We start from the raw sequence: 53,520 nt of genomic DNA on the forward strand, positions 1-53,520 counted from the left end.
GTCATGGATCAGGGTTTCACCGGGAAAGCGCGCGGGCGACGCGAATGCCGCACGCGGGTCAACCAGCGTGGTGTCATAGCCCGCCAGCCGCGCCATCTGTAACAACGGTTGGGCAATATGCACCCCGCCCACCACCACCATGCGCAAGGGCGGGTTATGAATGGCGACAAAGGTTTCGCCATGACCCTCAAACCCCGAGCGATCCAGACGAAACCGTTCGCGAAAGGCATCAGGCCCCGCCACATGGCGCGTCCAATCACCGATATTGACCACATAGGCGACCGGTTGCCGTGCGCCGCGCGCCGCAACCAATTCGGCCAGAACCGTTTCGGGCATGTCCTTGCCCACAGGTTCAACCAGAACCCGGATGCGCCCGCCACAGGCCAGACCGACGGCGAAAGCCTCATCATCGCTGACACCGAAATCGAGCAACCGCGCGCCGCCTTGTTCGATCGCTTCAAGCGCCTCAACCACCACTGCGCCTTCGACGCAGCCGCCCGAAACACTGCCCGCGATATCGCCTTGGCCAGATATGGCCAGCTGGCTGCCCACCGGGCGCGGGGCCGACCCCCAGGTTTCAACAACCGTGGCCAAAGCCGCCCCCGTGCCCCCCCGGTGCCAGGCCAGGGCGATTTCTGGAATGTCGTCAAAACCCATGCCGCAAGATCCTTTTTTGCAATCATCCCCCAGGGGTGGCGCCCTGTCTAGGGGGCCGCGACCAATGAGGCGATGCATCCGCGGCAGGCCCTGGGGGTTTTCCACCCCCAGACCCCCGGAGGATATTTAGAGCAAGAAAAAACCGATGCAGGTTTAAAACATGTGCTTTTCTGTCGGGACAGCGACCCATCCGCACAGTTTCATGCTTTCACACAGCCACAAAGATTGCGCCGACACGACGACAGGGCTATGTCAGACCCGTATCACAGCACAAGGGATGCCCCGGATGAATACCACACCTAAACTTTCCGCCAAAGACGCGCCAGATATGGCCAAGTTCACCTGGGACGATGCCCTGTTGCTGGAAGAGCAACTGGACGAAGATGAACGGATGCTGCGCGACGCGGCCCGGACCTTTGCCCAGGATGTGTTGCAGCCCCGGGTCATCGACGCCTATCGCGAAGAAAAATCCGACCCCGGCCTGTTCAAGGCCATGGGCGATGCCGGATTGTTGGGTGTCACCCTGCCCGAACAATACGGCGGATTGGGGGCAAATTACGTCACTTACGGCCTGATCGCGCGCGAGGTTGAGCGGGTGGATTCAGGATATCGCTCGATGATGTCGGTCCAATCCTCCTTGGTGATTTATCCAATCTATGCCTATGGCACGGAAGAGCAGCGGCAGAAATATCTGCCCGGCCTGTGCGCAGGCGATTTGATTGGCTGTTTCGGATTGACAGAACCCGATGCCGGGTCTGACCCGTCGGGCATGAAAACCGTGGCAAAGAAAACCGACAATGGTTATGTGATATCGGGTTCGAAAATGTGGATTTCGAATTCACCCTTTGCCGATGTTTTCGTGGTTTGGGCCAAATCCGAAGCGCACGGCGGCAAGATCCGTGGTTTCATTCTGGAAAAAGGCATGGACGGGCTGAGCGCGCCAAAGATTGGCGGCAAACTGTCGTTGCGGGCGTCGACCACCGGTGAGATCGTGATGGACAACGTGGCCGTGGGTGAAGACGCGCTTTTGCCCAATGTCGAAGGCTTGAAAGGGCCGTTTGGCTGTTTGAACCGCGCCCGGTATGGCATCGCCTGGGGCGTTATGGGGGCGGCTGAATTTTGCTGGCATGGGGCGCGGCAATACGGGTTGGACCGCAAACAATTCGGCAAACCTCTGGCGCAGACCCAACTGTTTCAGAAAAAGCTGGCCGATATGCAGACCGAAATCACCCTTGGCTTGCAGGGATGCCTGCAATTGGGCCGGCTGATGGATGCGGGCAAAGGCGCGCCAGAAATGATTTCGATGATGAAGCGCAACAACTGCGGCAAAGCGTTGGATGTGGCGCGACAGGCCCGCGATATGCACGGCGGCAATGGCATTTCGGAAGAATACCAAGTGATCCGTCATATGGTGAACCTGGAAACGGTCAACACCTATGAAGGCACCCATGATGTGCACGCCCTGATTCTGGGCCGCGCACAGACCGGATTGCAGGCGTTCTTTTAAGGTTTTAGCGCCTGTTGATAATGTGCGACCAGCGCCCGGGCCAAAGGTTCGCGCGGTGGGATGCTGTTGGCCAAGATGAGGCGGCCCATGAGGTTTACTGTATCGGGGTCGCGCAGGGCGTGTTCCAAGGCGGCAGCGGTGCGGGCATTGCTTTGTGATTGCGCGGCGGCAACGGTGGGGTCGGTCATCAGCCGCGCGTATTCGGCGCGGGTGGCGGGGGCCATGACCGCGATGGATGTGTCGGCAACGGTGTTGAAATTGCGTTCGACCCAATAGGTCAGATCGACCGCTTTGTCCGTATGATTGGGCAGGCCACGCGCGCTTTTGAGCAGAAAATCCTGCACGGAACGCACGGAATAATGGTTCAGCTGTACCAGATCGGTGGCAAGGGGCGCGCCCCACAACATGATCCGCCCATCATTTTTGGCAAACCTGTTGTCCAAACGGTTGCCCGACCCATCAACCCATCGCGGTGCTGTAGCCTTCTTTTGTCGCGGGCGGTGCACACCGGGTTTTTGCATCGTTTCGCGCCGGTAAAGCGTTTTGAAAAACCGCGCCAATGCCGGGTACAGCGCATCAGCGGGAATCGCCTGTGTATAGGCATCAAGGGTCATGCCATTGGGGCGCGTCAGGTGGCCCGCATTGCCAAACAGCCGCCAGGGCAGAACGATGGCATCGGCGTCAACCGCATGGATCAGATCGCCAAACGTGGTTAGCGGCGGGCGCAGGTTGATGAATTCATCACAATCCAGCACCGCGATCCAGTCTGCACTTTGGGTCAGCGGATGATCGGCGGCCTGTTTCAGCGCAGCCCATTGCGGCGTGCGCCCTTCGGGGATCACATTGCGGATATGGGTCAGCGCCCCTGCCCGATCAAGCGCATCCAACAGATCATCGGTGCCATCGGTGCAATCGTTGGAAAACACCAAAATATCATCGGCCCCCGCAGCACGGCAATGGGCGACCCATTCCACCAGATGCGGGCCTTCGTTGCGCATGGTGGTGATGATCAGAACAGATGGCGTCACTCGACCGCCTCGGAATTGGGCTTTCGAAACCAGTGTTCTCCATAATGGGGGGTAAGCCGCGCCATCAGATCGGGGCCGAAGGTTGCAACCATATGATCCAACTCGGCGGTGAATTGCGGCCAAACTGGGCCAAACCGGAACGAATGGTAATGAATCAGCCGTGGGCGCGCCTCGGGCTCCAACGCCCTGTCCGATATGGAAAAATTCCAGACATCGGGCAACGCGTTATAGGCCAGCCCCATCCGTTTTAAAGAAATCGGAAGCGAGATTTGATCGACCCAAGGGCGTTTACCACCCACGGCCACATCCCGATCAATGATCATAGCCGTTTCCAGCCACATATCACCAAACCCTTGGCCCTTGGCATTGGTATCGTTGCAAAATCCGACCATTCCGGCGTTGAAATACGGCAGAAATTCGATCCGCCGCCGTCGCACCAGCCGCACACGTTCGGTTGGCATCGGTAGGCCGAAAAACGCATACACCCGCGCCCAGCGATCGCCGGTTTTGCCCCATGTCGGCGTGCCCTCTGGCACCACCGTTACCGCGCCGGGCTGGATCACCGATTCAAAATCCAACGGCGCGACACATACCATGTCACTGTCCAGAAACACATGCCGCGCGGCGTTTCGCGGCGCGCGGCAGGCAAATATCTTGTTGCCATGGGGATAGTTTGATTTCCAAACCGTTGGGTCAATCGCCAATGGCGTGACTACCACACCCAGCGTTTCAAAGGCGATCATGGCGGCGTCGGGTATCGGATCGGCACCACTAGGCACATAGGCGATCAGATCATCGCGCGCCCCGTGATGATGGCGCAGGCTGGCCGCCAATAAAATGGCCTGGGCGGTCAGATGCGCGCCTTCGGCAATAAAGAAAACAGCGGTGCGGTTGGTCATGGCGCATCTCGCACTATGCGGTATCCGGCGACGATCATCGGGTCCAAAGGCAGGCGTTCGGTGTATCCGTGGGACGCAAGAACCGCCTCGTATTTTGTAAGATCGCCGTGATGGGCGCACCAAAACGGGCCGGTAAACAGGATGGTGGCGGGCCGGTGCTGCGCCAAAAGGCGGTTCAGATCGTGTGGCCTGTAGCCTGGATCAGCCAGGTTCAACAGATCAGGCGCGACTTGCGCCAGATCAGTCGGTGGCGCGGTTTCAATCGTGAGCGATTGGCCATTATACGTTGCAATCATCGCCAACGCCCCCTGCCACCCGGCATCGCGCTGTTGCACGGTTATTGCAACACCAGCGCGGGTTTTAACCAAGTGCAGCGCGGCAAAGCCGGATGTTGCGCCCAATTCCAGATACCGGCCATTTTCCGGCACAAGGCTTGGCAGATTGCGCGCCAGATTGCGTTCAAATTTGCCCGCTTCAATCTGTATCAGCGCGGGCGGGGGAAACAGGCGCGGATCGCTTGGCAATTCGACCGCGTGATTGGCAAACCATTGCAATGGCACATCCGCCGACACATCAACCGGCCCGCGCACCACGCTATCTTGCGGTAAAACCGCGCGCTCTTGCGGGGGCTTGGCGCGCTCCGCCTTGGCGGTTTCGGTAACGCGGCTTTCAATATCGCTCATCAATTTGGCGATCTCGGCGGGGTCGCGCGGTTTGGGCGGCTTGGCCTCAACCTGTGAAATCGGCACGGTGCTGGCGGATTTCAGGTTGGCGACAAAATCGGCATAATCGCGCGATTTCTTAAGGGTGTTCAACCGCGCCTCGACCCGCTCAAGCGCGGCGTGGTGCAGCCGATTCAGCACCGGATCGGCCAGCAAACCATCGAAAATTGCCTGGCGATGGGCAGAGTAACGCAACATCGTATCATCGCGCACCTCATTGCGGTCCTGTAGCGCCCAATAGTCATCGTTGTATTTATCGGCCTTGTTGTTCACGTTGCCACGGAATTTGCGAATTGCGTAACTGTCGATACTTTTGACCGCGTAATGATTCATCTGCGCCCAGTCATAGCCAACCGTGCGGGTGATACTGCGCCAACCGCGGAATTTAAAATACTCCTCCATTTCGCGGCCCGACCCGTTGAGCCATTTAACGGTGTTCGGATAATCGGTGTCCAAGGTTTTGTTCAACAATTTGGGCCGGTGAATACCCAAACGCCAATGGTTTGGGTCGTATTTGAACAGGGTTTTCACACCCCAACCCTTGTTCCACATCGCTGGCGCGGCCATCAGATATTGTTCGGTGACCATGTCGCGCGACCAATCCACCACCCCGCCCGATCCGAAAATCCGCCAGGTGATGACCATGCCACTGGCCCCCTGTTCGGTAACCGCGTCCAACAGCGGATCCAACGTGCCGTCGCCATATTTGATCGACAAAAACTCATCGGCGTCAAACACCAAAACCCAATCCGAGTTTTGCACGACTGGTTCGCGGGTGGCATATTTGATCGCGGATGGCTGTGGTTTCATGCCGTCGGGAATATCGTTGCGGCGATGATGGGCCAGGCCCAATTCCTGCAACCGGATCAGCATGTCATCGGTGCCATCGCTGCAATCATTGGTGTAAACCAACAGGTCGGTAAACCCGACAGCCAGATGATGCGCCACCCATTCCAACAGATATGGGCCTTCGTCCTTCATCATTGATACTGCGGTGATGGTGCCATGGCGGCTGGTATTTTTCACCGGAAGTTCGATAATCGGGTCGGAAACGCGCACTTTGCTGCCTTTTGCCATCAAATTGTCGCACTCCTGCGCGAAATATTCATTTTCAATCACCATAACCAGACCCGATTCACCGCACAACAGCCCACGCAAAACAGGCCGAATCGCATGGGACATTGTGATCAAAATGGTTAACAATACGCGCCATAAACCTTGGATTGATCGTGGCTTCGGGCGCGTTGGGCAATGAGGGCAGACATGCAACAAAGGCGACCCGTCGCATCACTTTGGATTGGCGAAAAGTTAAATTATATCAATCAACTGTGCCTGCTTTCTCATGTGCAACAGGGGCATCCGACCACGTTGTATTGCACCGACACGGTGGAAAATGTGCCCGACGGCGTAATCGTGCGCCAAGCCTCTGAAATCATGGATATTCCTTTGGATATCGTGGCCGAAACCAGTGCTTCATTTTTAAGTAATGTTTTCCGGTATAAAATGATTCAGAAGACCGATGAAATCTGGATCGATTGCGATGCCTATTGTCACAAACCGTTCCCCGATGAGATGGAGCATATTTATGCCGGGCACGGGATGCGCGGTGCCCTGAATTGTGGGGTTGTGAAAATTCCCCAACAGGGGGCGTTGATGGATGCCCTGTTGGATTATTACGACAACCTGCCGCCTGCCCCGCCGTGGTTCAATGACCGTCAGCGTCGCCGATTGGCAAAACAGCCCGATGGTATGCCCCATGCGGTCAAGATTTATAATGCCGAACGCACCGCCTTTGGACCGCAGGCGTTTACCTATTTCGCCAGGATGACTGGCGATATTGAAAATGCGATGACGGCGGACGTTCTTTATCCGGTGCCGTTTCAGTTGAACGATATATTCTTTGATCCCCACGGCCGGGTCGAAGGCTGGTTCACTGACAACACGCTGTCGGTGCATCTTTACACCAATGGCACGCGCCCTTGGTGGCGCAAGAATGCGCCGCTGAAAAACTCCTATGTCTGGCGGATGTGTCGTCAGGTGGGGATCAACCCAAAAGACGCGCTTGAATGACACCGCGCCTGACCTTTACCTATATCGTTGAACCGCCAGAGTATCAGATTTTCGCCTGCACCCTGCTGGCGTCGATCCGCACGCAGTTTGGCGACAGCGTGGCGGCGATTGGATATTGCCCCGAACACCGGATGGACGAATTGCACCCCGCCGTGTTCAAGGCGCATGGCATGATGGGCGGTGAAATTCGTCCGATGAAAACCCAAGGCATGTGGGATACGGATTATCCCCATGGCAATAAAATCATCGCCGCGATGCAACCTCGCGATACTGACTACAGCGCGTTTGTTGACAGCGATGTGTTGTTTCTGCGCCCAAATACGCCTGACACGCTTATCGCACCCGGTCAGGTTTCCTGCTCGGTGGCGGCGTCAATGACATGGGCGGGGCAAGAGATCTGGCGCCCGATATATGATGCCTTTGACATGCCAATCCCGCAACAGCGTATTGAATATATGCGCCGCCCCGTTGGTCCGGTGATCCCGTATTTCAGCTCGGGTTTGGTGGTGTTTCCCGATACCGGGCCACGGCGATTTGCCGACATCTGGTACGAAACGGCGCGCCGGATTGATCGGATTGAAACCCTTGAACACCGCCGACCCTATCTGGATCAGATGAGCCTGCCCGTCGCAATCCAACGCGCCGACCTTGGGTGGAATATCCTGTCCGAAGAGCACCATTTCATCATGGGTGGCAAATTGCGTGGGGAGCCGCTGCCGGAAGATCGTGAAATCTATACGGTGCATTATCGCCATAACGGGGTGCTGAAGGAATCCGGCCTGCTGGGAATGGCGCGCAAAATGCTTCAGGATCGGACCGGCGTGCCCTATGTGCGGCGTCTGACCGAAGGTAACATTCGCCAGAAACGCAAGCAGGCCCAGGGATGATCGCCGCGTTTTGCGCTCTGCCTGATCCCGCCGCCAAATTGCAAGGTAGCCATGTCTGAAATTCCACCGGAAACCGAAAAATCCAAGGCCGAGCTGCGGGCGGAAAAACTGATGCGGCGCCAACAGCGCAATATGCACAAGGCAACCGCCGAAGGATTCATGGCCGGGGTCTGTGCCATGCTGCGCCCCGGCGACACGGTGCTGGATTGCGGCGCGAACATGGGGGTTGTTACCGCCCAACTGGCGGCGACTCCGGCGCAGGTTATCGCGTATGAACCTGATCCGTTTGCCTTTTCTCACCTGTCGTCGCGTTTTATCAATGCGCACAACGTGACCCTGATCAATGCGGCCGTCGCGGCGTCACCGGGCACGGTAAACCTCATGCGGGCTGAGAACTTTGACGAAAACCCCCAAGGCGCCTCGGTCAAATCCACCATTCTGGCAGGCGGGCGCTCAATCGACAGTGACACATCGATTGAGGTTGCATGCCTGTCATTTCTCGACATCCTGCGCGAAAAGGCCGACCCAACCCGCCCCCTCGCCTTTGTGAAAATGGACATCGAAGGCGCCGAGTTGGAGATTTTGGAAGCAATGTTGGAGCAAGATCTGTTCGGCCACGTGCGCTGCCTGGTCGCAGAAACACACGAGCGTAAATTCAAGGCACTGCGCCCCCGGTTTCGCGCCTTGCGCAGCGCCATATCGGAACGGTTCGCACCGTCGCATGTCAATCTCGATTGGATTTGAAACCGTGCCGTCCCCTGCGTGTTTCCAGAAAATGACTTATTCTTTGCACAATACCAGACCATTTCATGGTTAAACCCATCCATAGGGGACGTGAGCGAAGGTCGGCCTGAAAGGTGTTGAACGATGAAACCACAAGAAAATACCGCCTCGGACGCATTCGACGACGATGAAGACGAGGATTCGATGGACATCGAAACCTTGGGCTCTTTCGCTTACGGGCTGAATGATGCGCACTACATTCGCTTCAAACGCCGCGGCCCGGCGCTTTTGGTGAGTTTTGAAACGGAAACCGGGTCAATGCCACTGTCCGAACGCCCGTCACGCTTTGCGGATCTCGCCGACGAGATGGATTGGTCAACCCTGACCTTGATTTCAAAAGGCGATACGTGGTTTCGCGACGCCGAAGTGATCAACTTTTTCGATGCCTTGGTTGATGGCACTTTGCTGGATCAATTCGATGATGTGCTGTTTTATGGCCAGGGGTCGGGCGGCCACGGCGCGTTGTCCTTTGCCCTGACCGCCCCTGGCGCGCGGGTTTTGGCGCTGGCCCCGCATATGGGTTTTGGCATGCCGGGCGCACCAATCGACACCCGGTTTTCACCGCCGGACACGATGGATTTCGCCGAAAGATACGCGGTAATTCCGGAAAACCTGGCGACAGCGCGGGCGGTTTGGTTGTTGCATGATCCGAATCAGCCCCAGGATCGCGCGCATTCAGAGGCGATTTCGCCGGCAAACGCGCTGATGTGCCGCAATATGGGATCGGATATTGAAACGGGTCTGACCGAACTGCGGCTGTTGGATGAAATGGTTGTGCGCGCGATGGAGGGCGATTTGGATCAGATCGAATTTTATCGCGCCTTGCGTGTGCGGCGCGATGATCCGGCGTGGCTGCGCCGCCTCATCGCCCGACTTATCAAACAAAACCGCCCCGTACTTGAGGCATTGGCCGTACGCAATGTCGCGCAGCGCACAGGCCGCCATCGGTTCAGCAAAAGGTTTCAACAGATCGAGGCAGAGCTGAACGCCAAAGGCATCACAATTCCAGATGCGCAAACCTGAGGCTCTGCGCCGTAAGCTCTTAAAACCTCAGGATTTTTCGATCTCTCTGCGTTTCAAACGCCCACGGCGGCACAACCCAATCAGCGCCGTTTTGCCACATCTGATCGTTAGATGAGATTGCCTGTATGGTCTGGCATTGTTTCTGATATCTTCACAAAGTATCAGTACTTTGTTGTTTTAAATCGCCATATGGTTGGAAAATCATATGGTTGCTCGACCATCGGCCCAACAGACCCAGTTCTTACAAGGAAACCCTGGATGAAATTCGTGCTCTCTGCCCTCGTACTGGGCCTTTCTGCATGTGGCGAAACCCCCGCCAAAACCACTGCCGCGCAAGAATCGCTTACCCCGGCAAGCGCCAATTTCACCACGATGCGCAAGGACAACGTGACGTATATCATGGGCAAAGCCAAATAATCAGCGCCAGATTTTGCGCGATTCTGCGTCGGCTATCACGATGTTGAGGGATTAGAAGACGCAGCGCTGCCAGTCAGGTTTTGAAAACCCGCCGCACCGCATTATTTTCACTTATTCTTGCAGCATCAAAAGCTTAGGCATACTAAAAAATTCTGATAACAGATGTAAGCCTGTTTGACAGAATGGCGGCCTGTTCAGCCGCGAAATTTGATCATCTGCATGCGGCATTTGCGGCAACATTTCGGACGTTGCCGCACCCTGCGCAAATCAATGGGCCAGAAAATCGGCGTAAACGTGATGCACGATCTGTTCGCGGGTGATGCCACGCGCGGCCAGATCTTCATCGCTCAACGCGTCCAATGCGGCAATTTCGGTACTGCGCGCGATGCAATCCTGACTGACGCGAAACACTTGAAACGCACTCGCTATCGCCCCCATCGCCGACAGGAAGCTGCTGATAACGAATGGTTTTTCCGAGCTTGTTGTGCGCTCTTGAAACGAAATATCGGCCATGGCAACGATCCTTTGAATTATATCCGCAATTGCGTGTTGGCTTTGATATAGGCCGGGCCACCTAATATGAGCACCGCCATTACCGCATTGCTGCAATGCAGAATTTGCAATCCGGGCGTATGTTGGGGGCACTCAGCCGCCTTTGGCCCGCGCTGCGCCACGGCGCGGCCAGCCTTGTGCGCAAGAGTAACATCCAAAGGGCAACCGCCCGAATTGCGCGCGGCGCGATGACGGCAAGTGATTTGGCCTCTGGAAACACCCGGCTGCGCAGGCTAGAGCATCTGCATGAACACCCTGACCCTGATCCGCCCCGACGATTGGCACCTGCATTTGCGCGATGGCGCAATGTTGCGCGCGGTGCTGCCCGAAACAACGCGCCACTTCGGTCGTGCCATTATCATGCCCAATCTGGTGCCCCCGGTTGCAACCGGTGCACAAGCGGCAGAATACCGCGATCGGATCATGGCCGCCAAGCCGTTGAATTCAAAATTCCAACCATTGATGACCCTATATCTGACCGAAGAAACCGATGTGCGAGATCTGCGCGCCGGGGCGGAAATTGGCCTGATTTCGGCGGTAAAACTGTATCCGGCGGGCGCGACGACCAATTCGGCCAGCGGAGTGGCGGATTTTACCAAGGTCAAGCGCGTGCTGGAAAACATGGCGCAAATCGGCCTGCCCCTGTGCGTGCATGGCGAAGTGACCGATCCGCAGGTCGATATTTTTGACCGCGAGGCGGTGTTTATCGACCGCGTGCTTGATCCGATCCGCCGCGATGTGCCCGGCCTGCGCGTGGTGATGGAACATATCACAACCCGTGACGCCGCCGATTATGTGCGCGAGGCCGATGATAATCTGGCCGCCACCATCACCACCCATCATCTGGTGATCAACCGCAATCATATCTTGGTCGGTGGGATCAAGCCGCACTATTACTGCCTGCCTGTGGCAAAGCGCGAAGAGCATCGCCGCGCCCTGGTTGCTGCGGCAACATCGGGCGATGCCTCGTTTTTCCTCGGCACCGATTCTGCGCCGCATTTGGATTCGGCAAAATTACAGCCTTGCGGTTGTGCCGGATGTTTCACCGCCACCAACACCCTGTCGATCTTGGCCGAAGTGTTTGAAGCCGAAGGCGCGCTGGATCGTTTGGAAGGTTTCACATCGCGCCACGGCCCGGGGTTCTACCGCCTGCCGCTTAACAGTGACACGGTGACCTTAACCAAAGGTGAACCTGTGGCGTATCCCACGGCGATTGACACACCCGATGGGCCGGTCACGGTGTTTGATCCGGGGATGCCGCTGCATTGGCGCGTGACCGAATAAACAAAATATACGAACGGCAAAAGAGGGGCGAGCGATGATACCCAGCGGATTTCCAGACAAGAAAGACATGGCGCGGCTGACGGCAGGGATGCTGTTGGAAATTGGTGCGGTGCATTTCAACGCCGACACGCCGTTCACCCTCGCCTCTGGCCTGCCCTCGCCCACCTATATCGATTGTCGCAAACTGATTTCTTATCCGCGGATACGCAGTGTCCTGATGGATTTTCTGACCGTCACGGTGATGCGCGAGGCCGGGTTCGAGGCATTTGATAATGTGGCGGGCGGCGAAACTGCGGGTATTCCTTTTGGCGCATTGATGGCCGAACGGTTGGCCCTGCCCATGACCTATGTTCGTAAAAAGCCCAAAGGGTACGGGCGCAATGCCCGAATCGAAGGCGTGATGACCGAAGGGCAGCGGGTGCTTTTGGTCGAAGATCTGACCACCGATGGCGGTAGCAAATTGTCGTTTGTCGATGCCATCCGCGAAACCGGCGCAACCTGCGGCCATACGGCGGTTATTTTCTATTACGGCATCTTCCCCGGCACGCTTGATACTCTTTCGGGCCACGGTGTGCAGTTGATGCACCTGTGCACCTGGTGGGATGTTCTGGCCGAGGCGCGGGCGCGCAATGCTTTTGATGAGGCAACTTTGGACGAGGTCGAATCCTTCTTGCGGGCCCCGCGTGCCTGGCAGGATGCCCGCGGCCAGTAAACCGCAGCATCAGCAGAAAAGCGCGCGGCCCTGTTTCGCAATAACACCAGATGGGGTATGATACACATGCGCATCCCCAAGGTATCGCAGGGGCGTATAGGGCCGGATTGTCCACAGGGTTATACAGTTTGATTGCGACGCCGGGCGGCCCTATGAGTCGGGCATCGGGCAAACCATGAAAGTTCAGGGGCAGTTATGAATGAGATCTCAACGATCCGCACAGGCGAAATGACAGCGCAAGACGGCGAAAACACGCCCGATCTGTTACCCCATAATATCGAGGCCGAGCAGCAGTTGCTGGGCGCGATTCTGACCAACAACGATATTTACGACCGTGTCGCCAGCATCATCAACGATTCGCATTTCTATGATCCGGTGCACGCCCGAATCTATGAAATCGCCGCCGCGCGGATTGCCAAGAACGCACTGGCCAGCCCCGTAACCCTCAAGGCATTCATGGAGGATGACGAGGGCCTGAAAGAGCTGGGCGGCCCGGCCTATCTGATGCGTCTGGCGGGCGCTGCGATATCCAGCTTTGCCGCCCGCGATTACGCGCAGATGATTTTTGACATGTCCGTGCGGCGCGATCTGATTCAGCTGGGCCGCGACATCAGCGCCAAAGCCGCCAAGGTTGACGTGACGATCGAGCCAAAGGAGCAGATCGTCGAAGCGGAACAGCGCCTGTATGCCATGGGCGAATCCGGCCAGACCACCCAAGGGTTCCAGAGTTTTCTCAAGGCTGTGACCGATGCGGTGAACGTGGCCAACGCCGCCTATCAGCGCGACGGCGGGTTGTCGGGCGTTTCCACCGGTCTGGTCGATCTGGACAAGAAACTGGGCGGGTTGCACAAATCCGATCTGCTGATCCTGGCCGGGCGCCCTTCGATGGGCAAGACATCGCTGGCCACCAATATCGCGTTCAACATTGCCAAGGCTTATAAACGCGGCCGTTTGCCCGACGGCACCGAAGGCGCAATTGATGGCGGCGTGGTCGGGTTCTATTCACTGGAAATGAGCGCCGAACAGTTGGCGGCCCGAATCCTGTCAGAAGCCAGCGAAGTGCCCAGCGAACAAATTCGCCGGGGCGATATGAACGAAGCCGAATTTCGCCGTTTCGTCGAGGCGGCGAAATCGCTCGAGGCGTGTCCGCTGTTCATTGATGATACCCCGGCCCTGCCGATTGCCCAACTTGCCGCGCGCGCGCGTCGTCTGAAACGCACCCATGGGTTGGATGTGTTGATGGTTGATTACCTGCAACTGGTGCGCGGCACCGGGCGCAGCGAAAACCGCGTGAACGAAATTTCCGAAATCACCATGGGGTTGAAAGCCATCGCCAAAGAGCTGGAAATTCCGGTGGTCGCCCTGTCACAGCTCAGCCGTCAGGTGGAAAACCGCGAGGACAAGCGCCCGCAACTGAGCGATTTGCGCGAATCCGGTTCGATCGAGCAGGACGCCGATGTGGTGATGTTCGTGTTCCGCGAGGAATATTATAAAGAACGCGAAAAACCCGGCGATCATGAACTGGAAAAAGTCGCCATCTGGCAAGAAGAGATGGAGCGTTTGCACGGCCGCGCCGAAGTTGTGATCGGCAAACAGCGCCACGGGCCAATCGGTACGGTCGACCTGTCGTTCGAGGGCCGCTTTACCCGGTTCGGCAATCTGGTACAGCCATGGCAACAAGGCGGCGACGACAGTTTCTAGGCCGGCGTTAAGATAGTTTTCATCAAAGTTTGCTTTGCTCGGATCATGATTTGATTTGGCACGAGAGGAGCAAGAGATGAATCCAAGGATACACATCATACCCCCCGATCAGGGTTGGGTTTTCACAGTGTGATTGGACAGGGATCGGATTTCGCGCCATCTTGGGGCCATGCGCCATCTGATCGCCCTGCTTTTGTTGCTATGCCCTCTTTCGGCCCCCGCCCAAGAGGTGGATGTTGAACTGTTGCTCATGGTCGATGTTTCCCGTTCGATGAGCGGGGCTGAATTGGAAATTCAGCGGCGCGGATACATCGAGGCCTTGCTCAGCCCGACGGTGATGTCCGCCATTCATGCCGGTCTGTTGGGGCGTGTGGCGATTGCCTATGTGGAATGGGCCGGGGTAAACAGCCAGACGACGATCGTGGATTGGACGATGATTGCCGGCGAAGATGACGCGCGCGATTTTGTTGAGAAACTGTCGCGCAGCATTCCCGTCGGACTGCGACGCACATCGATTTCGGGCGCGTTGGAATTTGGGGCGCAGATGATCGCGCGCAATACCTATCAGGGCCTGCGCCGGGTGATCGACATGTCCGGGGATGGGCCAAACAACCAGGGGCGCAATGTCACCGATGCGCGTGATCGGGTGTTGGATCAAGGCATTGTGATCAACGGTCTGCCGTTGATGACCCGCGATGGTGTCGATACCCCCTGGCATCTTGAGGATCTGGATGAATACTATGTCAATTGCGTGATCGGCGGTCCGGGTGCCTTTGCCATTCCCGTCACCCATTGGGCCGAATTTGCCGAGGCCGTGCGCCGCAAGCTGGTGTTGGAGCTGGTCGGTTTGCCCTCTCTGCCGCCGATCCGTGCGCGTACTTTCGGGGCCACGCCAACCGGATATGATTGTGAGATTGGTGAAAAGATGTGGCAACGGAATTTCCAGTATTGGCAAGACCGATAGCTGTTTTCATCTATCCCCTCTTGCGCGTTGTCGGCCCATTGGTCACAACCCTGGTATGGGAACAGGAACGCTAAATATCGATCTCGCTGCGCTTGTCGCCAATTGGCAGGCGCTGAACGACAAATCCGGCCCCGGCGTGGAAACGGCCGCTGTGGTCAAGGCCGACGCCTATGGTTTGGGCGCTGGCAAAGTGGCGCGCGCCCTGCAACAGGTCGGCGTGAAACAGTTTTTCGTCGCCGTCGCCGAAGAAGGCGCCGCGCTGCGTCAGGACATCGGGCCTGATCCGGTGATCAATGTGTTTTCCGGACATATGGCCGGTGATTCTGATATGTTGCACGATTTGGCGCTGACGCCGATGCTGAACAGCATCGAACAGATGACCCGCCATTTCGAAGCACTGCCAGGCCACCGTTTTGGCGTTCAACTGGATACGGGGATGAACCGATTGGGGTTGGAGCCCGCCGAATGGGCCGCTGCACGCGCGATTGTGATGGCGCAAAATCCGGTGATGTTGATCAGTCATCTGGCCTGTGCCGACATGCCCAACCACCCGATGAATGCGCGCCAATTATCTACCTTTCATGACATGACCGACGGACTTTCTGTGCCACGGTCTTTGGCCGCGACCGGTGGCATCATGCTGGGCGCTGAGTATCATTTTGAGCTGACACGTCCGGGGATCGGCCTTTATGGCGGCGCACCGTTTGATGAGGCAGAGCCGGTGGTGCGCCTGTCCTTGCCGGTGGTTCAAACCCGCGATGTGGCAAAGGGCGAAACCGTTGGATACGCCGGTGGCTGGACCGCCGATGACCCCAGTGTGATCGCCACCCTTGCGGCGGGCTATGCCGATGGTTTGATCCGCGCCATGGGCAATCAGGCGGTGTTGTTCGCCGACGACACGCCCTGCCCCTTGGTTGGTCGGGTTTCGATGGATCTGTTGACCGTTGATATCACGCATCTTACCCGGGTGCCGTCCCATCTTGATATTCTTTGCCCGCTGCAAACGGTCGATGATCTGGCCAAAGTGGCCGGCACAATTGGTTATGAAATCCTTACGTCACTTGGGCCACGCTATCAGCGGCGGTATCTGGGCCAGGGATGAACCCGCTTGCCGCTGTCGGGCGGGCGGCTTTGGGCGGTCTGGCCGCCATTGGCCGGGTGGCCCTGTTTGCCGGGGAAACGGCCAGTCATCTGGTGCGCCCGCCGTTTTACTGGCGTGAATTTGGTCAGGCCTTGCAGTCGGTTGGTTACTTTTCGCTGCCTGTTATCGGGTTGACCGCACTGTTCACCGGCGGGGCGCTGGCGCTGCAGATCTTTGCCGGCGGGGGCCGTTTCGGCGCCGAAGCGGTGGTGCCACAAATCGTGGCCATCGGCATGGTGCGCGAATTGGGGCCGGTGCTGGTGGGGCTGATGATCGCCGCGCGGGTCACCTCCAGCATTGCCGCTGAAATCGCCACGATGAAAGTGACCGAACAGATTGATGCCCTGGTCACCCTTTCAACCCATCCGATGAAATACCTGACCCTGCCACGGGTCTTGGCCGGGCTGATCACTGTGCCGCTTTTGGTGGGTCTGGGCGATATCATCGGAATCATGGGCGGATACCTGGTGGGCACCGGCCCGCTTGGCTTTAACAAAGCGGTGTATCTTACCAATACCATTGATTTTTTAGAGTTTGGAGATATCGCATCTTCGTTGATCAAGGGCGCGGTGTTTGGGGTGATTGCAACGCTTATGGGGTGCTATTTCGGCATGGGTTCGGCGCGCGGCGCGCAGGGCGTGGGCCACGCCACCAAGGCCAGCGTCGAGGCCGCAGCGGTGCTTATTCTGGCGGCAAATTTCGCGCTGACCTCGGTGTTTTTCTGATGATCGTGCTGACGGATGTGCATAAACGTTTTGGCGCAAATCCCGTGTTGCGGGGCGTGAACCTGACTGTGCCAAAGGGCGAAAGCATGGTCATCATCGGTGGCTCTGGCACCGGCAAATCGATTTGTCTGAAATGTATTCTGGGGCTGGTCACGCCTGATCACGGCACGATCACCGTTGATGGCAAACAAACGCAAAATACCAACCGCGCACAGTTTCTGGCGCGGTTTGGCATGCTGTTTCAGGGCGGCGCATTGTTTGACAGCCTGCCGGTCTGGCAAAACGTCGCCTTTCGTCTGCTGCGCGGCCCGCTGAAACGGCCCAAGGCCGAGGCGCGCGCGATTGCGATAGAGAAATTGCGCCGCGTGGGATTGTCAGGCGATGTGGCCGATCACCTGCCCAGCGAACTGTCGGGCGGGATGCAAAAACGGGTCGGCCTGGCCCGCGCCATTGCTGCCAACCCTGACATCATATTTTTCGACGAACCCACAACCGGGCTTGATCCGATCATGGCCGGGGTGATCAACGATCTGATCCGCGAGATCGTGGTGGACCTTGGGGTGACAGCGATCACCATCACCCACGACATGACCAGCGTGCGCGCGATCGCAGACCGGGTGGCGATGTTGCACGACGGGGTCATCCAATGGACCGGGCCGGTGGGTGATATGGAAAACAGCGGTGATCCGTATTTGACCCAATTCATCCATGGCCGCGCTGATGGCCCGATTTCTGCCATAAGGTGAGCCGAATTGTCCGATCATACGAAACAAAGCCATAATAAATCGTTAACTGTGAACGATTTAACGGCTTAATCTGCCCTTATTTTGCCTTTAACTTGACACATTCGGGCCAGTGGCGCGAATGCAAAACGTGGGGGCGTTTATGGGTGATGTACGTATGGAAAAGTTGACACCACGGCCGATACTTGGGGTCGGGGCGTTGGTCCAGATGGTGGCGATGGCGGCAATCGCTGTTTTGGCGGGATTGATGGGCGGTTTGACGTTATTGTCATTGTCCGGGCTCAGCCCTTGGTTTGAGTTGGAGGCCAGTTTTGGCGGCGCACCGATCCCTTGGGCGGGTATGGCGCTGCAAATCGGCTTTACGCTGTTTTGTATCGGACTGTGCTTTTTCCTACCGGCCAGCCGCCGGATCTTGAAACTCGAAGCCGCACATCGCGCCTTTCACATCAACATGGAGGATGTCGCGCGGGCTTATCGGGTGTCACACGCCGCCGACCGCGCCGGATTGTTCAAGGCCGCGTCCGAGTTTGATTCGGTGCGCGAACGGATCAACCATTTGCGCAGTCATCCCGATCTGGGCGCGCTGGAACCCGATGTGATGGAAGTTGCCGCCCAGATGAGCCGGGAATCGCGCGAATTGGCGCGGATTTATTCCAAGGATGCAGTGGATCGGGCCCGGGAATTTCTGCGCCAGCGTCAGGAAGAGGCGGCGCGCATGGAAGATATCATAAGAATGGCGCGTGAAAATTGTGATCAGCTGCGCCATTGGCTGTTAGAGGTGCAAACCGAAGAGGCGTTGGTTAAACGGCATCTGGTGCGCCTTGAGGCGGATTTGTTGGAAATGCTGCCGCAACTGGGTTTTGAAACCTCGATCGAGGACAAGGGCAATGATACGGTGATTCCGCTGAACCGGCGGATCGGCGAACAGGCGCAGCGGCTGATGTCCAATCCGCAAAAGATCGACAATTAGGAATGACCTAAAGGAGGCCCTTTCAGGGCCGCTTGATCTTTTGTTTTGGCGCGTGCTGTTGAGGGCGCGCACCAATTTTTTCGATACGCCAGGCGAGCGGTTGGATGCCTCCGGCGGGGATATTTTGGGCAAGAAAAAGACCACGGTGGCAGGTGACCGGGGCCTTGCGTGAGGGGGCACAAGAAGGCACAAGGCGCCATGGCAAAAACACCGGGATTTGTATGTAACGTTTGCGGCGCTGCCCATTCCAAATGGTCTGGGCGCTGTGACGCCTGTGGCGCGTGGAATTCGATTGTTGAAGAGGTGCCGTTGTCGACCGGCCCCGCCGCGCAATCCCTTGGAACCAAGCGCGGCAACCGAATCGTTTTGTCGGACCTGTCCAGCGATGAGGCGCCGCCGCCGCGCACAACGTCGGGCATTGCCGAACTGGATCGGGTTCTGGGCGGCGGGTTGGTGCCGGCCTCGGCCGTGTTGGTCGGCGGCGATCCCGGCATCGGAAAATCGACGTTGTTGTTGCAGGCAGCGGCAAGTTTTGCACAGGCCGGTTTGAAATCAATCTATATCAGCGGTGAAGAGGCCAGCGCACAGGTGCGGATGCGTGCGCAACGGTTGGGATTGACCCAAGCGCCGGTGAAATTGGCCGCCGAAACCAATCTGCGCGATATTTTAACCATGTTAGAGGCGGAAAAACCCGCCCTGGCGATCATCGATTCGATTCAAACCATGTGGAGCGATCAGGTAAGCAGCGCGCCGGGGTCGGTCAGTCAGGTGCGCGCGGCGGCCCATGAATTGACCAGCTTTGCCAAACGTCACGGGGTGGCAGTGATTCTGGTGGGCCATGTCACCAAGGACGGCCAAATCGCCGGGCCGCGGGTGGTGGAACACATGGTCGACACCGTGCTGTATTTCGAGGGCGAGCGCGGGCACCAGTTTCGCATTCTGCGCGCCGTGAAAAACCGGTTTGGCCCGGCCGATGAAATCGGTGTGTTTGAAATGACGGGCGATGGATTGGCCGAGGTTGGCAACCCTTCGGCGCTGTTTCTGTCGGATCGGGAAAACCCTGCCCCCGGATCGGTTGTGTTTGCGGGCATCGAGGGCACGCGCCCAGTGTTGTGTGAATTTCAGGCCCTTGTCGCCCCCACCCCCCATTCCCAGCCCCGGCGCAGCACTGTTGGCTGGGATGGCGGACGGCTGGCGATGATTCTGGCCGTGCTTGAGGCGCGCTGCGGTATTCCATTTGCGGGCCTTGATGTGTATCTGAATGTGGCGGGCGGTCTGCGGGTGACCGAACCGGCGGCCGATCTGGCGGTGGCGATGGCGCTGCTGTCGGCGCGTGAAGATACGGCACTTCCGCCACAGTCGGTGGTTTTCGGAGAAATAAGCCTGTCAGGGGCGCTCAGACCGGTGGGTCAGACCGAAAACAGGTTGAAAGAGGCGCAAAAACTTGGTTTCACCGCAGCCATCGCGCCAACGCGGTCGAAAACCAGTGGCACGTTTGGAATGTCGTTACGGCAATACGAAGATCTGGCAGCAATCGTGGGCGATTTGTTCGGCGCGGGCTAGGCGTTTAGGGAAGGCAGAGGCATGGAAGGTTTTACCATCATTGATGGTGTCGTCGCGGGTGTGATCGTGATTTCGGCCATTCTGGCTTATTCGCGGGGCTTTGTGCGCGAAGCGATGGCAATCGTCGGTTGGATTGCCGCTGCGGTGCTGGCGTTTATTTTCGCTCCGCAGGCTGAACCGCTCGTGCGCGAAATCCCTGTTCTGGGTGATTTTCTGGGCGACAGTTGCGAATTGTCGATCATTGCGGCGTTTGCCGTGGTATTTGCCGTGGCTTTGGTTCTGGCGTCGATCTTTACACCCCTGTTTGCCGGGGCTGTTCAACGCTCGGCGCTGGGCGGGGTGGATCAGGCGATCGGGTTCTTGTTTGGTGTGGCGCGCGGCGTTTTGCTGGTTGCGGTGGCGTTGGTTGTTTACAGTCGTGTGGTCACGACCGATTCCATCCCGATGGTTGACAACAGCCGCACCGCCAAGATTTTCGCGCGCACCCAAGACAGCATTGATGAACAGATCCCGTCCGATGCACCCGGTTGGATCGTATCACGCTATGAGCAATTGGTAGGAGATTGCGGTTCTTAATCTGGAACCGAAGGCTGGCATCGCGTGTTTCCTCTCCAACACTCAGGAAAGGACACGCTATGGCAGAACGCAAACGTTCCCATGATGGCAGTCGTGATACCGACGCCTACACCGATGCCCCCGCCACCCCCGGCCAACAGGGCCGCGCCCAAGGTAACCTTGAACGCAAGGTGGGTACGCGCGACGAGCTGAAGCAGGTCGATCAGGGCAAAACCACCACCCGTGTGCATAAATCCGATGAAAAGGGCCAAGGCAACCTTGGCGGGCATCACGGCACGGGGGACAAGTAACATGGCACATCTGACAAATGGCGCGTGGGTCTTGATTGCCGACGGTGAAAAGGCGCTGTTCCTGCGCAACCTGACCGATGGCGAAAACCCGCATCTTGAGGTTCACCGCCTTGAGCAGCAGGAAAACCCCAAGGACATCGACCAGTCGGCAAACCGCCCCGGCCGGATGCAGGAGGGGCGCCCGGGCAACACCACATCTGGCCCGCGCTCGGCGTTTCAAGATACCGATTGGCATGAACTGGCCAAGGAACGCTTTGCCGATGATCTGGCGGATATTCTGTATAAACAGGCGCACAAGGGCGCGTTCGATCATTTGGTGATCGTTGCCGCACCGCGCGTCTTGGGCGATCTGCGCAAGGTTCTGCACCAGGAGGTGACGCAGCGTGTGATCGGCGAAATCCCGAAAACGCTTACCAACCACGATGTGGGCGACATCGAAAAGATCGTCAAAGACGAACTGCAGGACGCTTGAGCGCCAAGCAGCGCGAAAAAAAGCCCGGTCGCAAAATCCGCGACCGGGCTATTATTTTTGCCAATGGCGATGGGTCAGATCAACCGCACCTGTGCGCCAACCGGCACCAATTCAAACAGTTCGGCAATCTGGCGGTTATACAACCCGATACAGCCCGAAGACGACCGCCGCCCGATCTTGCGGGTGTCATGGGTGCCGTGGATCAGATAGGCAGGCCAGCTGAGATAGATGGCATGCGTACCCAGGGGGTTGTCCTCGCCGGCGGGCATGAACGTGGGCAACGATGGATCACGTTCGCGCATCGATGATGTCGGGGTCCAGGTTGGGCCAACCTTCTTGCGCACCACTTCGGTATATCCCAGGCGGGTGAGTTCATCAGTCAAGGGAACCGATGTGGGGTACATGCGATAATCGCTACCATCTGCCGACCAATAATGCAGTGCCCGCGACCCGGTATCGGCCACGATGGTGACGCGATCCAAGGTTTCAAAATGGTCCTGCCAGCGTTGTGTTTTGAAGCTGCTGACATTGCGGCGGGCGTTTGAATCGGCACGCAGGGCAGGCATGCTGTCTTGGGCCAAAAGAACGCTGGGCGTGGCAAGCATTGCGGCGCCGCTGGCCAGCAAGGCGCGGCGTGTCGGTTTAAGAAGACTCATGATGTGCCCCTTGGTTTGATGTTTGTTAACAGCTTAAATGCCAGAGTGGGCAAACAGTTCCAATCCCGTCTCACGTGAACGTTACGTCGCGTGGTTTTGGCGTCGCCTTTGCAACACACGTGGTGCGTGTGCCGACCTGTGGCAAGACTTGGCACAGTGTACAACGCCAATTGTTATGGGTTATGGGCGCAGATCAATGTCGGATATTGGTGATCCAGCATGCATTCCGGCCAAATTACTGTGATAGTCGCGCGATGAGTTATGATCTCCTCCCTGCCCTTGTGGCATTTTCGCTGGTGTCGTCGATCACGCCGGGGCCAAACAACCTGATGTTGATGGCATCGGGCGCAAATTTTGGTCTGCGTCGCAGCGTGCCGCATATGTTGGGCATCGCCGTGGGCTTTGTGGTGATGGTGTTTTTGGTGGGTATCGGGCTGCAACGTGTGTTTGTTGCATGGCCTTTGGCGCATACGGTTTTGCAAGTGGTTTCCGTGGCTTATCTGCTTTATCTTGCGTGGAAAATCGCCAATGCCGCCCCGCCCGAAAACGCCGAATCCCACGGCACGCCTTTCACGTTCCTACAGGCGGCGGCGTTTCAGTGGGTCAATCCCAAAGCCTGGGCAATGGCGCTGACCGCCACATCGGTTTATGCGCCGAACCAGACGTTTTTCGCGATTGCGCTGGTTGCTGCCGTGTTTGGCGCGGTCAATTTGCCATCGATTTCGTTCTGGCTGTTGCTGGGGCGGGAATTGCGGCGCATTCTGACCAATCCGGCCCGGTTGCGGGCGTTCAACTGGGCGATGGCCGGGCTTTTGATTGCGTCACTTTGGCCGGTTGTGGCGCCCTGATCCCGCTGCATTGCAGCATTTATCGAACGGCTGGGTGACACTGCCTGACAAACCCCCTATGTGATGCCCAACACCCACAGGATTCGGAGCACCCCATGCGCCAGATGCCCCCTGCCCATCCGTTTGATTTTGACGGTGACAAGCTTAAAGAAGAATGCGGCGTTTTTGGCGTTGTCGGCGTGGCCGATGCGGCAAACTTTGTCGCGCTCGGCCTGCATGCCTTGCAACACCGCGGCCAAGAGGCGGGCGGAATCGTTTCGCACCACCCCGATCACGGGTTCAATTCGGCGCGGCGATTCGGATATGTGCGCGACAGTTTTACCAAGGCATCGCTGATGGAAACATTGCCCGGCGAACTGGCCATTGGGCATGTGCGCTACTCCACCTCGGGGTCAAAAGGCAGCACGCAAATGCGCGACGTGCAGCCGTTTTTCGGCGAATTTGCCATGGGCGGCGCGGCGATTGCCCATAATGGCAATATCACCAATGCGGTTGCGCTCCGCCGTGAATTGATCGGCGCAGGGTCGATTTTTCAATCCGCTTCGGACAGTGAATGTATCATCCACCTGATGGCGCGTTCCTTGCAACGCAAGGTGCCGGACCGGATTCAGGATGCGTTGCGCCGGGTTGAGGGCGCGTTTTCCATCGTGGCGATGACGCGCACCAAACTGATCGGCGTGCGCGATCCGTTGGGCGTGCGCCCGTTGGTATTGGGCCAACTGGGCGAAGGCGATCACATTGGTTGGGTTTTATCCAGCGAAACCTGTGCCTTGGATATTATCGGCGCGAAATTCATTCGCGAAATCGACCCGGGCGAAATGGTGGTGATCGAACATGGCGAGATTCAAAGCCATCGCCCGTTCACCCCTGCCAAACCCCGGTTCTGTATCTTTGAACATGTGTATTTTTCGCGCCCTGACAGTATTCTGGGCGGGCGGTCAGTGTATGAAACCCGTCGCGCCATCGGCGTGGAATTGGCCAAAGAGGCGCCGGTGGATGCCGATCTGGTGTGCCCGGTGCCCGATTCCGGCACGCCCGCCGCAATTGGTTACAGTCAGGAAAGCGGCATCCCCTATGCCATGGGGATCATCCGCAACCAGTATATGGGGCGTACCTTCATCGAACCCACGGAACAGATCCGCAATATGGGGGTGCGTCTGAAACTGAACGTGAACCGCGCCCTGATCAAAGGCAAGCGGGTGATTCTGGTTGATGATTCGGTTGTACGCGGCACCACCAGCATCAAGATTCGTGAGATGATTCTGGATGCCGGCGCGAAAGAGGTGCATTTTCGCATCGCCTCTCCGCCTACCGCCTGGCCATGTTTTTATGGGGTCGATACGCCCCAGCGTGAAAAACTGCTCGCCTCAACCATGTCCGAAGACGAAATGTGCGCCCACCTGAAGGTTGATTCGCTGCGCTTTATCTCTCTTGATGGGCTGTACCGCGCCGTGGGCGAGGCAGAAGGCCGCAATGCGACATCACCCCAATATTGCGACGCGTGTTTTTCCGGCCAATATCCGGTTGAACCGTCTGATATGGTGGAACAGGGGTTTCGCCTGAAGGCGGCAGAGTAATCTAGCGCGCCAACTTCAGGGCGGGCCACCGCGTTTTGATGCCTCTCTTTCGCATCTGATACGGTCTGGGCGGGTGATTCAGCCGCTTCGCCCTTGACCTTGGCCGCGGGTATTGGCACAGCGCAGATATGTCAGACCAGAACACATCAAAAATCGCCCTGATCACCGGCGCCTCGCGCGGGCTGGGCGCCGCATTGGCCAAGGCGCTGTCGTCCAGCCATCATATCATCGCCGTTGCCAAAACCACCGGCGCGCTGGAAGAATTGGACGACGCAATTCAGGCCGGGGGCGGTCAAGCCACGCTCGCCCCCATGGATATCACCGATGCCGGGGCGATGGCGCACCTGTGCCGCTCGATTTATGATCGGTGGGGCCATGTTGATCTGTGGGCGCATACGGCGATTCACGCCGCGCCGATGACGCCGGCGGCCCATGTGGATGCCAAGGATTGGGCGAAATCCATCGCCCTGAATGCCACCGCGACCGCAACACTTATTCCGATGGTTGCACCGCTGCTGACCGCCGCCCCCGACGGTCAGGCACTGTTTTTCGATGATCCGCGTGCGGGGGCCAAATTTTTCGGCTGTTACGGTGCCACCAAGGCGGCACAGATGGCATTGGCCCAGTCATGGCAGGCGGAAACCGCAAATACCGGGCCAAAGGTGCATATTCTGACACCGCGCCCGATGCCCACCGCCACCCGGGGCCGGTTTTTCCCGGGCGAAGATCGCACAGGTTTGACCCATCCCGATGAGGAGGCCGCGCGCCTTCTGGCAACACTTTCAATGTGAGTCGCGTCGCCCGCTTGCCCGTTGGCACACCGTCGCCTAAGCAAGAGAAAACAAAAGGGGCTTTTATGCGTATTCTTATTACAAACGACGATGGAATCAACGCGCCCGGCCTGCAGGTGTTGGAAGAAGTCGCAACCGAAATTGCCGGACCGACCGGCGAGGTCTGGGTCGTTGCCCCCGCATTCGAACAATCGGGCGTGGCCCATTGCGTCAGCTATACCCAACCGATGATGTTGGCCGAATTCGGGCCGCGCCGCTTTGCGGTTGAGGGCGCGCCTGCCGATTGTGTTTTGGCGGCAATTTACGATGTCATGCCACAGCGCCCGGATCTGGTGTTGTCGGGTGTGAACCGGGGCAACAACTCGGCCGAAAATACGATGTATTCCGGCACTGTCGGCGCCGCGATCGAGGCGGCGTTACAGGGCCTGCCCGCGATTGCCCTGTCGCAATATTACGGCCCCGGAAACCGAAATCTGGCCGATCCGTTTGATGCGGCGCGGGTAACAGGGGTGCACACCATCCGCACCCTTTTGGAAAAGGGCGAATGGGACAACGCCGATTACCGCCTGTTTTACAACGTCAATTTCCCACCCGTTGCGGGCAAGGACGTGAAAGGCCTGCGCGTTTCAACCCAAGGGTTCCGGCCCGACAGCTTTTTCTCGACCGAGCCGCACATGTCGCCATCGGGGCGGAAATTTCTGTGGATCAAGGGTGGACCGCAAACCAACAGCGCGCCCGGTTCGGATGCCCATGACAACACGGCGGGCTATACCTCGATCACGCCGATGCGCGCTGATCTGACCGCCCATGACCGGATTGCCGATCTGAAAGCCGCGATCGAATGACATTTGACGCGGAACGCAAAATGCAGTTCCTTTATGCCCTGCGCTCACGCGGGGTGACAGACAGTCGCGTTCTGAGCGCGATGGAAAAGGTGGATCGCGGCGCATTCGTGCGCGGCATTTTCGCCGAGCGCGCCTATGAGGATATGCCGCTGCCCATCGCCTGTGGTCAGACGATCAGCCAACCTTCGGTTGTCGGGTTGATGACCCAGGCCTTGGATGTGCAGCCCCGCGACAAGGTTTTGGAAATCGGCACCGGATCGGGATATCAGGCGGCGGTGTTGTCGCATCTGGCGCGGCGGGTTTACACCGTGGACCGCCACAAACGATTGGTGCGCGAAGCCCGTGAGGTGTTTGAAGCCCTCGGATTGACCAATGTCACCGCCTTTGCCGCCGATGGATCGCACGGGTTGCCCGATCAGGCCCCGTTTGACAAAATCCTGGTCACCGCTGCCGCCGAAGACCCGCCCGGCCCCCTCTTGGCGGAATTGCGCGTTGGGGGTATCATGGTGCTGCCGGTGGGCCAGTCAAACACGGTGCAAAGCCTGATCAAGGTGACGCGCCATGCAAAAGGGTTTGATTATCAGGAATTAAGACCGGTGCGGTTTGTGCCTCTGTTAGAGGGGTTGGGCCAGGACGGATAGGGCGAGGCGCGTCTCGCATTTCAGGCGGTAAAAGGATGAGCGCACGCAGAGGCGCCATTCAGACAATTTGAGGACGACAGATGGCAGTATTTCCCAAACCCCGGGCCGCGATGATGTGTGGCGCGGCATTGTTGGCCTTGGCCGCCTGTGGCGACAAGCCTTTTGATTTTGATTTGCGCGACAGTTTTGCCAATGGGTTGGATACGTCTGACGCCGCCCTTGCGGTGCGCACGGCACAGCGGCCCCGCGCCGACAATCGCGGTGTCATCTCGTACCCGAATTATCAGGTGGCGGTTGCACGCAGTGGCGACACGGTCAGCGATGTCGCCGCGCGCATTGGCCTGCCCGCCGAAGAATTGGCGCGCTATAACGGCATGCCTTTGGATCTGAACCTGCGAAAGGGCGAGGTGATCGCCCTGCCCCGCCGGGTCAGCGAACCATCGCCCGCGACGGGGGCCTCAAATATCGGGCCGATCCGGCCCACTCCGGCCCCGGTCAGCCCAACAACACCGCTGACCCCGCCCGCCGAAATCGGCACCAGCAGTCTGGATAGCGATGGCGGCATCACCCCCGCAAACCGACCCGCCGCACAGCCCAGCCAAACGACAACATCAGGCACTGAACCGATCCGCCACAAGGTAAAGCGGGGCGAAACGGCATTTTCGATCGCGCGCCGTTACAATATTCCGGTGAAATCCCTGGCCGAATGGAATGGCCTGACTGGGGAATTAGGCATACGCGAGGGGCAGTTTTTGTTGATTCCGGTCGCCCTGCCCGGCCAACCCACCCCCACCGCGGCCGAACGGCCGGGCACCGGCAGTGTCGCGCCTATTCCGCCAAGTGCGGCACAACCTCTGCCCGATGAAAAGGCCACCACCGCCACCCCAAAAGAAACGCCGCCCTCGCCCGCCCTTGCAGATACAAAAACCAAGGCCAGTGATACAGGACGCTTTGCGCTGCCGGTCAACGGCCCGATCATCCGCGGTTATTCCAAGGGCAAAAACGACGGCATAGATATTTCAGCCGCAGCCGGATCAGACGTGCGCGCCGCAGATGCAGGCACCGTCGCGGCAATCACCCGGGATACCGATCAGGTTCCGATCCTGGTATTGCGCCATGCGGGCAATATTCTGACGGTCTATGCGGGCGTTGACAAGGTGAGCGTCGCAAAGGGCGATCAGGTCCGCCGGGGCCAGACGATTGCCAAGATCCGTGCCGCCGCGGCACCCGGATTGCATTTTGAGATTCGCGAAGGATTTGAAAGCGTCAATCCCGTGCCCTATCTGGAGTGACCTGACGGAGTGGCTGCGCCACACACGATATTTTGTTTAGTGGGTGTGGGGTGCGCGGCACATTTGCGGCAAGCGGAGTTAACGCGGTGAGGTGGGAGCCTCCGGCGGGGATATTTCAAGCAAGAAAAATCACTGCCGTTTGGTAAGCGACAGGTGAATGCCCTCTTTCGCGCGGACAGTAAGGTGGGCAACGGGGGTTGGTGTTTTACCATCCACCGGAGAGATGTGCCAATCGGCCAGCAGTGTTGCCAGCAACAGCGGGCCTTCGACCATGGCAAAGGCGGCCCCGGTGCAGACCCGTGCGCCAGTTGAAAACGGCATATATGCCTCTCGCAGGGATTTGCGACCCGTTTCAGTGGCGTATCTGCCGGGGTCAAATCCATCGGGGTTGTCCCACAGGCGGGTGTGGCGGTGTAAATGCCACGGGCTGAGCACGACTTGCGCGCCTTTGGGTGCGGTGCGGTCGCGCATTTGTTCGGGGCATCTGGTTTGGCGCACCATCATTGGCACGGGCGGATAGAGGCGCAATGCCTCACGAAACACATCGCGGGTGAATTTCAGGGTCGACAGGCGGGTGAACTGCGGGTCTTGCATAAAGGTTTTCGCCTCTTGCGCGACTTTTTCCTGTGCCTGCGGATGGGTGGCCAGAAGGTAAAGCGCCCATGCCAAGGCCGAGGCGCTGGTTTCATGACCGGCAAGGAAGAATATCGCCACCTGATCGACCATTTCTTCGGTTGAAAAGCCGTCGCCGGTGACCGGATCGCGGGTGGTCATGATTTTGGTCGCCAGATCATCGGGGGCCGTTCCGGCGTTTATTTCTGCCATGCGACCTGCGGTCAGATCGGTGATCAGGGCGCGGATGGCACGGGCCGTTTGTTTGGTGCGCGCCCTGTGGAAACGTGGAAACCATCGGGGAATGGGGATGAAGGCGGCGAGGTTCAGGATCGGTTGTGTGCGCTGATAATCGCGAAACTGGTCAAACACCTGTGTGGCCGTTTCATGTTCGATCGGGATTGAGAACAGCGTGCGAAAGATCACATCGGCGGCGGTGTGGCTGGCTTCGGGTTCGATATCCTGCGCGCCTTCGCTCAGGCGGGCACTGGCCGCCTGCCCTGCTGCCAGCATTGCCGGGAATGTATCACGCAGACGCCCGCCCTCAAACGCCGGGTCGATGATGCGGCGTTGTTTTTGCCAGATCTCGCCATTGGTCAAAAACACCGAATTGCCCAGCAGCGGGCGCAGCCCTTCGCCAATGCGATCAGACTTTGGAAAATCCATCGGCCGTTCATTCAGGATGACGCGCAACAGTTTCGGGTCATTCACCAGGTAGCTGCGAAAAAACGGTGTGCGAAATTCGGCCATCCAGGCGCGATAGAGTTTCGCCGGTTGCGCCGACAGAATATCCTGTCGAAACAGTTTCAAATAGCGCCAGAGCGATACTTTGTCGGCGCGCGCTGAGGGTTTTGGCGGGATCATGCGGCCATCGTTGTGTGGCAAGAGGCGGCAATGTCGATGCGCGATTTGCTGGGTTTGCGGCCCGCGTATCGCGCGCCCAAGGTCAGCGGCCCGGCGGTGATTTGAAAGTAATCGTAATCGCGCGGCGCATCAAAGGCGCAGAGGTATTGGAAATGCAGGCGAAAAAACCGCCAGCGCAGGGATTTCCAAGTTTCGGGTTTCAGCGTTTGGGTAAAGGCGGCCGAAAACACCAGCGGCCATTTTTGATCGCGCGGCGATACACCCGACACGGCCACCGGATCGCACAGGGCAAAGGCGCAGCCATCGCCGGGTGCGGTGACATCCACCCATGTCAGATCGGCGCGCGCGGACAGGTAATGCAGATCGGCGCGCAGGCGGTGGGCATCGGGCAGGAAGCTGACCATCGGGATCACCTGGCCAAGTGACAGGAACGACAAGGCCGGGCCAATGGCGGGCAGTTTGCCAAGGCGGATCAGATCGGCCAGACACGACACCGCGATATGCGCGCCCGAGGAATGGCCCACGACCAACACTTCGTCAAAATCGCCCGCCATCGCATCGGCAATGGCGGCGGTGAAGTCGGTCATGCGGGTTTCAAGGGCGGGGGGATTGGCTCCGCGCGTCGCGGCGGAAAATGCGTAATCATGCATCAAGTAATAGGCAAAGAATTTACCGTCTTTCGCTTTGAACCACCGCAAAAGCGCGATGGCCGCTGCGCCCGACACGGCAAATGCTGCAAGGGTCAGCACGGGCATTGCGCCAATAGCCAAATGAAACGCCCAGGCCAACAGCCGCCCGCCAAACCAGAACACCGCCAAAGCCGTAAGCAGTTGCACCAACAACATGCCCACCGGATAAAGCGCGGCAATCACCGGCCCTTTGCGCAGCCACATCAAACGGCGCAAAGCCCCGCTGGAAATATAGATATAAGCGGTGCGCACCAACTGGCCATAGGTGGCCAAAATCCCGGTTTTCATCGAATCGCGCACGATGTCTGACCACACCAGAACCTCAAATTCGGCGCTGACCTCGGCGCCATCCACGCGCCCTTCAACCTGCCAGCCATAGCGCGCGCCCTTGCGCGGTTTCAGGGCGATGTCATAGCCCGAAATCGCGGCCTGTGCCGCGCCCTCTTTGCGGTATAATTCGCGGTAACGTCGGGGGTGAATCGGATCGTAACCGGGGATATAAAACACTTTGCGGCGGGTGACGGGCGTATGCATCTGGCGAAAATCCTGTTGCGTTACTTACAACATAGCCGCAGATCGGGGCGAAATTAAGCCGATTAACCCAAAGCCGCCAGTGCCGGAAATGTCTCTAACAACCACCAGGAAAACGCGCTGAACGCGCCGGTCAACAGGGCCAGACCGACCAGAACCAAAAGCGCACCCATGCCTTTTTCAATCACGCCCATCCACGGTTTGATCCGGTTCATCACCCCAATCGACCGCTGAATAAACACCGCCGCCAACAAAAACGGAATGCCCAGACCGGCGGCATAGACTCCCAACAATGTGGTGCCGCGCGCCACGCTTGCCTCACTTGCCGCGAGGGACAGGATTGCGCCCAGTTGCGGCCCGATGCACGGTGTCCAGCCAAAGGCAAAGGCCAGGCCCAGAACATAGGCGCCAAATGACGATCCGCCCTTGTCGCCGGCATCAAGGCGCGCCTCGCGGTTAAGCAATGGAATGCGGAACAGGCCCAGAAAATGCAGGCCAAACACAATGACCACCACGCCGGAAACCTGTGCAAAAATTTCCTGATATTGCAGAAAGAATGCGCCAAAGGCAGACGCAGTGAAGCCGAGGATCAAGAAAACCGTCGACAGGCCCAGAACGAAAAACACCGCCGAAATCACCGCGCGCCGGTGGGCGGTGGTTTCTTCCTTCATTTCGTTCATCGTGATCCCGCCCATATAGGCCAGATATGGCGGCACGATGGGCAACACACAGGGCGACAGGAATGACAGCAGCCCGGCAATCAGGGCCACGATCATGGCAGGGAGCAGCCCCGCATCTATGATTTCGATTCCGAACATGCCCCTAGGGTTAGGCCAAATTATCGGCGGCGTCACGCGCCATTGGGTCACATCCCCGTGGACAATGTGAAACAAATGCGGGACGTTGGGCCATGAACACACCTGATGATACTTTGGATGCACTGGGCCTGCTGTGTCCCCTGCCGGTTTTGAAAGCGCGCAAGCGATTGGCGGCATTGCGGCCCGGCCAAATTCTGCAAATGCAGGCCGACGATCCGGCAGCCGTGGTCGACGTGCCGCATTTCTGCAATGAATCCGGCCATGTCCTGTTGGAAATGGAATCAGAGGGTGCGGTGCTGACGTTTTTGATCCGCCGCGCCTGACCCCCTGATCCGAAAACAAAAAGGCCGCGCTGTCTGCGCGGCCTTTTTTTGGATTTTATCAGCCTTTCGACCACCAGCCGCGCCGCTTCGGCTTGGCCGGTTCCGCCGTTGTGGTTTCCTCGGCCAAGGCCGGTTCCTGCGCGGTCAGCGCGGGTTGCGGTTTGGGATCGGGGGCCGCTGCAGGCGCCTGTTCGATCACCGCGTCCACTGGCGCCGGAGCTTCGGCGGCAGGTTCGGCCGCGGGCGGTGTTTCGGCCACGGGCGCGTCCATTACCGGCGTTTCGGCGGTGGCGGCCGCAGGTTCCGGGGCGTTGTCCATCGTGGGCGCAACCGGTTCCTGAACGTTTTCCACCACGGGTGCGATCGGTTCAGGTGTTTCTTCCACCGCCGGCTCGACAGGTTCCTGTGCATCTTGCACCGGGGCCACGACGGTTTCAGCAGTTTCTTCCACCACCGGATCTGGCGTGCGGGTACGGCGGCGGCGGCGCGGCGCGGGTTTGTCGCCCTCGGCCTCTGGCGTTTCCGCTTCGGGCGTTGCCTCGGGTTTTGCCGCCTCATCCGATGCGGATTTGCGTTTGCGCGGCGCACGGGTGCGCTTTTTCGGCGCCTCCTCGGCCTCGGGCGCGGACTCATCCGATGCGGTTAAAGGCGCGTCTGCCTTCGGTTCATCGCTGGTCTGCGAGGCAGAGGCATCTGAACCGTTATCGTCCTCGTCGCCACCTGATTGGTTGTCACCATTCTGACCATTGCCGTTCTTGCGCCGACGCCGACGCCGACGCCGCTTTTTCGGAGCGCCATCATCGTCGTTTGACGACTCGGGCGGTGACGCGATGGCGGCGGGTGCCTCTTCGATCTCTTCGACGTCAGCTTCTACTTCGTCCTCAACCTCGGTATCGGCCATATGGCTGGCATCGACAGACACGACATGGGCGATCTGTTCAACAACCCGGGTGGCAGTTTTGAATTTCTCCACAACGAAATCGGGTGAGATCAGCATCGGGTCGGCCTCGACCCTTACTGACAGGCCATAGCGCGTTTCGATATTGGCGATATGTTCGCGTTTCTGGTTCATCAGGAAATTGCAGATGCCGATCGGCACTTTCACCAATACCTCTTTTGACCGTTTGCGCACGCCTTCTTCTTCCAACTGGCGCAGGATATTCAGCGCCAGATTGTCGTCCGAGCGGATCAACCCGGTGCCGTGGCAGGCATGACAGGGCTGTGTCGTCGCCTCGATCATGCCGGGGCGCAGACGTTGGCGCGACATTTCCATCAGGCCAAAGCCCGAAATCCGGCCCACCTGAATGCGCGCACGGTCGGTTTTCAACCTGTCCTTGAACAGCTTTTCAACGGCGGTGTTGTTACGCCGTTCTTCCATGTCAATGAAATCGATCACAATCAGACCGGCCAGATCACGCAGGCGCAGTTGGCGCGCCACTTCGGCGGCGGCCTCCAGGTTGGTGTTCAGCGCGGTCTGTTCGATGCTGCCTTCTTTGGTGGCCCGGCCACTGTTCACATCGATGGCGACCAACGCTTCGGTCACGCCAATCACGATATATCCGCCCGATTTCAGCTGAACCGTGGGGTTGAACATGCCCGAAAGATAGGATTCCACCTGATGGCGGGCGAACAGCGGCATCTGATCCTGATACTGTTTCACGTTTTTGGCGTGCGACGGCATGATCATTTTCATGAAATCTTTGGCCGTGCGATACCCATCAACGCCCTCAACCCAGACTTCGTCGATGTCGCGATTATAAAGATCGCGGATCGAACGTTTGATCAGATCGCCCTCTTCATAAATCTTGGCCGGCGCGATGGATTTCAACGTCAGTTCGCGGATCTGTTCCCACATCCGTTGCAGATATTCGTAATCGCGTTTGATTTCGGTCTTGGTCCGTTGTGATCCGGCGGTGCGGATGATCAGGCCCGCGCCTTGGGGCACATCAATGCTGTTAGCGATTTCCTTAAGCTTTTTGCGATCGGCAACATTGGTGATCTTGCGCGAAATGCCGCCCCCACGGGCGGTGTTGGGCATCAGAACGCAATAGCGACCGGCCAGCGACAGATAGGTGGTCAGCGCCGCGCCCTTGTTGCCGCGCTCTTCTTTTACCACCTGCACCAGAAGGATCTGGCGCACCTTGATGACTTCCTGAATCTTGTACTTTCGCGCGCGGGGCTTGCGCGGGCGGCTGATTTCTTCGGTTACGTCTTCTTCGGCAACCGATTCAATCTCGTCGTCCTTGTCTGACGCCGAAGATTCATCATCGTCGTTCTCATCATCATCATTGTCGTCGTCGCTGTCGTCGCTCTCATCCGGCGTTTCCACCGGAGTTTCGCCGACACGCTCCATCGGTGAGGATCCTTCTTCGTCGTCATCGTCATCGCCCAGATCGACAACAGCCATGCCATCAATGTCGGATCCGTCGGCCACATCGGTGCTGACCACGGCATCATCGGTTGTGGTGTCTTCGGCCTTGGTTTTGGTGCGGCTGCGGGTCCGGCTGCGGCGCTTTGGCTTTTCCTCTTCATCCTCCTGGGATTTGGCATAGGCGGCCTCTTCGGCCAAAAGCGCCTCGCGGTCTGCGACGGGAATTTGGTAATAATCGGGGTGAATTTCCGAAAAGGCCAGGAAACCGTGGCGGTTTCCGCCGTAATCGACAAACGCCGCCTGCAGCGATGGTTCGACGCGCGTTACCTTGGCAAGGTATATGTTTCCGGCCAGTTGCCGACGGCTTTCGGATTCGAAATCGAATTCCTCAACCTTGTTTCCATCCACCACCACAACCCGGGTTTCTTCCGAGTGGGTGGCATCGATAAGCATCTTTTTTGGCATGTTATATTATTCCGCACAACCATTGCGCGCCCGCTGTCAGGGGGCGCTGCCAAGGTTGTGTTATATGTTAAGGGCGATGCGCCGGGGGGCAGGCACGCAAACACGGGGCGAAAAGCCCTCTGCCCGCTGTCCTCTGTTCCGTCGCGCGTCATCGCGTTTCTTGCTCCGACACCGGTGAGGGTGCCCATTTCAAACCCGGCCTGTTGAAAGACACACGGGCATTCGCCTGGCCCGAAGGCCGATCATCTTGCCACGAAACGCCGGCTTAGGGCCGCGCTGCCCAATCAGACAGCCATTTCGGACAGTGAAACTCAATAAAAGGGACGCCCCGACAAGGGGTCATTCGCCAATATGTCATAATAGCGGTCCAAGCGGCAGAATGACAACGATTATATTCACCGCTCCTGCTCTGAAATATGGTTTCGTTTTGCGTGTATGAAAATCGCCTGTTTCGTGCATGGGTAGAATGGGCGCGCGATCACGAAACTGTCGTGTGGCCGTTGTGTTACCGTCACATGGCCGTGGCACCTCGGACGAAGATGTTCTTTCAACAACGGAGCCTTCACCATGAATACCCTGCACACCACCACTGCCCTGTCTTTGCTGACATTGGTAATTGCCCAGCCCGCTTATGCGGAGAGAATCGAATTGGGGCCGCGGCCCGGCTATCTGATCGCCACCATGGCCGACGGCCCGCTGAAAGACACCCTTGCCGGCTGCGCCGATACCGAACCCAAGCGCACGCTGTTTTCCATTGGCCATCGCGGTGCGCCGCTGCAATTTCCCGAACATACCGTTGAAGGGTACACCGCCGCGGCGCGGATGGGGGCGGGAATCATGGAATGTGACGTAACCTTTACCGCCGACAAGGAATTGGTGTGTCGTCACGCGCAAAACGATCTGCACACCACCACCAATATCCTTGCCACCGAGCTTGGCGAAAAATGCACCGCCGGGTTTACCCCGGCGTCGGGCGATCAAAACGCCACCGCCGAATGCCGCGCATCCGACATTACATTGGCGGAATTTCGCAGCCTGAATGGCAAGATGGATGCCGCCAACAGCGCCGCCACCACAGTTGCCGAATACCAAAACGGGACTGCCGGGTGGCGCACCGATCTTTACGCCACAACCGGCACATTGATGACCCATGCAGAATCGATCGAACTGTTCAAAGATCTGGGGGTGAAATTCACGCCTGAGCTGAAATCGCCCAGCGTCGAAATGCCGTTTGATGGGTTTTCACAGGCGGATTATGCGCAGAAACTGATTGATGACTACAAGGCCGCCGACGTGCCCGCCTCGGATGTCTGGGCGCAGTCCTTTGATCTGTCCGACATCAAATACTGGATCGAAAATGAACCGGAATTCGGCGCACAGGCCGTGTATCTGGATGACAGATACGAGGCCAGCGATGACGATGAGGGCCTGATTGACCCGATGGATGCCACCACGTTCAAACCGACGATGCAGGAATTGGCCGATATGGGTGTCAATTACATCGCGCCGCCGCTTTGGATGCTGGTCACGGTGGAAGATGGCAAAATGGTTCCGTCGATCTATGCGCAAGAGGCAAAAGCCGCCAATCTCAACATCATCGCCTGGTCACTTGAAAGATCCGGGCCGTTGGCCGACGGCGGTGGGTGGTATTTCCAGTCAGTCAAAGACGTGATCGACACCGATGGCGATACATTTGAATTGCTGGATGTGCTGGCGAAAGATGTGGGCGTTAGCGGCGTGTTTTCCGATTGGCCCGCCACCGTATCGTACTATGCAAGCTGCATGGGATTGGATTGATCGCGAAAGGTTGGCGGGGGCGTTACCCCCCGCCGATCCTTTACAAATAGTCCGACCGGCTGAGATTATATTTCGCCATCTTTTCGTTCAACGTGCGGCGCGGCAGGCAAAGTTCATCCATCACACTGACGATGCTGCCCTTGTGGCGGCGCATTGTGTTGTCGATCAGCATCCGCTCGAACGCTTCGACATATTCCTTCAGCGGCTTGCCTTCGGTGGTCATGCCCGGTTCGCTTTCCTCGTTATCGGCCATCAACAGCGATGAAATGGTGCCGGTGCCACGCCGGTTTTGCAGCACGGCGCGCTCGGCCACATTGACCAATTGGCGGATGTTTCCGGGCCAGGGCGCTTGCAACAATTGCGCCGCCTCTTGCGCCGAAACCTCGGGCGCGTCGCAGCCATATTCCTCGGCGAATTGTTCGGAAAACCGCGCGAACAGGGTTAAAATATCTTCGCCGCGCGCACGCAATGGCGGCAGGGTGATTTTCATCGCTGCCAGACGGTAATACAGATCGGGGCGCAACACGTCTTCACAGGTTTTGCCCTGTTCCTGCAGGTTTGAAATCGCCACCAGGCGGGTTTCGGCCGGCGTGCCCTGATCGTTGATCCAGGTCAGCAGCCGCGCCTGTAATGCCACCGGCAATGCATCAATATCTTCCAGAACCAGGGTGCCGCCGCGCGCCTCTTCCAACAACGGCATCTGATCGCTTTCGCCGGGGCGGCCAAACAAACGTTCGGCCATCGCGTCAGGCTCTAACCCCGAACAGGACGCCAGCACAAATTTGCGCCCCGCCTTGGCCCCCACCGCATGAAGCGCATGCGCAACCAAAGTTTTGCCGGTGCCGGTTTCGCCATCAATCAACACATGGCCATCGGCCTGACCCAGATCGAGGATATCTTCGCGCAAGCGCTCCATCACCTGGCTCGATCCGATCACTTTGCGCATGATCCCGGTGCCGTCAGACAATTCGCGCCGCAACGCCCGACTGTCCAGAGTCAGGCGGCGTTTTGATGTGGCCTTTTTGGCCAATTCGGTCATCCGGTCGGGGTTGAACGGTTTTTCCAGAAAATCAAACGCACCAACGCGCATCGCTTCAACCGCCATCGGCACATCGCCATGGCCGGTAATCATGATCACCGGCAGCGACGAATCCACTGTCATCAGCCGTTTCAGGAACGCCATGCCATCCATGCCCGGCATCTTGATATCGCTGACCACGACGCCGGGATAATCGGCGGTGATTCCCTTCAGCGCATCCTCGGCGCAGGCAAAGGTTTCGGTATCAAACCCGGACAGCGCCAACCATTGGCTGATCGACTGGCGCATGTCCTTTTCATCATCGACAATCGCAATCTTCATCGCCTGAGCCATAGTTCTTCCTATTCTGCCGCCTCTGCGGTCTGTTCTTCCAATATGGGGAGTTGCATTTCAAAAACAGCCCCGCCTGCCCGCCCGTTGCGCGCGGTCAATCGCCCGCCCAGATCGGTGACGATCCCCGATGAAATCGCCAGTCCCAGCCCCACGCCATCGCCCGGAGCCTTGGTGGTATAAAACGGTTCGAACAAATCATCCAGATTGGCGATGCCGGTGCCGTTGTCCCGCACGCTGAACGTGGCGGTATCGCCCGCAGCCAGCAGCAGTTCGATTTGCGGTCGCGCCACATCTTTGGTGGCATCCAGCGCGTTGCGCAACAGGTTCACGATCACTTGTTCGACACGCAGCGCATCGGCGCGCACCATCACCGGTTCGCGCGGCAGGCTTTTCACAATTTCGATATCGCGGCGTTTAAGCTGGGGTTCCATCATCGCAAGGGCGGCACTGACCGAGCGGCGCAGATCCATCGGTTCAAACGCCTCACCGCCACGTCGGGCATAACTTTTCAGCTGTCGGGTAATCGCGCCCATCCGATCAATCAAATCGTCGATTCGCGCGAAACTGCTGAGCGCCTCATCGGCACGTTTGCGTTTCAACAGCAAACGCGCCCCGGCCAGATATGTTTTCATCGCCGCCAAGGGTTGATTCAACTCATGGCTGACCGACGCCGACATTTCGCCCAGCACGGCCAGTTTGTTGGTTTGCGCCACGGTCTGTTCGGCCACCTCAAGGTTTTTCTCGGCCTTTTCCCGTTCGGCAATTTCGCGTTGCAATGCAATGTTCAGGGTGCGCAATTCGGCCGATTCCCGTTGGAAAAACAACACCCGGTTCATCGCCTTGCGACTGACCAGATAAAACGCCGCCGCCAGGGTCAGGGCAAAGGCCATGATTTCCAACGCCAGCACGCCATTCACCCGTTCGCGCACCGATTGGTAGGTGGTAAAGGATGCCATGCGCCAACCCTGAAACGGGATTCGCGCCTCTTGCCGCATCACCGCTTCGCCCGACAAATAAGCATCGGCCGGCAAAGCGGCCCAATCGGCCGTGGCCTGCAATGCGCGCTCAATCGCGGTGGGCGCGCTGCGCACCGCCAGCGCCTCATCTTCGGTGCGGCCGCGCCAGCGGCTTTCGGTGGCCAGAATGATCGTGCCTTCGCTGTCCATCACGAACACGGCATCCGAAAATCCCGCCCACGAGCTTTCAAATTTGGCCAGATCAACGCCCACGACGATCACGCCGGTCAATTCCCCCGCCACCGAAATCTTGCGCGAATAGGAAAAGGTAAATCCACCCGCCTCGGTGCGCACGATGGAAAACACCGTGTCATTGCTGCGCAGCGCATCAACATAGAATGCCGCATTGCGGTGTTGGCTGCCCAATTGCGCACGGTCGGTGGCGGCCACGACGCGCCCGCCGCGATCCAGCAATTTCAACGAAGCTGCGCCGATTTCATCACGGTATGAAATCAACCGTTGGGTCGATTGCGAATAATCCCCCGAATTCAGCGCCCCAATCAGCGATGGATCGCGCGATAACAGCAAAGGCACGATGCTGGCGCGCTGAAGTTCGGACCGCAGGTTGCCGATATACAGCGCCATGCGCACCTCGGCGCGGTTGCGGGTGCTTTCGGTGAACCGTTGGGTCAGGAATTGGTTGGTAAACCACACAACCGCCACCGCGCCCGCCACCAGCGCCGCAAACACCGTGCGCACCAGCCAGCGGCGCGGCGGTCGGTCCTGTGGAATGTCGCGCGCAATGCTCATTGGCTTAAGCTATGCCGCCCGGCCCGGGCACTCAAGCCTCAGGCGTCGGCCAGCGCACCCGCCAATGCGCGGAACATCGCCGCCCCATCGGCGCTGCCCTGCGCATCTTCGGCGGCGCGTTCGGGATGGGGCATCAGGCCCAGCACCCGCCGGTTTGACGAAAGCACACCGGCGATGTCCCCAACCGACCCGTTGGGATTGTCGCGATAGCGAAACGCGATCCGGTCTTCATCACTCAGTTTGGCCAGCACATCCGCACCGGCGGTATAGTTGCCATCATGGTGCGCAATCGGAATGTTCAGCGTGTCGCCCACACCATAACCGGCGGTGAAATCACTTTGATCTGTGACCACCTCAAGCGGCGTGGTTTTGCAGATAAACCGCAAACCTGCGTTGCGCATCAACGCACCGGGCAACAGGCCAGTTTCGGTAAGCACCTGAAATCCGTTACAAATACCCAAGACATAGCCACCCGCATGGGCATGATCCACCACCGCGCGGCAAATCGGTGAACGCGCGGCAATCGCGCCGCAGCGCAGATAATCGCCAAAGGAAAATCCGCCCGGAATCCCCACCAGATCAATGCCATCGGGCAATCCGGTATCCTTGTGCCACACCATGGTCACATCCATACCCGCCGCGCGAAAGGCAACAGCCAGATCGCGGTCGCAATTGGACCCGGGAAAAACGATTACAGCAGCTTTCATCGCCCTGCCCCCTAGTTCAGAAAATCGGTAACCACCGCCACGCCCGGCGGTGTTGGCCCGTTAAATGCCGCCAATTCCGCGCTGACCTGTGACAATGTCACTTCGCGCGCGATTAGCGGTGACATGTCCACGCGCCCTGCCTCGATCAGGCCCAACAGGCTGGGATAGCGCCAAGATGGCATGCCACGGGTACCAAACAGCGCCAACTGCCCTGTATAGACCGTGTTCATATCAATTTCCATTTTCGCATGTTTGCCGGTGGGCAGGCCCACCTGCACATGCCGCCCGAGGGGGCGCAAACACGCGATGCTGGCGTTGGTGGTTTCGGGGATGCCCAATGCCTCAACACTCACATGGGCGCCGCCGCCGGTGATGTCTTTGATCCGGGCGGCCACATCGCCATCTTTGGCGTTTACGGCGGCCTCGGCGCCCAACCCCATGGCGTGCGTCAGTTTTTCTTCGACAACGTCCACCGCAATCACCCGCGCACCCAAGGCACGCCCCAGGATCAGCGCGCTAAGGCCAATGCCGCCGGTGCCATGCACGGCCAGCCATTCGCCCGCCTGCAACGCCGCGCGCCCGGTCAACGCGTGCCACGCCGTTGTCACCCGGCACCCCAAACCCGCCGCCACCATAGGTGACAGCGAATCCGACAGATACGACAGGTTATGATCGAACGGCACCGCGACATATTCGGCAAAGGCCCCCGGTTCCGAAAACCCCGGTAACCGCTGATTGGGGCAGGTATTCTGCGCCCCACTTTGACAGGATGGGCACATCCCACAGGCCAGAATGAATGGCGCCACCACCCGGTCACCAACGCGGTAGGTGGCCATCGGCCCGGCCTCGACCACTTCGCCGCAATATTCATGGCCGCCAATCTGCCCCGGCTTGATGCGCGGGTGTTCGCCAACCCAGCCGTGCCAATCGGACCGGCACACACCACAGGCCAACACCTTGAGCACCACGCCATCGTCGGGGCATTCCGGCTCGGGGACATTCTCAATCGACAGGTCGGCGTTGAACTCGTGTAATACAGCGGCGCGCATCACACGATCTCCACGGTGTAACGTTCGATCACGGTATTGGCCAAAAGACGTTCGCACATCTCGTTCACGTCGGCCTCGGTTGTGCCATCGGCCAGGTCCAGTTCGATCACCTTGCCCTGGCGCACGCCGTTCACGCCATCAAACCCCAATGTGCCCAAAGCATGGCGCACCGCCTCGCCCTGGGGGTCAAGCACACCGTCTTTCAACATCACATGCACCCGCGCCTTCATACCCCAACCCCCTGTTTTGTGTTCGATCAAATGTTAACCCGATGCCGTCTCAGTTGATCAGCGTCGGTTTCGGCGCATGGGTGACATTGGTGGGCAAAACCCCCAAACGCCGCGCCACTTCGGTATAGGCATCGGCCAGATCGCCCAGATCCCGGCGAAACACGTCCTTGTCCAACTTGCGGCCGGTTTCGACATCCCACAAACGGCACGAATCAGGCGAAATTTCATCGGCCACGATCAGCCGGTGAAAATCGTTTTCCCAGATCCGGCCGATTTCAATCTTGAAATCCACCAGCTTGATTCCCACGGCCATCATCACGCCCGACATGAAATCATTCACCCGCAGGGCCAGGGCCACCATATCATCCAGATCCTGCTGCTGTGCCCAGCCAAAGGCGATGATGTGTTCTTCCGATACCAACGGATCGCCCAATGCATCATCTTTGTAATAAAATTCAATGATCGGTCGTGGCATCGGGGTGCCTTCGGCCATGCCCAGACGTTTGCACATCGACCCGGCGGCGAAATTGCGTACGACCACCTCAAGGGGAATAATTTCCACGGAGCGGATCAATTGTTCGCGCATATTCAGACGTTTGATGAAATGGTTCGGCACGCCGATCTGGGTCAGCCCGGTCATGAAAAATTCGGACAACCGGTTGTTCAACACGCCTTTGCCTTCGATCACGGCCTTCTTTTCGGCGTTGTTGGCGGTGGTGTCGTCTTTGAAATACTGTACCATGGTGCCCGGCTCGGGGCCTTCGTACATGATTTTGGCCTTGCCTTCATAGATCTTCTTGCGACGTGCCATGGGTGGCTCCAAAACAAACGGTAAGGGGCGCGGGCACCATCCGGCCCCCACGCGTTCGCCTTGGCTATAGGCCAAACCGTGCGCGGCGGCAAGAACACCCTCTTGCCCCAGAGGCGCGCCATGGGCATATCGGTTATATCACTGGTGCAGCACACAAAGGATACCCAATGTCTCAGTTCGAAGAACGCAAGGATGCATTCGAAAACAAATTCGCCCATGACGCGGAAATGCAATTCAAAGCCGAAGCGCGGCGCAACAAATTGCTGGGTCTTTGGGCCGCTGATCTGTTGGGCAAATCCGAACAGGACGCCGCCGCCTATGCGCAAGAAGTGATAAAGGCCGATTTCGAAGAGCCGGGCGAAGAAGACGTGTATCGCAAAATCGCGGGAGATCTGGGGGACAAGGCCAGCGAAGCAACGATTCGTGCCAAGATGGCCGCACTGATGGTCGAGGCCAAGGCGCAGTTGATGACCGAAATCCGCGACTGACCCATTCGGCCCGGCAGGTTGTGCCGGGCCACGCCCGGTGGCTCATGATGATCATGAACCATCGTCATTTGCCCCGGCGCCTGTTCCATGCCAACAGGGCGCACACCTTTCCAAAAGGCCGATCCATGACCGATGCCCTAACTAAAATGCTGGCGGAAAAGCCATATATCCTGGCCGATGGGGCCACGGGTACGAACCTGTTCAACATGGGGCTTGCCTCGGGCGATGCGCCTGAATTCTGGAATGTCGACCATCAGGATAAAATTCGCGCGCTTTACCAAGGCCCGGTCGATGCGGGAAGCGATCTGTTTTTGACCAATACATTCGGTGGCAATGCCAGCCGCCTGAAATTGCACAATGCGCAACACCGGGTGCGCGAATTCAACAAGGCCGGCGCCGAATTGGGCCGTGAAATCGCCGATAAATCCGGGCGTACGGTGATTGTTGCCGGGTCCATCGGGCCAACGGGCGACATCATGGAACCCATGGGCACCCTGACCTATGCCAGCGCTGTGGAAATGTTTCACGAACAGGCCGAAGGGCTGAAAGAAGGCGGCGCCGATGTGGTCTGGGTTGAAACGATCAGCGCGCCAGAAGAATACAAAGCCGCCGGCGAAGCCGCAGATCGCGCCGGTATCCCGTGGTGCGGCACGATGAGTTTTGACACCGCCGGGCGCACGATGATGGGCATGACCAGCGCGGGTATGGTGGACATGGTTGAAAACCTGAAAACCAGCAAGCCGTTGGCGTTTGGCGCAAATTGCGGTGTTGGCGCATCGGATTTGTTGCGCACCGTGCTGGGGTTTGCCGCGGCAGGGCCGCAGGTTCCGGTGATTGCAAAGGGCAACGCCGGCATTCCCAAGTTTCAAAGCGGCCACATTCATTATGACGGCACACCGGAATTGATGGCGCGCTATGCGCTGTTGGCCCGCGATTGCGGCGCACAGATTATCGGCGGCTGCTGTGGCACCACGCCCGAACACCTGCGTCACATGCGCGAGGCATTGGACACCCAAGGGTCAGGCCCCCGCCCGACCCTTGACCAGATTGCGGAAATTCTGGGCGGCTTTTCATCGCCCAGCGATGGCACCGGCGAAAACACCGGCCCAACCCGCGAACGGCGCGGCCGCCGCCGGAATTAAAGAACACCGCGCCAGCCCTCAGGGTTTGCGCGCAACAAAATCGACAAGGGCGGATTTGCCATAATGGCCTTCGCCCTCGTCCACCATGGCATCGTAATCGCGCAGCGTGTCGATCTGCCATCCCTCGAATGCGGCGCGCAACAGCGCGTCATCATACATATTCCGGGCATCCCCCGGCCCGCCCGTACCATATTCAACCTGACGCGGTGCATACCCATGCAACAACAACAGCCCCCCCGGTTTGACAGCTCCCGCCAGTTGGGTGAACAGCCGTGCGCGCCATTTGGGGCCGACGAACTGGATGAAAATTCCGACAACCGCGTCAAACTGCGCGGTCCAATCCCAATCCTCAATGCCTGCGATGTTGAACGCCACGTGCACGCCTTTGCGCGCGGCCAGTTTGCGCGCCTTTTCCACGGCGGCGGGGGCCGGATCGAATGCTGTCACCTCATGGCCCAGACTGGCCAGATAAACCGAATTGCGCCCCTCGCCATCGGCCACGCACAGCACCCGTGCCCGGCTGGGCAGAACCGGCGCGTACCGCACCAGATAATCGGCAGGCGCGGTGCCAAACAGATACTCTTCGCGCTCGTACCTTTTATTCCAACTCATTGCCGCACGCTCCTTTTCGCTGTGGCGCAAGGTGGCACAAACCCGCGTCTAAAACAAACTCAGCTGATCACCGATGCGCGGCGGAATATGGAACAGATCGCGGCGCAGGGGTGGGGTTTCACCGTCCAGCCCCAATCGTGCGCAGGCCAGATCATAGCGTTGCGCGATCAGATCGGCATAGACACCTTCGCCGCGCATTCTGTGGTGCCATTCGGCGCTGTATTCCTTGCCGCCGTGCATTTCGCGCAACCGCGCCATCACCTTGCTGGCCTTGTTGGGGTAATGATCGCGCAGCCAACGGGCGAACAACGTCGACACCTCCCACGGCAGGCGCAACATCGCCCAATGGGCACCCACCGCCCCCGCATCGCGCGCCGATTCCAGGATCGGCTCGATCTCATGATCGGTCAGGCCGGGAATGACGGGCGATACCATGACGCGCACCGGCACACCCGCCCGCGACAGTGTTTCAATGGCGCGCAACCGCCGCGCCGGGGCGGGCACGCGCGGTTCCAACCGGCGCGACAGATCAGCATCCAGCGACGTGACCGAAATGCCCACCCGCACCAGACCATCGGCTGCCATCTCGGCCAGAATATCGACATCGCGTTCAATCAACGTGCCTTTGGTGGCAATGATCAGGGGATGGCGAAAATCGCGCAACACCTCGATCAGGCCGCGCATTATACGGCGATCCCGCTCGATCGGCTGATAGGGGTCGGTGTTGGTGCCAATTGCAATCGGCGCAACCTTGTAGCGGGCCGCCGACAATTCGCGCGCCAGACGGTCGGGCGCCTTGGGGCGGGCAATCAGCCGAGTTTCAAAATCCAACCCCGGCGACAGCCCCAGATAGGCGTGACTGGGCCGCGCAAAACAATAGATGCAGCCGTGTTCGCACCCGCGATAGGGATTCACCGACCGATCAAACGACAGGTCGGGCGAATCGTTGCGCGAAATTACCCGCTTTGGCACTTCGACACTGACATGGGTGCGCAGGGGCGGCAGATCGTCGTCGCGGTCCCATCCATCGGGTTCGACCGTGCGCACATAGGGGTCAAATCGCCCCTCGGGGTTGGTTGCGGCCCCCCGTCCGCGGCGCCGCTCGGGCGGAATGGCATCGATTTCTGTCATGCACCCAAAATAGAACAAACGCGGAACACACACCAGCCCCTTTTGCGCCCAAGTCGCGGTTCAATCGCGCCGTGTCGCAATCCGCCCCGTGTCTTTTGCCAAATTCACCTTAAATTAAACAAACACCGCGCAGTGTTGCGCCGCGAAAGGAATTCCCATGTCCGACGATGAAGAAATCATTCTGGCCGATCTGCCCGACGATGAGCTTGTCCTGCAGATGATGGACGATCTGTACGATGGCCTGAAGGAAGAAATCGAAGAATCGGTTCAGATCCTGCTGTCTCGGGGGTGGACCCCATACGATATCCTGACCAAAGCCCTGGTTGCGGGCATGACGATTGTGGGCCACGATTTCCGTGATGGCATCCTGTTTGTGCCCGAAGTATTGCTGGCCGCCAATGCGATGAAGGGGGGGATGTTCATCCTCAAACCCCTGCTGATCGAAACCGGCGCACCGCGCATGGGCAAAATGGTGATCGGCACCGTCAAAGGCGACATTCACGATATCGGCAAAAACCTGGTCGGTATGATGATGGAGGGCGCCGGATTCGAAGTTCTGGATCTGGGCATCAACAACTCGGTCGAGAAATATCTCGCGGCGCTGGAATCCGAAAAACCCGATATTCTGGGCATGTCGGCCCTGCTGACCACCACGATGCCCTATATGAAAGTGGTGATTGATACGATGATCGCAAACGGAATCCGCGATGATTATATTGTGTTGGTCGGGGGTGCGCCGCTGAACGAAGAGTTCGGAAAAGCCATCGGCGCCGATGCCTATTGCCGCGATGCCGCCGTGGCGGTGGAAACGGCCAAATCCTTTGTCGCCCGCAAACACAACCAGATGGCGGCAAACGGCTGATGTCGCGCTGCACCCAAAACGCGGGTGCAGCGCAAATTTGATAAGCGCCGAAACCTTTGTTCCGGGGGGCCCTGCGATGCCACTTGACCGCCTTGTGCTTATTCTGGCCTGCGTCGTGATTGGCGCGGGGGTCACCGTGTGGCTGATCACCTTTTTCGCGGCGGCGGCCACCCTGCCCTTTCCGGCCATGGTGTTGCTTGTTCCCGTTGGTCTTTTCGCATGGGTCGTTTGGCGGGTGATTGCCGAACGTCTGAACAACCGCGAGGATGATCATTATGATCGCATCGAAAAGTGATATTCTGGTCGTCACGACCGACACCATTCCGGGCCGCGAGATTTCGCACGCCATCGGCATCGTGCGCGGATCGACCGTGCGCGCCAAACATCTTGGGTCGGATATCGTCGCCTCTCTGCGCAATCTGGTGGGGGGTGAGGTAAAGGAATACGCGCAACTTCTGGCCGCGGCGCGCGAACAATCCTATGACCGGATGGTGGCCGAGGCGGCCTCACTGGGGGCGGATGCGATTGTCGGCACACGAATGGAAACCTCAACCATCATGCAGGCGGCCTCGGAGGTGGTGTTTTACGGCACCGCAGTCCGGTTGCGCAGCGATTGAACCGGCGCGCGCCAAACCCATTCAAAAGCAAGGATCAATGACGTGTCCACCCTGCCCAGCGACAGCACGTTAACCGACACCGGGCTTGCGGCCAGCGGTCAGGGGCGGATTTTGCTGATTGCCTGTGGTGCATTGGCGCGCGAAATCCTGACTGTGAAACAGGCGAATGGGTGGGATCACATGGATCTGACCTGCCTGCCGGCGATCCTGCACAATCATCCCGAAAAAATCACCGATGCCGTGCGCGCCACAGTTGCCAAACACCGCGCCGGATACGCCACGATTTTCGTCGTTTACGGGGATTGCGGCACCGGCGGCCAATTGCAATCGGCCTGTGATGAGATGGGCGTTGAAATGATGCCCGGGCCGCATTGTTACGCATTTTTCGAAGGCACCGCTGGGTTCATCGACCGCGCCGAAACCGAATTCAGCGCGTTTTATCTGACCGATTTTCTGGTGCGTCAGTTCGATGCCTTTGTCTGGCGGCCTCTGGGGCTGGATCGCCACCCCGACCTGCGCGATATGTATTTCGCCCATTACACCAAACTGGTCTATCAGGCGCAAACTGATGATCCGGCGCTGACAGACCTTGCCAAAACCTGTGCACAGCGGTTGGGCTTGGCGTTTGAGCGGCGCTTTACCGGCTACGGCGATCTTGGCACGACATTGGAAAAAGTCGCCAAGGCATAGCGCGCCGCGCCCCTGCTATTGCGGCGCAGCGGCGGTGGCGCGAATTCGTTCGACCATGGCGCGCACCCCGTTTGACCGCTGTGCTGACAGGTGTTCGTTCAATCCCAGACGCTCCAATTCGGCCATGGCGTTGACGCGGCCCACTTCCTCCAGGGTCAGGCCGGAATACAGGGCGCGCAGCACCGCGATCAGGCCTTTGACGATCATCGCGTCGCTGTCACCCTCAAACGTCAGCACCGCATCACGCCCCTGCCCGGTGATCTTGGGCATCAACCAGACCTGGCTGGCGCACCCTTCCACCTTGGTTGCGGGCACCTTGAACGCATCGTCCAATTCAGGCAGGGCGCGGCCCATTTCGATCACATGGCGATAACGGTCTTCCCAATCGTCGAGAAATTCAAAGGTTTCGGCAATGTCTTCAAAGGCGGCGCTGGCCATAGTCATCCTCGTGCTGCATTTCCTATGGGGATAGCAGGCAGCGCAGCAGGGACAAGGCTTTTCAATGTCGCAGCTTTCCGTTAGCAATTCTGACAAGGCAATAAAGGGGTTTGCGATGGCACGGGCGCTGATTGCGGCAGTTTTGATATTAGGCACCGCGGTGGGATGTGGCCGGGTGGCCGAATCGCGGTTGAACCCGTTCAACTGGTTTGGCGCCTCAACCGCGGCGCCGACCCTGGCCCCCGAAGGCGGGTTTGCCGTGGCGGATGCCGATCAACGTAAAATGGTCGATCAAATCACCGCCCTGCGCATTGAACGCACGCCGGGCGGCGCGATCATTCGTGCCACAGGTCTGCCCCAGGAACAGGGGTTTTACGACGGTGAATTGGTTTCGCTCACCGATGGTGAGCCGGTAAATGGCGTGCTGGAATATCAATTCCGCATTCGCCCACCGTTGCAACGGACGCGGGTTTCAACCACTCAATCGCGCGAAGTCATCGTGGGCCTGTTTCTGAGCAATCAGAAATTGGCCGACGTGCGCGAAATTCGTGTGGTCGCCCAACGCAATGCACGCGCGGCACGGCGCTAATCCGCGCCAGAGCTTTTCACACGGTGACGGATTGAAACCGCGCAACCTGCGCGGTTTCGCAAATTATACCTTGAACACATCCACGGTCTGGCCTTTGGCAACCAGTCCGACCTCGCCTTTCACCAGACGCAAGGCATCCTGACCAAACACCTTGTTGCGCCAACCGCGCAGTGCGCCGATATCGCGTTCGCCCCCCGCAATGGCATCAAGATCGCTGGAGGTTGCGATCAGTTTGCTTGCCACGCCGGCATTTTCCGATTTCGCCTTCAACAACACGCGCAACAGATCAGCCATGGCCGGATTAACCTGAAGTTTTTCGCGGCTGCGGTCGGGTTTGGGAAAGGATTTCGGATCGGCCGCCTGCCCTGCGGCGACGGACGCCAGAATGCCATCGGCAATGTCCCCCCGCCGCGCTTCGCGCAACAACAGGCGTGAGCGGCCCAGATCCTGAATCGTTGCGGGTTTGGTCGAGGCCAGTTCCAACAGCGCGTCGTCTTTAAACACCCGGGTGCGCGGCACATTGTTTTCGCGGGCGTATGCCTCGCGGAACTTTGCCAATTCTTGCACAATCGCCATGAACCGCCCCGAATTGGTGCGGGTTTTCACCCGCCGCCAGGCTTCGTCAGGCTCGACCGTATAGGTGCCGGGATCGGTCAGCACGCCCAATTCCTCTTCGACCCACGCGGTGCGGCCCGATTTTTCCAGCTCGGCGGCCAGATATTCGTAAACGCCACGTAAATGGGTCACATCGGCCAAGGCATACACCTTTTGCGCGTCCGACAACGGGCGGCGCGACCAATCGGTAAAGCGCGAAGTCTTATCCACGCTTTCATGCACGATTTTACGCACCAGGGTTTCATACCCGACCTGTTCGCCAAACCCACACACCATCGCCGCAACCTGGGTATCAAACAAGGGTTCGGGAAATACCTTGCCCTCGACAAAGAAAATCTCAAGATCCTGACGTGCGGCATGAAACACCTTCACCACCGAAGTATCGCGAAACAGATCATACAGCGGGTCAAGCGACAGATCACCTGCCAACGGGTCAAGCAATACAGCGTCTTCTTCGGCGTCGCCGGGCACGGCCATTTGCACCAGACACAGTTTGGAGTAATACGTCCGCTCCCGCAGAAATTCGGTGTCGATGGTCACATAGGGATGGGCGCGCGCCCTTTGGCAGAACTGCGCAAGTCCGTCGGTGGTGGTGATCGTGATCATTGGGGTGATCTCATTTTATAGTTGTTTGCCCCGGGCTGGGGCGGTGATATGCAATTTTTTCGTGAATGAAAACCCTCACGCAGGGCGCGACGCCGGATCAGCCGCCGCAAACTGGCGCAACACCGCAGGATACAGCCGATGTTCGGCGCTCAGCACCCGCGCGGCCAAGGTATCAGACGTGTCGCCGGGCAGGATCGGCACCGGCGTCTGGCCCAGAACCGGCCCATCATCCAATTCCGCAGTCACCAGATGCACACTGCATCCTGCCGCGTCATCGCCTGCCTCAATCGCCCGGGCATGGGTATTCAACCCCCGATATTTCGGCAACAATGCCGGGTGGATATTCAATATCCGCCCCTGCCACCGGGCCACGAAACCGGGCGTCAGGATGCGCATGAAACCGGCAAGGCATATAATGTCAGGTCGGGCCGCGATCAAGGTTTCGTGCAATGCCTGTTCGAACGCCACGCGGTCGCCCCTGAACGGGCGGTGGTCCACGATGGCCGTTGGCACACCCATGTCGGCCGCCTTGGCCAATCCGCCCGCATCAGGCGTGTTTGATACCACCAGAACCGGGCGTGCCGGGTGATCGCCTGTCATGCTGCGCACCAGCGTCAGCATGTTCGAACCGCCACCGGAAATCAGGATGGCAACCCGTTTGCTCACCCCAGGGTGCCCCGATAGGTCACGCCCTGCTCTTCACGCACGTCCCCCAAGTGGCACACGGTTTCGCCCGCCTCGCGCAACAGATCAGCCAGATCATTGGCCCGGTCGGCCTGAACCACCAGAACCATGCCTATGCCGCTGTTGAAGGTTTTCAACATCTCGCCGGGCGCAATCCCGCCCACATCGGCCAGCCATTTGAACACCGGCGGCAAAGCCCAGGCATCCAGATCAATTTCGGCGCCCAAACCATCGGGCAGGACACGGGGCAGATTTTCGGTCAATCCGCCGCCGGTAATATGGGCCAGCCCATGCACCCCGCCCGCGCGGATCGCTTCCAACACCGGTTGAACATACAGACGCGTGGGCGTCAGCAATGCCTCGCCCAACGTGCCTGGGCCAAACGGGCTGGGCGCATCCCAGCCGAGGCCCGACATTTCAACCACCCGGCGCACCAGGGAATATCCGTTGGAATGTACGCCATCCGACGCAAGCCCCAGCAACACATCGCCATTGCGCACATCATTGGGAAGTGCTCCGCCCCGCTCCATCGCGCCCACGGCAAACCCGGCCAGATCGAAATCGCCCGCTGGATACATCCCCGGCATCTCTGCCGTTTCGCCGCCAATCAGCGCACAACCCGATTGCGCGCACCCCCGCGCAATGCCTTCGACCACCCGCGCCGCGTGGTCGATATCCAACTTGCCAGTTGCGAAATAATCCAGGAAAAACAAAGGCTCGGCGCCCTGACAGATCAGATCGTTGACACACATCGCCACCAGATCAACGCCGACGCCATCCACCAGACCGGTATCAATGGCGATGCGCAACTTGGTGCCCACCCCATCGGTCGCGGCCACCAGAATCGGGTCGTTGTATCCCGCGGCCTTCAGATCGAACAATCCGCCAAACCCGCCCAGACCGGCCATTACTCCGGGGCGGTGCGTGGATTTCGCCGCCGGTTTGATCCGATCAACCAAGGCATTGCCCGCGTCAATATCAACCCCGGCATCCCGATAGCTCAGTCCGTTTGTGTCCGGTGTCATTCCATCGCCCTCAAAGTCCTGCCGCGACCTAAACGATCCAACCCCGTGACGCAACGGCGATGGAACCAAATCCGCTCACATTTTGTTAACACCACACCTGATAGAGACAAGAAATGATGACACGTATCTATATATTCCTGTTCGCGCTGTTGGTCCTGCCCCTTGATCTGGGCGCACGGGTCAACCACGTCGTAGATCCGGCCATGCTGCGCGCCATCTCACCCGACATCGCCGCGATTTCGCTGCGCGTCATGGCCGAAATCGATGGAGACCCCACGACATTCACCCGAGACGAGCAACGCAAGCAAATCGTACTCGCCCAAGTGCTCGGCACGACCCCGGCAATGTCCGATTTTCAAGGTGGTCTTGCCCCGTTTTAGATCCGGTCTCCTTCGAGCAATGTTTGCTGTGAAGGAGACAAGAGATAGCAACGAGATACGCCGACGTATTTCGGCGCGATGCCGTGAACATTGCTGTTAAAAGCAGCCTAACACGACCGCAAGTTTCATCAGATTTGGGCATCGGGCTTTCGCCGTTGAACAAGTGGGTTCAGATGCTTCCGTTGCCCGCTAGGGCATTGCACAGTAATGTCCCGAGAAGGTTCTTTTCAGGCCAAGGCCGGTGAGATTCGTTTTCACCGTTACTTGGAAAAAAGTTTAGCCTGTCGAACTTCTCTACCACATCCTGCAGGTCACATCGCGAGGAATTCGCGCGTGACGAAACCGCCCGATGAGCCGCAGACAGCGTGACGATATGGTGATCCTGGCGCATATCCGCGAACAGCACCGCCTGAGCCTGCAGAGTTATGGTCGGCCTCGTAAGACCGAAGAACTGCAAGAACTGGGGCTGCAAGTTGGGCACCGGCGCGTGGGCCGCTTAATGCGGGGGAATGGCATCAAGATCATTAGGACCCATAAATACAAGATGGGGAGGGTTAAGAATTTGATCTGGGGGATCAAATTTATCCACGCAAGACCGACAGCAATCATGCGTTCAACATCGCGCCCAACTTGCCGGATCAGGACTTCTTTGATCCCTCCCATGGTTTATAAGCAAACCATTGCCGGGCAATGGATGGCCCAAACCAAAATGGACCTGTCGCGGATTTGTTCCGCTCCTTTGACTTGGTATTTTGCCACAAAGGAGAGACATCATGGCATCGAACCCTACCCTGGAATTCCGCGCTGAGGCAGTGCGTGTCGCGTTAACCAGCGGGCTGCCGCGTAAGCAGGTAGCCGCCGATTTTGGCATCGGCTTCTCGACGTTAAGCCGTTGGATCC

Annotated in this window: 57 protein-coding genes and 1 pseudogene (1 of these 58 cut by a window edge); 36 read left to right on the top strand and 22 right to left on the bottom strand. The window is 58.5% G+C overall.

Annotated elements, in window-relative coordinates; translation table 11 throughout:
* On the bottom strand, positions 1-657 hold the 5' portion of the coding sequence (locus tag C8265_RS02735; protein WP_108482417.1) for an XdhC family protein. The gene continues 309 nt to the left of window position 1, outside the view; the window shows 657 of its 966 coding nt (coding positions 1-657); it begins with the start codon at positions 655-657; its stop codon lies beyond the left edge, outside the window.
* 286 nt (positions 658-943) lie between these two features.
* Here C8265_RS02735 and C8265_RS02740 point away from each other — a divergent pair, with 286 nt between their 5' ends.
* Complete coding sequence (locus tag C8265_RS02740; RefSeq protein ID WP_108482418.1) at positions 944-2,164, top strand: acyl-CoA dehydrogenase; 1,221 nt, start codon at positions 944-946, stop codon at positions 2,162-2,164.
* Here the strand turns inward: C8265_RS02740 and C8265_RS02745 are convergent.
* From C8265_RS02745 to C8265_RS02755, 3 genes are read right to left on the bottom strand one after another with little or no spacing between them, the layout of a single operon-like run.
* Positions 2,161-3,192 (bottom strand): glycosyltransferase family 2 protein, encoded by a 1,032-nt coding sequence (locus C8265_RS02745; RefSeq protein WP_108482419.1) that lies wholly within the window; start codon positions 3,190-3,192, stop codon positions 2,161-2,163. The two genes, C8265_RS02740 and C8265_RS02745, sit on opposite strands and share 4 nt — an antisense overlap.
* A complete protein-coding gene (locus C8265_RS02750) occupies positions 3,189-4,091 on the bottom strand; it encodes a hypothetical protein (protein ID WP_108482420.1) in 903 nt (300 codons plus the stop codon). Before C8265_RS02750 ends, C8265_RS02745 begins: the two co-directional genes overlap by 4 nt.
* Positions 4,088-5,890, bottom strand: coding sequence for a glycosyltransferase family 2 protein (locus tag C8265_RS02755; RefSeq protein ID WP_240610944.1), 1,803 nt, complete (start codon positions 5,888-5,890; stop codon positions 4,088-4,090). The genes C8265_RS02750 and C8265_RS02755 overlap by 4 nt, the downstream gene beginning before the upstream one ends.
* 186 nt (positions 5,891-6,076) lie before the next feature.
* On the opposite strand from C8265_RS02755, the gene C8265_RS02760 reads away from it, so the two are divergent.
* From C8265_RS02760 to C8265_RS19395, 5 genes are all read left to right on the top strand, one after another.
* Positions 6,077-6,883 carry a hypothetical protein gene (locus C8265_RS02760; protein WP_108482421.1) on the top strand — a complete coding sequence of 269 codons (807 nt, stop codon included), beginning with the start codon at positions 6,077-6,079 and terminating at the stop codon, positions 6,881-6,883.
* Positions 6,880-7,770 carry a hypothetical protein gene (locus tag C8265_RS02765; RefSeq protein WP_108482422.1) on the top strand — a complete coding sequence of 297 codons (891 nt, stop codon included), beginning with the start codon at positions 6,880-6,882 and terminating at the stop codon, positions 7,768-7,770. Before C8265_RS02760 ends, C8265_RS02765 begins: the two co-directional genes overlap by 4 nt.
* A 51-nt stretch (positions 7,771-7,821) precedes the next feature.
* The gene (locus C8265_RS02770) at positions 7,822-8,514 is read left to right on the top strand and encodes an FkbM family methyltransferase (protein ID WP_108482423.1); all 693 of its coding nucleotides are present in this window, start codon (positions 7,822-7,824) and stop codon (positions 8,512-8,514) included.
* Between the two features lie 123 nt (positions 8,515-8,637).
* Positions 8,638-9,576, top strand: coding sequence for a hypothetical protein (locus tag C8265_RS02775; RefSeq protein WP_108482424.1), 939 nt, complete (start codon positions 8,638-8,640; stop codon positions 9,574-9,576).
* 258 nt (positions 9,577-9,834) lie between these two features.
* Positions 9,835-9,993: a hypothetical protein gene (locus tag C8265_RS19395; RefSeq protein ID WP_164512249.1), complete on the top strand. Its 159-nt coding sequence runs from the start codon at positions 9,835-9,837 to the stop codon at positions 9,991-9,993.
* A 267-nt stretch (positions 9,994-10,260) separates the two neighbouring features.
* Here C8265_RS19395 and C8265_RS02780 read toward each other — a convergent pair whose 3' ends face one another.
* A complete protein-coding gene (locus tag C8265_RS02780; protein ID WP_108482425.1) occupies positions 10,261-10,506 on the bottom strand; it encodes a hypothetical protein in 246 nt (81 codons plus the stop codon).
* A 285-nt stretch (positions 10,507-10,791) separates the two neighbouring features.
* On the opposite strand from C8265_RS02780, the gene pyrC reads away from it, so the two are divergent.
* The 12 genes from pyrC (at position 10,792) to C8265_RS02840 (ending at position 21,686) form a co-directional block, all read left to right on the top strand.
* Positions 10,792-11,829, top strand: a complete 1,038-nt coding sequence (pyrC, locus tag C8265_RS02785; protein WP_108482426.1) for a dihydroorotase — start codon at positions 10,792-10,794, stop codon at positions 11,827-11,829.
* Between the two features lie 34 nt (positions 11,830-11,863).
* Positions 11,864-12,541 carry an orotate phosphoribosyltransferase gene (locus tag C8265_RS02790; RefSeq protein WP_108482427.1) on the top strand — a complete coding sequence of 226 codons (678 nt, stop codon included), beginning with the start codon at positions 11,864-11,866 and terminating at the stop codon, positions 12,539-12,541.
* A 195-nt stretch (positions 12,542-12,736) separates the two neighbouring features.
* The gene (locus C8265_RS02795) at positions 12,737-14,242 is read left to right on the top strand and encodes a replicative DNA helicase (RefSeq protein ID WP_108482428.1); all 1,506 of its coding nucleotides are present in this window, start codon (positions 12,737-12,739) and stop codon (positions 14,240-14,242) included.
* Between the two features lie 169 nt (positions 14,243-14,411).
* A complete protein-coding gene (locus C8265_RS02800) occupies positions 14,412-15,206 on the top strand; it encodes a DUF1194 domain-containing protein (RefSeq protein WP_108482429.1) in 795 nt (264 codons plus the stop codon).
* Between the two features lie 55 nt (positions 15,207-15,261).
* Positions 15,262-16,308: an alanine racemase gene (gene alr / locus C8265_RS02805; RefSeq protein ID WP_108482430.1), complete on the top strand. Its 1,047-nt coding sequence runs from the start codon at positions 15,262-15,264 to the stop codon at positions 16,306-16,308.
* A complete protein-coding gene (locus tag C8265_RS02810; protein WP_108482431.1) occupies positions 16,305-17,072 on the top strand; it encodes an MlaE family ABC transporter permease in 768 nt (255 codons plus the stop codon). The genes alr and C8265_RS02810 overlap by 4 nt, the downstream gene beginning before the upstream one ends.
* Positions 17,072-17,818, top strand: a complete 747-nt coding sequence (locus C8265_RS02815; RefSeq protein WP_108482432.1) for an ABC transporter ATP-binding protein — start codon at positions 17,072-17,074, stop codon at positions 17,816-17,818. The genes C8265_RS02810 and C8265_RS02815 overlap by 1 nt, the downstream gene beginning before the upstream one ends.
* A 139-nt stretch (positions 17,819-17,957) precedes the next feature.
* Positions 17,958-18,785 carry a DNA repair protein gene (locus tag C8265_RS02820; RefSeq protein ID WP_126623139.1) on the top strand — a complete coding sequence of 276 codons (828 nt, stop codon included), beginning with the start codon at positions 17,958-17,960 and terminating at the stop codon, positions 18,783-18,785.
* Positions 18,786-18,983: 198 nt separating this feature from the next.
* Positions 18,984-20,348 (top strand): DNA repair protein RadA, encoded by a 1,365-nt coding sequence (radA, locus tag C8265_RS02825; RefSeq protein WP_108482434.1) that lies wholly within the window; start codon positions 18,984-18,986, stop codon positions 20,346-20,348.
* Between the two features lie 21 nt (positions 20,349-20,369).
* Positions 20,370-20,924, top strand: a complete 555-nt coding sequence (locus C8265_RS02830; protein WP_108482435.1) for a CvpA family protein — start codon at positions 20,370-20,372, stop codon at positions 20,922-20,924.
* Between the two features lie 59 nt (positions 20,925-20,983).
* Complete coding sequence (locus C8265_RS02835) at positions 20,984-21,214, top strand: hypothetical protein (protein ID WP_108482436.1); 231 nt, start codon at positions 20,984-20,986, stop codon at positions 21,212-21,214.
* A 1-nt stretch (position 21,215) separates the two neighbouring features.
* Positions 21,216-21,686, top strand: coding sequence for a host attachment family protein (locus C8265_RS02840; RefSeq protein ID WP_108482437.1), 471 nt, complete (start codon positions 21,216-21,218; stop codon positions 21,684-21,686).
* A gap of 74 nt (positions 21,687-21,760) precedes the next feature.
* On the opposite strand, the gene C8265_RS02845 is transcribed toward C8265_RS02840, so the two are convergent.
* The gene (locus tag C8265_RS02845; RefSeq protein ID WP_108482438.1) at positions 21,761-22,342 is read right to left on the bottom strand and encodes a L,D-transpeptidase; all 582 of its coding nucleotides are present in this window, start codon (positions 22,340-22,342) and stop codon (positions 21,761-21,763) included.
* A gap of 254 nt (positions 22,343-22,596) precedes the next feature.
* Between C8265_RS02845 and C8265_RS02850 the strand changes: the two genes are divergently transcribed.
* The 6 genes from C8265_RS02850 to C8265_RS02875 all read left to right on the top strand — a co-directional run bounded on the left by C8265_RS02850 (position 22,597) and on the right by C8265_RS02875 (position 28,336).
* Positions 22,597-23,190, top strand: coding sequence for a LysE family translocator (locus C8265_RS02850; RefSeq protein ID WP_108482439.1), 594 nt, complete (start codon positions 22,597-22,599; stop codon positions 23,188-23,190).
* 104 nt (positions 23,191-23,294) lie between these two features.
* Positions 23,295-24,767, top strand: a complete 1,473-nt coding sequence (purF, locus tag C8265_RS02855) for an amidophosphoribosyltransferase (RefSeq protein ID WP_108482526.1) — start codon at positions 23,295-23,297, stop codon at positions 24,765-24,767.
* A gap of 128 nt (positions 24,768-24,895) precedes the next feature.
* A complete protein-coding gene (locus C8265_RS02860; RefSeq protein WP_108482440.1) occupies positions 24,896-25,558 on the top strand; it encodes an SDR family NAD(P)-dependent oxidoreductase in 663 nt (220 codons plus the stop codon).
* A gap of 65 nt (positions 25,559-25,623) precedes the next feature.
* Complete coding sequence (gene surE, locus C8265_RS02865) at positions 25,624-26,403, top strand: 5'/3'-nucleotidase SurE (RefSeq protein WP_108482441.1); 780 nt, start codon at positions 25,624-25,626, stop codon at positions 26,401-26,403.
* Positions 26,400-27,044 (top strand): protein-L-isoaspartate(D-aspartate) O-methyltransferase, encoded by a 645-nt coding sequence (locus C8265_RS02870; protein ID WP_108482442.1) that lies wholly within the window; start codon positions 26,400-26,402, stop codon positions 27,042-27,044. The genes surE and C8265_RS02870 overlap by 4 nt, the downstream gene beginning before the upstream one ends.
* Positions 27,045-27,124: 80 nt before the next feature.
* Positions 27,125-28,336 (top strand): M23 family metallopeptidase, encoded by a 1,212-nt coding sequence (locus C8265_RS02875; RefSeq protein ID WP_108482443.1) that lies wholly within the window; start codon positions 27,125-27,127, stop codon positions 28,334-28,336.
* 129 nt (positions 28,337-28,465) lie between these two features.
* Here the strand turns inward: C8265_RS02875 and C8265_RS02880 are convergent, their stop codons facing one another.
* The 3 genes from C8265_RS02880 to C8265_RS02890 form a co-directional block, all read right to left on the bottom strand.
* A complete protein-coding gene (locus C8265_RS02880) occupies positions 28,466-29,812 on the bottom strand; it encodes a cytochrome P450 (RefSeq protein ID WP_108482444.1) in 1,347 nt (448 codons plus the stop codon).
* Positions 29,809-31,035, bottom strand: coding sequence for a hypothetical protein (locus tag C8265_RS02885; protein ID WP_108482445.1), 1,227 nt, complete (start codon positions 31,033-31,035; stop codon positions 29,809-29,811). The genes C8265_RS02880 and C8265_RS02885 overlap by 4 nt, the downstream gene beginning before the upstream one ends.
* A gap of 62 nt (positions 31,036-31,097) precedes the next feature.
* Positions 31,098-31,850 carry a cytochrome c biogenesis CcdA family protein gene (locus C8265_RS02890; RefSeq protein ID WP_108482446.1) on the bottom strand — a complete coding sequence of 251 codons (753 nt, stop codon included), beginning with the start codon at positions 31,848-31,850 and terminating at the stop codon, positions 31,098-31,100.
* Between the two features lie 92 nt (positions 31,851-31,942).
* Here C8265_RS02890 and C8265_RS02895 point away from each other — a divergent pair, with 92 nt between their 5' ends.
* Entirely contained in the window at positions 31,943-32,173 is a 231-nt protein-coding gene (locus tag C8265_RS02895) for a sulfurtransferase TusA family protein (protein WP_108482447.1), read from the top strand.
* 58 nt (positions 32,174-32,231) lie between these two features.
* On the opposite strand, the gene C8265_RS02900 is transcribed toward C8265_RS02895, so the two are convergent.
* Positions 32,232-35,009, bottom strand: a complete 2,778-nt coding sequence (locus C8265_RS02900; protein WP_108482448.1) for a ribonuclease E/G — start codon at positions 35,007-35,009, stop codon at positions 32,232-32,234.
* Positions 35,010-35,576: 567 nt separating this feature from the next.
* Here C8265_RS02900 and C8265_RS02905 point away from each other — a divergent pair.
* On the top strand, positions 35,577-36,806 hold the full coding sequence (locus C8265_RS02905; RefSeq protein WP_108482449.1) for a glycerophosphodiester phosphodiesterase family protein: 1,230 nt from the start codon (positions 35,577-35,579) through the stop codon (positions 36,804-36,806).
* A 40-nt stretch (positions 36,807-36,846) separates the two neighbouring features.
* Here C8265_RS02905 and C8265_RS02910 read toward each other — a convergent pair whose 3' ends face one another.
* Genes C8265_RS02910 through purC form a run of 6 tightly spaced genes read right to left on the bottom strand, consistent with a single transcriptional unit; the run spans position 36,847 to position 42,741 of the window.
* Positions 36,847-38,178 carry a sigma-54-dependent transcriptional regulator gene (locus C8265_RS02910; RefSeq protein WP_108482450.1) on the bottom strand — a complete coding sequence of 444 codons (1,332 nt, stop codon included), beginning with the start codon at positions 38,176-38,178 and terminating at the stop codon, positions 36,847-36,849.
* Between the two features lie 8 nt (positions 38,179-38,186).
* Positions 38,187-39,944 carry a sensor histidine kinase gene (locus tag C8265_RS02915; RefSeq protein WP_108482451.1) on the bottom strand — a complete coding sequence of 586 codons (1,758 nt, stop codon included), beginning with the start codon at positions 39,942-39,944 and terminating at the stop codon, positions 38,187-38,189.
* 38 nt (positions 39,945-39,982) lie between these two features.
* A complete protein-coding gene (purQ, locus tag C8265_RS02920) occupies positions 39,983-40,651 on the bottom strand; it encodes a phosphoribosylformylglycinamidine synthase subunit PurQ (RefSeq protein ID WP_108482452.1) in 669 nt (222 codons plus the stop codon).
* 11 nt (positions 40,652-40,662) lie between these two features.
* Positions 40,663-41,700, bottom strand: coding sequence for a zinc-dependent alcohol dehydrogenase family protein (locus C8265_RS02925; protein WP_108482453.1), 1,038 nt, complete (start codon positions 41,698-41,700; stop codon positions 40,663-40,665).
* Positions 41,700-41,930 (bottom strand): phosphoribosylformylglycinamidine synthase subunit PurS, encoded by a 231-nt coding sequence (gene purS, locus C8265_RS02930; protein WP_108482454.1) that lies wholly within the window; start codon positions 41,928-41,930, stop codon positions 41,700-41,702. The genes C8265_RS02925 and purS overlap by 1 nt, the downstream gene beginning before the upstream one ends.
* A 49-nt stretch (positions 41,931-41,979) precedes the next feature.
* The gene (purC, locus tag C8265_RS02935; RefSeq protein WP_108482527.1) at positions 41,980-42,741 is read right to left on the bottom strand and encodes a phosphoribosylaminoimidazolesuccinocarboxamide synthase; all 762 of its coding nucleotides are present in this window, start codon (positions 42,739-42,741) and stop codon (positions 41,980-41,982) included.
* 167 nt (positions 42,742-42,908) lie between these two features.
* Between purC and C8265_RS02940 the strand changes: the two genes are divergently transcribed.
* Both C8265_RS02940 and bmt read left to right on the top strand, forming a co-directional pair.
* Complete coding sequence (locus C8265_RS02940; RefSeq protein ID WP_108482455.1) at positions 42,909-43,229, top strand: DUF1476 domain-containing protein; 321 nt, start codon at positions 42,909-42,911, stop codon at positions 43,227-43,229.
* Between the two features lie 125 nt (positions 43,230-43,354).
* Positions 43,355-44,371, top strand: a complete 1,017-nt coding sequence (bmt, locus tag C8265_RS02945) for a betaine--homocysteine S-methyltransferase (protein ID WP_108482528.1) — start codon at positions 43,355-43,357, stop codon at positions 44,369-44,371.
* Between the two features lie 18 nt (positions 44,372-44,389).
* On the opposite strand, the gene C8265_RS02950 is transcribed toward bmt, so the two are convergent.
* Together C8265_RS02950 and C8265_RS02955 are read right to left on the bottom strand one after the other, a co-directional pair.
* On the bottom strand, positions 44,390-44,983 hold the full coding sequence (locus tag C8265_RS02950) for an SAM-dependent methyltransferase (RefSeq protein ID WP_108482456.1): 594 nt from the start codon (positions 44,981-44,983) through the stop codon (positions 44,390-44,392).
* A 48-nt stretch (positions 44,984-45,031) separates the two neighbouring features.
* The gene (locus tag C8265_RS02955) at positions 45,032-46,114 is read right to left on the bottom strand and encodes a PA0069 family radical SAM protein (RefSeq protein ID WP_108482529.1); all 1,083 of its coding nucleotides are present in this window, start codon (positions 46,112-46,114) and stop codon (positions 45,032-45,034) included.
* A 157-nt stretch (positions 46,115-46,271) separates the two neighbouring features.
* Here C8265_RS02955 and C8265_RS02960 point away from each other — a divergent pair, with 157 nt between their 5' ends.
* From C8265_RS02960 to C8265_RS02975, 4 genes are all read left to right on the top strand, one after another.
* Positions 46,272-46,976, top strand: a complete 705-nt coding sequence (locus C8265_RS02960) for a corrinoid protein (RefSeq protein ID WP_108482457.1) — start codon at positions 46,272-46,274, stop codon at positions 46,974-46,976.
* 76 nt (positions 46,977-47,052) lie between these two features.
* Positions 47,053-47,271, top strand: coding sequence for a hypothetical protein (locus tag C8265_RS02965; RefSeq protein WP_108482530.1), 219 nt, complete (start codon positions 47,053-47,055; stop codon positions 47,269-47,271).
* A complete protein-coding gene (locus C8265_RS02970; protein WP_108482458.1) occupies positions 47,252-47,593 on the top strand; it encodes a YbjQ family protein in 342 nt (113 codons plus the stop codon). The genes C8265_RS02965 and C8265_RS02970 overlap by 20 nt, the downstream gene beginning before the upstream one ends.
* A 51-nt stretch (positions 47,594-47,644) precedes the next feature.
* On the top strand, positions 47,645-48,283 hold the full coding sequence (locus tag C8265_RS02975) for a DUF1638 domain-containing protein (protein WP_108482531.1): 639 nt from the start codon (positions 47,645-47,647) through the stop codon (positions 48,281-48,283).
* A gap of 15 nt (positions 48,284-48,298) precedes the next feature.
* Here C8265_RS02975 and C8265_RS02980 read toward each other — a convergent pair whose 3' ends face one another.
* Complete coding sequence (locus tag C8265_RS02980; RefSeq protein ID WP_108482459.1) at positions 48,299-48,721, bottom strand: SufE family protein; 423 nt, start codon at positions 48,719-48,721, stop codon at positions 48,299-48,301.
* A 64-nt stretch (positions 48,722-48,785) separates the two neighbouring features.
* On the opposite strand from C8265_RS02980, the gene C8265_RS02985 reads away from it, so the two are divergent.
* Positions 48,786-49,310 carry a hypothetical protein gene (locus C8265_RS02985; RefSeq protein WP_240610945.1) on the top strand — a complete coding sequence of 175 codons (525 nt, stop codon included), beginning with the start codon at positions 48,786-48,788 and terminating at the stop codon, positions 49,308-49,310.
* Between the two features lie 63 nt (positions 49,311-49,373).
* Here C8265_RS02985 and rnd read toward each other — a convergent pair whose 3' ends face one another.
* From rnd to purM, 3 genes are all read right to left on the bottom strand, one after another.
* The gene (gene rnd, locus C8265_RS02990; protein ID WP_108482460.1) at positions 49,374-50,531 is read right to left on the bottom strand and encodes a ribonuclease D; all 1,158 of its coding nucleotides are present in this window, start codon (positions 50,529-50,531) and stop codon (positions 49,374-49,376) included.
* A 75-nt stretch (positions 50,532-50,606) separates the two neighbouring features.
* Positions 50,607-51,197 carry a phosphoribosylglycinamide formyltransferase gene (gene purN / locus C8265_RS02995; RefSeq protein WP_108482461.1) on the bottom strand — a complete coding sequence of 197 codons (591 nt, stop codon included), beginning with the start codon at positions 51,195-51,197 and terminating at the stop codon, positions 50,607-50,609.
* On the bottom strand, positions 51,194-52,240 hold the full coding sequence (gene purM, locus C8265_RS03000; protein WP_108482462.1) for a phosphoribosylformylglycinamidine cyclo-ligase: 1,047 nt from the start codon (positions 52,238-52,240) through the stop codon (positions 51,194-51,196). The genes purN and purM overlap by 4 nt, the downstream gene beginning before the upstream one ends.
* A 113-nt stretch (positions 52,241-52,353) precedes the next feature.
* On the opposite strand from purM, the gene C8265_RS03005 reads away from it, so the two are divergent.
* The 3 genes and pseudogenes from C8265_RS03005 to C8265_RS03015 all read left to right on the top strand — a co-directional run.
* Entirely contained in the window at positions 52,354-52,620 is a 267-nt protein-coding gene (locus tag C8265_RS03005) for a hypothetical protein (RefSeq protein WP_108482463.1), read from the top strand.
* A gap of 346 nt (positions 52,621-52,966) precedes the next feature.
* A pseudogene (locus C8265_RS03010) lies at positions 52,967-53,268 on the top strand (IS3 family transposase); the annotation flags it as partial.
* 125 nt (positions 53,269-53,393) lie between these two features.
* Positions 53,394-53,520 (top strand): helix-turn-helix domain-containing protein (locus C8265_RS03015; protein ID WP_164512250.1); only part of this gene is annotated, 127 nt, incomplete at its 3' end.

Origin of the sequence: Oceaniglobus ichthyenteri, assembly GCF_003057885.1 — a bacterium.
Taxonomy (GTDB): domain Bacteria; phylum Pseudomonadota; class Alphaproteobacteria; order Rhodobacterales; family Rhodobacteraceae; genus Oceaniglobus; species Oceaniglobus ichthyenteri.

Excerpts from the sequence above, each read along its gene's own strand:
- C8265_RS02740 (WP_108482418.1), top strand. The coding sequence starts at position 944 with ATGAATACCACACCTAAACTTTCCGCCAAAGACGCGCCAGATATGGCC.
- C8265_RS02750 (WP_108482420.1), bottom strand. The coding sequence starts at position 4,091 with ATGACCAACCGCACCGCTGTTTTCTTTATTGCCGAAGGCGCGCATCTG.
- C8265_RS02755 (WP_240610944.1), bottom strand. The coding sequence starts at position 5,890 with ATGGCAAAAGGCAGCAAAGTGCGCGTTTCCGACCCGATTATCGAACTT.
- C8265_RS02760 (WP_108482421.1), top strand. The coding sequence starts at position 6,077 with ATGCAACAAAGGCGACCCGTCGCATCACTTTGGATTGGCGAAAAGTTA.
- C8265_RS02765 (WP_108482422.1), top strand. The coding sequence starts at position 6,880 with ATGACACCGCGCCTGACCTTTACCTATATCGTTGAACCGCCAGAGTAT.
- C8265_RS02770 (WP_108482423.1), top strand. The coding sequence starts at position 7,822 with ATGTCTGAAATTCCACCGGAAACCGAAAAATCCAAGGCCGAGCTGCGG.
- C8265_RS02775 (WP_108482424.1), top strand. The coding sequence starts at position 8,638 with ATGAAACCACAAGAAAATACCGCCTCGGACGCATTCGACGACGATGAA.
- C8265_RS19395 (WP_164512249.1), top strand. The coding sequence starts at position 9,835 with ATGAAATTCGTGCTCTCTGCCCTCGTACTGGGCCTTTCTGCATGTGGC.
- C8265_RS02780 (WP_108482425.1), bottom strand. The coding sequence starts at position 10,506 with ATGGCCGATATTTCGTTTCAAGAGCGCACAACAAGCTCGGAAAAACCA.
- pyrC (WP_108482426.1), top strand. The coding sequence starts at position 10,792 with ATGAACACCCTGACCCTGATCCGCCCCGACGATTGGCACCTGCATTTG.
- C8265_RS02790 (WP_108482427.1), top strand. The coding sequence starts at position 11,864 with ATGATACCCAGCGGATTTCCAGACAAGAAAGACATGGCGCGGCTGACG.
- C8265_RS02795 (WP_108482428.1), top strand. The coding sequence starts at position 12,737 with ATGAATGAGATCTCAACGATCCGCACAGGCGAAATGACAGCGCAAGAC.
- C8265_RS02800 (WP_108482429.1), top strand. The coding sequence starts at position 14,412 with ATGCGCCATCTGATCGCCCTGCTTTTGTTGCTATGCCCTCTTTCGGCC.
- alr (WP_108482430.1), top strand. The coding sequence starts at position 15,262 with ATGGGAACAGGAACGCTAAATATCGATCTCGCTGCGCTTGTCGCCAAT.
- C8265_RS02810 (WP_108482431.1), top strand. The coding sequence starts at position 16,305 with ATGAACCCGCTTGCCGCTGTCGGGCGGGCGGCTTTGGGCGGTCTGGCC.
- C8265_RS02815 (WP_108482432.1), top strand. The coding sequence starts at position 17,072 with ATGATCGTGCTGACGGATGTGCATAAACGTTTTGGCGCAAATCCCGTG.
- C8265_RS02820 (WP_126623139.1), top strand. The coding sequence starts at position 17,958 with ATGGGTGATGTACGTATGGAAAAGTTGACACCACGGCCGATACTTGGG.
- radA (WP_108482434.1), top strand. The coding sequence starts at position 18,984 with ATGGCAAAAACACCGGGATTTGTATGTAACGTTTGCGGCGCTGCCCAT.
- C8265_RS02830 (WP_108482435.1), top strand. The coding sequence starts at position 20,370 with ATGGAAGGTTTTACCATCATTGATGGTGTCGTCGCGGGTGTGATCGTG.
- C8265_RS02835 (WP_108482436.1), top strand. The coding sequence starts at position 20,984 with ATGGCAGAACGCAAACGTTCCCATGATGGCAGTCGTGATACCGACGCC.
- C8265_RS02840 (WP_108482437.1), top strand. The coding sequence starts at position 21,216 with ATGGCACATCTGACAAATGGCGCGTGGGTCTTGATTGCCGACGGTGAA.
- C8265_RS02845 (WP_108482438.1), bottom strand. The coding sequence starts at position 22,342 with ATGAGTCTTCTTAAACCGACACGCCGCGCCTTGCTGGCCAGCGGCGCC.
- C8265_RS02850 (WP_108482439.1), top strand. The coding sequence starts at position 22,597 with ATGAGTTATGATCTCCTCCCTGCCCTTGTGGCATTTTCGCTGGTGTCG.
- purF (WP_108482526.1), top strand. The coding sequence starts at position 23,295 with ATGCCCCCTGCCCATCCGTTTGATTTTGACGGTGACAAGCTTAAAGAA.
- C8265_RS02860 (WP_108482440.1), top strand. The coding sequence starts at position 24,896 with ATGTCAGACCAGAACACATCAAAAATCGCCCTGATCACCGGCGCCTCG.
- surE (WP_108482441.1), top strand. The coding sequence starts at position 25,624 with ATGCGTATTCTTATTACAAACGACGATGGAATCAACGCGCCCGGCCTG.
- C8265_RS02870 (WP_108482442.1), top strand. The coding sequence starts at position 26,400 with ATGACATTTGACGCGGAACGCAAAATGCAGTTCCTTTATGCCCTGCGC.
- C8265_RS02875 (WP_108482443.1), top strand. The coding sequence starts at position 27,125 with ATGGCAGTATTTCCCAAACCCCGGGCCGCGATGATGTGTGGCGCGGCA.
- C8265_RS02880 (WP_108482444.1), bottom strand. The coding sequence starts at position 29,812 with ATGATCCCGCCAAAACCCTCAGCGCGCGCCGACAAAGTATCGCTCTGG.
- C8265_RS02885 (WP_108482445.1), bottom strand. The coding sequence starts at position 31,035 with ATGCATACGCCCGTCACCCGCCGCAAAGTGTTTTATATCCCCGGTTAC.
- C8265_RS02890 (WP_108482446.1), bottom strand. The coding sequence starts at position 31,850 with ATGTTCGGAATCGAAATCATAGATGCGGGGCTGCTCCCTGCCATGATC.
- C8265_RS02895 (WP_108482447.1), top strand. The coding sequence starts at position 31,943 with ATGAACACACCTGATGATACTTTGGATGCACTGGGCCTGCTGTGTCCC.
- C8265_RS02900 (WP_108482448.1), bottom strand. The coding sequence starts at position 35,009 with ATGCCAAAAAAGATGCTTATCGATGCCACCCACTCGGAAGAAACCCGG.
- C8265_RS02905 (WP_108482449.1), top strand. The coding sequence starts at position 35,577 with ATGAATACCCTGCACACCACCACTGCCCTGTCTTTGCTGACATTGGTA.
- C8265_RS02910 (WP_108482450.1), bottom strand. The coding sequence starts at position 38,178 with ATGGCTCAGGCGATGAAGATTGCGATTGTCGATGATGAAAAGGACATG.
- C8265_RS02915 (WP_108482451.1), bottom strand. The coding sequence starts at position 39,944 with ATGAGCATTGCGCGCGACATTCCACAGGACCGACCGCCGCGCCGCTGG.
- purQ (WP_108482452.1), bottom strand. The coding sequence starts at position 40,651 with ATGAAAGCTGCTGTAATCGTTTTTCCCGGGTCCAATTGCGACCGCGAT.
- C8265_RS02925 (WP_108482453.1), bottom strand. The coding sequence starts at position 41,700 with ATGCGCGCCGCTGTATTACACGAGTTCAACGCCGACCTGTCGATTGAG.
- purS (WP_108482454.1), bottom strand. The coding sequence starts at position 41,930 with ATGAAGGCGCGGGTGCATGTGATGTTGAAAGACGGTGTGCTTGACCCC.
- purC (WP_108482527.1), bottom strand. The coding sequence starts at position 42,741 with ATGGCACGTCGCAAGAAGATCTATGAAGGCAAGGCCAAAATCATGTAC.
- C8265_RS02940 (WP_108482455.1), top strand. The coding sequence starts at position 42,909 with ATGTCTCAGTTCGAAGAACGCAAGGATGCATTCGAAAACAAATTCGCC.
- bmt (WP_108482528.1), top strand. The coding sequence starts at position 43,355 with ATGACCGATGCCCTAACTAAAATGCTGGCGGAAAAGCCATATATCCTG.
- C8265_RS02950 (WP_108482456.1), bottom strand. The coding sequence starts at position 44,983 with ATGAGTTGGAATAAAAGGTACGAGCGCGAAGAGTATCTGTTTGGCACC.
- C8265_RS02955 (WP_108482529.1), bottom strand. The coding sequence starts at position 46,114 with ATGACAGAAATCGATGCCATTCCGCCCGAGCGGCGCCGCGGACGGGGG.
- C8265_RS02960 (WP_108482457.1), top strand. The coding sequence starts at position 46,272 with ATGTCCGACGATGAAGAAATCATTCTGGCCGATCTGCCCGACGATGAG.
- C8265_RS02965 (WP_108482530.1), top strand. The coding sequence starts at position 47,053 with ATGCCACTTGACCGCCTTGTGCTTATTCTGGCCTGCGTCGTGATTGGC.
- C8265_RS02970 (WP_108482458.1), top strand. The coding sequence starts at position 47,252 with ATGATCGCATCGAAAAGTGATATTCTGGTCGTCACGACCGACACCATT.
- C8265_RS02980 (WP_108482459.1), bottom strand. The coding sequence starts at position 48,721 with ATGGCCAGCGCCGCCTTTGAAGACATTGCCGAAACCTTTGAATTTCTC.
- C8265_RS02985 (WP_240610945.1), top strand. The coding sequence starts at position 48,786 with ATGTCGCAGCTTTCCGTTAGCAATTCTGACAAGGCAATAAAGGGGTTT.
- rnd (WP_108482460.1), bottom strand. The coding sequence starts at position 50,531 with ATGATCACGATCACCACCACCGACGGACTTGCGCAGTTCTGCCAAAGG.
- purM (WP_108482462.1), bottom strand. The coding sequence starts at position 52,240 with ATGACACCGGACACAAACGGACTGAGCTATCGGGATGCCGGGGTTGAT.
- C8265_RS03005 (WP_108482463.1), top strand. The coding sequence starts at position 52,354 with ATGATGACACGTATCTATATATTCCTGTTCGCGCTGTTGGTCCTGCCC.